The organism is Pseudomonas sp. NBRC 111138 (genome assembly GCF_001320835.1).
GTDB classification, from domain to species: Bacteria; Pseudomonadota; Gammaproteobacteria; order Pseudomonadales; family Pseudomonadaceae; genus Aquipseudomonas; species Aquipseudomonas paracarnis.
On the sequence record NZ_BCBO01000131.1, the window covers coordinates 1 to 57016 of the forward strand.

Genomic DNA, 57016 nt, shown 5'->3' on the forward strand with positions numbered 1-57016 from the left:
CCCAATTATTCGGTTTTTCTATCAAAACCCTCAAAAACCCGATACTTCCACTATATAGATAGCTATGAGTCGGTATTTGAGCAATATATTGCTCATTCATTGACAGTTAAGCATCATAGCGCCACGTATTTATCGATCATGACTTCGGAAGAACTACCGCAATGACCACCCCTCCTCGCAGCCTGGCATCCGCATTGTTTCCGATCGGCCTGCTATTGATCGCCATGGCGTCCATCCAATCCGGTGCGTCATTGGCCAAAAGCATGTTTCCTATTGTTGGCGCACAAGGCACCACTGCTCTGCGTTTGATTTTCGCCAGTGTGATCATGCTGGTGCTATTACGCCCATGGCGCGCCACGCTGACGGCCAAGTCCTTGCGCACGGTGATCATTTACGGGATGGCGCTGGGCGGCATGAACTTCCTCTTCTATATGTCCCTTCGCACCGTACCGCTGGGGATTGCCGTAGCACTCGAATTCACAGGCCCGCTTGCCGTCGCTATCTATGCCTCGCGCCGAGCTGTCGACTTCCTGTGGATTGCCCTGGCGATCATCGGCCTGCTGCTGTTGATTCCGACGGGCGAGGCCAGTAGCGGTATCGATTGGGTCGGCGCGGCTTACGCATTGGGCGCAGGTGGATGCTGGGCCTTGTATATTTTGTTCGGCCAAAAGGCTGGGAACGACAATGGTGTTCAGACCGCCGCACTCGGCGTGATGATTGCGGCCCTGTTCGTCGCACCGATCGGCATCGTGCATGCGGGCGCCGCGCTGCTGACGCCCGCCCTGATCCCTATCGCCATTGGCGTCGCAATTCTGTCCACCGCCTTGCCCTACACCTTGGAGATGGTCGCACTGACTCGCCTCCCTGCTCGCACCTTCGGCACGCTCATGAGCATCGAACCGGCGTTCGGCGCCCTCTCCGGCCTGCTCTTTCTGCATGAGCACTTATCCCTGGCCCAATGGCTGGCCATCACCTGCATTATCCTGGCTTCCGTAGGCGCCACGTTGACGATGCGCAACGAATCCAAACCACTGGTGCCTGCCGACTGATCATCTTTAAAGCCAGCTCTGGTATTTGCCGCTCATTTAGGCCATGTTTAGACCGTAACCGAATGTCATTCATGGAGAATTTCGACACGGACAGCATGAACGCTTCGCTCGAGAGCGAGTAAAGCGGCTCTGTTCTTCTGCAGGGCGGCTATTAAGGATGGGAATGAAACGAATTTTGATACTGTTGCTGGTTGTGGGCATCGCTGGCTGTGCTGCAACCACAAAAACAGAAGTGAAACGGGGTAAAAAAGGGCTGCATATCAACTGTTCGGGCCTGTCCTCCTCCTGGGACCAGTGCTACACCAGTGCAGCCAATTCATGCGGTGCCAAGGGCTACCGGGTGATAGCCAAATCCGGCGACAACTCCGAGGAGCCTGGGGACTATCCTTTCGGCCTCAACCCTGCCGGCTATACCAGCCGCAGTATGATCGTCATCTGCAAATAGCTGCCCGAGCAGTCTTTCCTGACTGCTCATCTTAAATTCCGGCCAATTGCGGCACGAAGGCTAAACTCCTGCTCGACCATCGAGCCAACGGAGTTCCCATGCCGCACAACAAGAAAATCGTATTAGTAGTGGGTGCCGGTGACGCGACCGGCGGCGCCATAGCCAAACGTTTTGCCCGCGAAGGCTACATCGCCTGCGTCACCCGTCGCAGCGCTGACAAACTGCAGCCCCTGGTGGACAGCATTCAATTGGCAGGCGGTGAAGCCCATGGTTTTGCCTGTGATGCCCGCAAAGAAGAAGACGTGATCGCGCTAGTCGAGCAAATCGAAACCGAGCTGGGGCCTATTGAAGCGTTCGTCTTCAACATCGGCGCCAATGTGCCGTGCAGCATTCTGGAAGAAACCGCACGCAAGTACTTCAAGATCTGGGAGATGGCGTGCTTCTCCGGTTTCCTGAACGCACGGGAAGTCGCCAAGCGCATGGTCACGCGTAACCGCGGCACTATCCTGTTCACCGGCGCCACCGCCGGCTTGCGCGGAAGCGCGGGGTTTGCCGCCTTCGCTGGCGCCAAGCATGGGATACGCGCCCTGGCACAAAGCATGGCGCGGGAGTTAGGCCCGATGAACATCCATGTCGCCCATGTGGTGGTCGACGGTGCAATCGATACCGACTTCATTCGCGAGAACTTCCCGCAAAAATACGCCCTCAAGGATCAGGACGCCCTCCTCAACCCGGACCATATTGCCGACAACTACTGGTTCCTCCATCGCCAGCCACGGGACGCCTGGACGTTCGAACTGGACCTGCGTCCCTGGAACGAAACCTGGTGACTGCCTCTATAACAATAAGTAGTGAGTACAGACCATGAGTAAAACCCTGGAGTTCTTCTTTGATCTCGGCAGCCCCGCCACTTACCTGGCCTATACCCAGTTGCCGGCGCTGTGCGCCAAAACGGGCGCACAGGTGGTGTATCAACCGATGCTGTTGGGCGGTGTATTCAAGGCCACGGGCAATGCCTCGCCGATCATGGTACCCGCCAAGGGTCGCTACATGCTCGATGACCTGACGCGTTACGCCAAACGCTACAACGTGCCGCTCAGGTTCAACCCACACTTTCCCATCAATACCTTGGTGCTGATGCGCGCCGTCACCGGCATTCAAATCCACCAGCCTGAGCGCTTCCTCGACTTCATCGACTGCCTGTTCCGCGCACTCTGGGTGGAGGGCCGTCACCTGGGCGACCCAGAGGTCGTGGCCAATGTGCTCACCGAACAGGGGTTCGATCCCGAGCAGGTACTGGCCCTGTCCAATGATGCAGCCGTCAAGGACGCTCTCAAGGACAAAACCGAACAAGCCATTAAGCGCGGCGTGTTCGGCGCTCCCAGTTTCTTTGTAGGAAACCAGCTGTTCTTCGGCCAGGACCGTCTGGACTTTGTGCGTGAAGCCCTCAGCTAGATGTTGATTGCGGCCGGCAATGCCTTGGCCGCAACCGATCAAATCGCCGCAGTGCGCACCTGCAACCATTCAAGCGCTGCACCCTTGAGCAGCGGGCTCAAACGCTCACGCACCTGGGCGTGATACGCGTTGAACCATTCACGCTCATCCGCCGTCAGCAACGACGGCTCCAGGCAGCGGGTATCAATCGGGCACAGGGTCAGGGTTTCGAACTTGAGAAATTCGCCAAACTCGGTCTTGCCCGCTTCACGGTTCAACACCAGGTTCTCAATGCGCACGCCCCAACGGCCAGGGCGATAAGTACCCGGCTCAATTGAAGTGATCATCCCTGGCTGCATCGCCGTTTGTGGCGCCGCAGCAGCCTGATAAGCAATGACCTGCGGACCTTCATGCACGTTGAGGAAATAACCTACGCCATGGCCTGTGCCGTGACCGTAGTCGACGCCTTCTGCCCAGATCGGCGCACGGGCAATGGCATCCAGCAACGGTGAAAGAATGCCCTTGGGGAACTGCGCACGGGACAGAGCAATCACGCCCTTGAGCACTCGCGTGCAATCGCGTTTCTGCTCCTCACTCGGTGTACCGACAGGCACCATCCGCGTGATGTCCGTGGTTCCGCCCAGGTACTGGCCGCCGGAGTCGATCAAAAGCAAGCCATCACCTTCGATCAGCGCATGCTCTTCTTCGGTGGCGTGGTAATGCGGCATCGCGCCGTTGGCATTGAAAGCGGCAATGGTGTTGAAACTCAGCGATACATAGCCGGGGCGGCGGGTACGCGCAGCGGTCAGGTGCTCGTCAATCGTCAGTTCGGTAATGCGTTCACGGCCCAGGGCGCTATCGAGCCAGGCAAAGAATTCACACAGCGCCGCCCCATCCTGCTCCATGGCTTGGCGGATATGTTCCGCGTCCGCCAGGCTCTTGCGGGATTTGGCCAGTGTGGTGGGGTTGAGGCTTTCAACCAGCTTGACGCCCGCGTCGAGGTTTTCCAGCAAGCCGGCGGTGACGCGGGCGGGGTCTACTTGCAAGCTTGCGCCCGCCGGTACCGCTCGCAGCGCTTGCGCCACCTCGCTGTAACCACGCAGGGTCACGCCATCCTGCTCAAGCACCGCCCGCAGTTGCGCATCGACCTTGCCCAACGCCACAAACAAAGTGGCCTGTTGCTGATTGATCAAGGCAAAGGACACAAACACCGGATTGAACGACACATCAGCGCCGCGCAGGTTGAATAGCCAGGCGATGTCATCCAGCGTCGCGATGAAATGCCAATCGGCGCCCTTGTCTTTCAAACTGGCACGCAAGGCTGCCAGTTTCTCGCCACGACTGACGGTGGCTTGGGGCGGCAGGTGCTGATAAATCGGCTGGTTCGGCAACGCCGGGCGGTCTTGCCAGACTTCATCGAGCACATCGATATCGGTACGCAGACGCGCGCCACGCTCGGCTAATTTGCCACCCAGGGTACGTGCCGAGGCCACGGCCATGACCGCACCGTCCACCGCCACCACGCCACCCTCAGGGGTTTGCTCGGCCAGCCACTCCAACGGTCCAGGCTGACCCGGTTGCAGCTTCACCAACTCGATACCGCTGCCCTTGAGCTCCTTGGTCGCTTGTTCCCAATAACGGCTATCCGCCCAGATCCCGGCAAACTCCGCCGTGACGATCAGGGTGCCCACCGAACCATGGAACCCGGACAACCACTGGCGCCCTTGCCAGTAACCCGGCAAATACTCGGACAAGTGCGGGTCCGCCGACGGCACCAGCAGGGCGTGAATGCCTTCGCGGCGCATCAGTTCACGGGTATGCGCCAAGCGCTGGGGAACCGTTCCATGGGTCAAAGGCTGCGTACTCATTGTGTCTCCTGCTAACCACTAATAATTGTTATGTATTGCAAATGAAGTATCAGACAGCCCAGAACGCTGGTGCGCTGGCCTGTACCGTCTTGATCAATTGCACAGCGTCGTCGATATCCCGCTCGGTGGTGAACCGGCCCAGGCTCAAGCGAATAGTGCGACCAGCGCTGCGGGCATCATGCCCCAGGGCCACCAGGACGTGGGACGGTGCATTGCTAGCCGAATTGCACGCTGAAGTCGCCGAAAAGGCAATGCCCGCACTCAAGGCGGCCGCATTGAATTCGCCTTCGCTGAACGTCAGGCTGAGGGTGTGGGGAATACGCTGGGTTGGGCTGCCATTGAGGCGTACTCCGGGAATCGACGCCAACTGCTCCAACAAACGTTCACGCAAGGTCACGATCTGCGCCTTTTCCTCGGCAAAGTATGCCGCCGCCAGAGCGAACGCAGTGCCCATGCCCGCAATCTGATGCGTCGCCAGGGTGCCCGAACGCAAGCCACCTTCGTGGCCGCCGCCATGAATCTGCGCCAACACTTTCTGTTGCGCACGAGGCCCAACGTACAGCGCGCCAATGCCTTTTGGGCCGTAGAGCTTGTGGGCGGAAAAAGACATCAAATCCACCGACCACTGCGCCAGGTCAATGGCAACCTTGCCCGCCCCCTGTGCCGCGTCCACGTGAAACAGCGCGCCCTGCTCACGCACCCGCGCGCCGATAGCCGGAATGTCGTTAAGGGTGCCCAGTTCATTATTGACCAGCATCAACGACACCAGGAAGGTGTCCTCACGCAATGCCTCACTGACAGCCTGAACGCTGATCAAGCCATCGGCATCGGGCACCAGATAGGTCACAGCCACGCCGGCTTCCTGCAACTGCCGCGCGGTGTCGAGTGTGGCTTTGTGCTCGATCTGGCTGGTGATGATATGCCCACCCGCCAGCCCTCGCGCCTGGGCCACCCCTTTGATCGCAAGGTTGTTGGACTCGGTGGCACCGGAAGTCCAGACAATTTGCTCAGGCTGGGCGCCGACCAATTCGGCTACCTGCCGTCGCGCCTGCTCAACCGTTTGCCGGGCCGCCTGGCCGAATGCATGGGAACTGGACGCAGGGTTGCCAAAATTGGCATTGAAACCCAGGCACTCGACCATCACCTGGATAACTCGCTCATCCACTGGCGTGGTGGCGGCATAGTCGAAATACAACGGACGTTTATTCATGGCGTAAAACTCGCAGAGCGTGTTCCCGAGAGCGGCGTCCCGGGGGCATCGAACAGAACAGAGGTCGTCAGGTTTAACTGATCGAGTGCCATTGAAGAAGAACCACGTGATGTAAATGTGCGTAGGAACGCTCCTGATTTTCAGCTTAACAGGCTCAAAGGCGATTGGGTGCAAATGCAAAAAGCCGAAAAATCCGCCATACGGACTTTTCGGCTTTTAGTGCAGCGCCAGGCGACTCAAACGTTAGTAAACAACCCGCTCACAGGATCGATGTTTCCGTTGTAGGGCACAACGGTTCCGGCTGCCCGGGCGATGGTGGCCCAGATTCGCTGCATATCGACCATTTTATTGCCAATGACCGGGTTGCCTTCTTGTTGACGATCACCCTGGGCCGTGATGTTGAAATAGCGTCCTGCGCCATCGCCGCTCTTCAACAACCCGCTGGCCCCGCCCATCAGTACCAGCGGCATATCCTTCGTATGCTCCGGGGCACCATCGGCCATCTCGCTGGTGAATACCACAAGCGTGTGTTCAAGCAGGCTGTCACCCGGCACGTCGGGATCGGCACGCTTCGCCAACTCGTCCATGAACAACTTGGCTCGCTGGGTATACCACTGCCGGGATCGTTTCCATACGTCCAGCCCAGCATAACGATGGGCGCAGTCATGGGGGTTGGTCACATTACTGACGTCCAGGATATTGAGCGACTCCGCCGAGCGCCCGACTTGAATCGTCGCTACACGCGTGATGCCACACCCCAGCGCTGTGGCAACCACCTGATGGTGGTGATGCTGTACCTGGTTACGAAATTCCGCAGATTTGAACGGCAACGTGTCCATCTGCAAAGGCGAACATTCGCCAATGGGTGGCAGAGTTTCTTCCATGTCTTTCATGACCTGCTCAACCGAATCAAGCTGCATATCGAGCTTCTGCTTTTGCGCCCCCACAAGCCTGCCTCGCAGCTCGTTGATATCCGCCAACACCGGATCAAATACATGCATGTTTCGCACCTGCTGCTCGCGCACCTCACGACTGACCGCGCCAAAGATTTTCTCGTACATCAACACCGGGTCCTGCTCAGGTCTGCGCATTGCACCGCCATTTTCCGGCCCTTCCCAGGATACCTGCCAAGCGGTCCCGTCAATGCCTGAATGCGGTCCGGCAAAAAGACTCCGCTGGGACGGATCGGTCCCCGGCATATGGCGGCCAAGCAACACATCAATCGACGCCATCTTCTTCTCACGGTCGCGCAACGCCCACGTCCAGCCGTTATGGCCTTCATTGCCAGGGCCCAGAATCGTGCCACGCAGGTACAAGGACTGATCTTTATAGGCCGCAAGCTCCTGGCTGACCTCGTTGAGCTGGAAGTCGGAAGTGTCCAAAGCTTCGGCAGCGGGATGCCAGAGGCCTCGACCATCACTGGAATAGGCGGTTGCAGAGTCGACTGCCAGGCCATCAGGTACCACAAAGAAAACCACTTTTAACTTGGCCTGCTGGTTTTGCCCGGCCAAGGCCATGCGCGCCAGGCCACACTGGGTGAGCGGGCCGAACACACCTACCGCAGCCAGGCCGGCCAGAAAGCGACGACGACTTTTCAAGATATCCATGATCAATCCCTCTGCGTCTTGAATTGGAACGCGTTGGAGGTACCCAGCGTGCGCAGCATCCCTGGTAATGAGCCATTGCCCTTCAGCCCGTCGACCAATGCCTTGACCGTTGCGGAAGTGGACTCGTCGGATTTGTTGCCCGAAGCGAAACGGAAATAGCTATCCGCCATGCAGAACAGAGACGCCGAGTTGTGCGCGATCAGCTTGGAAATACCTCGTACATCGTCGATAGGCACCGCGCCATCAACCCCAATGAACGGACCGGACGCTTTGATCGGCAACTGCACAGGGAACTGCGCGTAGTTGTAGGCAGGCTCCTGCTGGCGATAGCGCCCGGCAGCGTCGTAATGCTCCATCGATGCGCCGGTGTCGTTCATGTACTGATGGCACTGCCAGCAACGCCCTCCCGAAGCCTGCTCACCATTAATCAGGTCCCAGCGTTCACGGGTACTGATCGCACGCGCAGGGTAGGCCGGCTCTGTGGGCTCGGCTTCGACCGGCGCCCCAAACTCCCGGCAGAAAAGCTGCTCGCGAATGGCAATGCCGCGCTTGACCAGTGAGGTGACCTGATAGTCAGAGGTAGAGGCCTGAAAAAGCCCCAAGTGCAACAAGCCACCCCGTTTCTCATCCACGGCGACTTTGTGCAGCGTGTCACCGGTTACGCCGCCGATACCGTAGTGTTCGGCCAGAGCCTTGTTGAGGAACGTCACACCGGGGTTGAACAGCTCGTCCAACGTCCCCTTGCCGTCGAGCATCACGTGACGGGTCAACAGGGCCTGCTCCTGGGTCATCAACTGGATCATCTGTGCGCTCAGGCCGGGCTTCTCCTGCACCCCGCGCTGAGTCTTGATGTAGTAACTGATGAACCGATTGAACTGCTCAAGCCCGCGCTCACTGCGCATCATCCGGTCTATTTCTGCGCTGATTTGCTGCACTGTCCGCAACTCGTTGCGCTCTGCCTTGGCCAGCAGTTGCGCGTCCGGAGTGGTGCCTTGATAGGTGTAGGACAATGCAGTTGCGGTCTCATAAGGGGTGAGCTTGTAGACCTCGGCCTGCCGCGCGACAGCCTGGCCCAACTCCGAGCGATACAGGAAGTTGGGCGACAGCAGCAGCGCAGCGATCAGCGCCCGCTCTCCGTGCTCATCCAACACCGCCTGATAACGCGACAACTCAGACGGGCTCAAAGGACGGCGGAACACTTGATAACCCAGGGCACTGACCTCAAGGGTACCGGCAGTGGATTTGAAGCGTTTTACACGTTGAGGTGCCACTTGCTCGGCGATCGACACCGCCATGCCATACAGCTGCTTGATGTCTTCAGCCTGCAGCAGCCCTTTGCTGGCTTCACCTGGGAACTTGAAGTCTTTCTCGGATTTATCTGCCGGCAGCTTCTGGGTATTGACCTCCACGCCGAGTATGTCCTTGACACTGGCCGCGTATTCATCGCGCGTCAGCAAGCGCAACTGGCGCTGACCGTGAGCCTCGTTCGGGCTCAGGTAGGGCGCCCACACCACCTCAAACAAATGCTTGCTGATTTCGGTCGCACAGGTGGTGTCGCAATGCCCGGCCACCGGCATGCTCTGGATTTGCCGCACCAACGCATCCTGGCCAGCACTGCTCCATGCCACCGCCATGCGCAGGTTGTTGAAAAACTCCACCGCGTGGCATTTGGTGCAGGATTCGGCAAGCACTGTTTCGCCCAATTTCGGTTCATGACGGTAACTGATAGGTAACAGTTGCTCGTCCTGGCTGTCCTCGTTGATACGCAGCGCTACCTGTTCCGGCTGTGGCAGCTCCTGTGGGTAAAAGGGATAGATGACCTCGTAATCCCCATAGTCCAGAAGCTCGGTGACACTTTCGCCCCAAGGCACCTGCACCACTTTGGGCTCGGTGCTCGTAGAGCCCTTGAGCTTGAGGGTGAAATGCCAACTGGAATCCGTTACTGACGCAGGCTTGGGCGGCGCCAACACCGTGATGTTGATATCCAGCTTGATCGGCCGCTCACGGTACTGCATGTTCAACACGTGCTTGTTGTCGTCGGCAGACAAGGTAAGTGAAGTATTGCGCGTCTGTGGAATCCAGTTTTTCACATCATTGAGCCGAACCTGGTAAGTCCCGTAGGGCAAACCCTTGAGCACCAATGCGGCATAACTGTCAGCAGGGTTGAAGGATGCATGGAACTGGCGGGTATTACCGCCCGGCGCAATCAGCGTGCCACTGATCATCTCATTCTCCAGCTCAGGTGCCGGTGCGAGCGCCGGCCGCAGGGTCAACTCTGTGTTCGGCAACCCTGCTGGGTCATAACTGACGCGATAAATCACCCCGGCGACGTCATCGGAGATCAGCAGGCTGTTGTCCGGTAGCGCCAGGAAGTCAGCCGGCCGACCAATGCAGGAGTCGTCCAGGCAATACACATCGAAACGCAGGGGGTCTTGGATAAACCCATTGATCAACGGGATCTGATTGACCACTCGCGTTCCGTCCTGGATCGAGACGAGTCGCACATCCATACCCGGCCGCTCGGCCGTGCCCGCTCCATGCACGGCAACCAGCATATTCTGCGAACGTGTGCGAGCCGGGTAACCACTCCAGAACTTCAGCCCCAGAGGTGCGGTGTTGGTACCCAGCTCGAAAGCGGCAGGCACGTAGTCTTTCGGGTCGATCTGCTGCCGGGACTTATCGGAAACAATCGCTCCCTGAACCAAGGGCGGCTGGATCACCGCCGGGTTGCCAAACTCCTCATCGGTGAAACCCGGCGTGCCTTTGCCAAACAGATAGGGCACACCGAAGTGCTGGTTTGGGCCGCTGATGCGGTTGATTTCGTCGGGGTTGGGGTAGCCCTGGCGGTTGTTGTCGGTGAACCAGATTTCACCGGTCTGCGGGTTCCAGTCGAACCCCACAGAGTTGCGCACCCCTTTTGCAAGAATCTGCGCTTTACCGGTCACGGTGTCATAACGCAGTAACGTGCCGTAACGCGGGTCAGGCGGGATCATGCACAAGTTGCAAGGAATGCCGACGGCGGTGTACAGGCCAGTGTCGGCGGGGTCCAGCAGGTTGAAATGCAAAGGGTGCTTCATATGCCAGAAGCGAGTGCTGGAGCCAGACGCCACGGAAGGCAGAGGAAATGGCGCATCGTCGGCGGGGAATTTGAACACCCGCTCAGGCGAAGGATCCTTGTAATGCGCATCGGCATCGCGCAAACGATAGAGGCCGCCAGTGGTCGAGTAGTACAAATCACCGTCGCGATACACCACACCGTGCGGCTCCTCCAACCCGCTGGCAATCACGTAGATGCCGGTGGGTTTGCCGGCATTGTCCAGGGGCAAGGCATAGATCATATCGGCGATTTTCCCGTCATAGACGTAGGATGGAATCGCACTGGAGCCCACATAGAGCACGTCCTTGCCCATCGCCATCTGCCGAGGCTGTATCAGCCCCTGGGCAAACAATTCAATCTTGACCCCTGGCAGGCCGCTGAGCCTGCCCACCTGCACCGGTGGCCGATACTTCAGGGTGACCGCCTGTTCCTCACCCTCCTCTCGCTGGAAGGAAACGATACGCGGTGTGTTCAAGGGCACAAACCCACCAGCGGGGTTCATCACCAGTTGGTAGTCGCAGGCCTTCAGGTTATCGAGGTGAATGGTTTCGCCGGACTTGGCACTGATCGGGATCTCCTTGGCTTTGCAGCGCAATACGCCAGTGACTACCTGATCGGCCCGCGCCACGCCCGGGGTTGGCTGGCTGATCGGCCCCCGGCCGCTTAACGTGCTGAAGTTCAGGGTCAGACGGTTACCCTGGAAGCCACCGCATTCCCCCAGATCCTTCCAGGCATCGCCCCAAATCTCGACACCATGAGAGGATGGCTGCCCGGGGTTGTAATCGGGCTGGTTGCACCATTGCCAACTGCCCGGCCCGTGCGGCGATTTGTCAGTGTCTTTCCAACATTCAAACTCGTGGGTTTTGTCCTGCTGGTTTTTGTTCTGCACCTGGTCGCCTTGTCCGTAGACGGTCCCAGCTTGGTAGGCAGGTGCCGTACAGGCCGCCGCCGAAACCTCCACACTCAGCAACGCGAAGAACACGCCAGGCAAACTCCAACCACAGCGCGAAACAAGCAAACCCCACCCGATCGACATCCTCATGATCACCAGCCTCAATGGCAGGCCAGGCGTATTTCTATCGAAGAAAGACTGCGCAGTTTCACGATCCCGTCAGAAAGCACCCGGCACGGAGTCACGCGCCGCGAACGGCTGACGCAACCCGAAGTACATTCAATTTGGAATGTCTTGCAATGCTATTCCACAGCGAAACTACGACATGGCACGAAGCCAAAGAGACAGGAAAAATCAGACACTCGACTCAACCATCCGCCTGCATCATGCAGCCGTGATGCGTTGCTAAGGCTAAGTTCTAGCCGACAGATATCAGCTCGTCAAACCGGAAGACGTACCTGTCGTCACCCGGCTCTCAACTCGCACGGCCGCTGCGCTGTGCAGCGCGCTGTGCGTTCATTTCAGCCTGCTGATCAAAGCCAAAGGTTTTCTGTGGCTGGCCAGTCAGGGCAGCACGCTGCTGTTGGTATTCATCAAATGACAACCCGCGACGACTCAACGCTTCCAACGCCAACTGTTTGGTTTCTTCTGCCGTGTAAGGGCGCATCTCAGGCGATGGGTGAGTCGCGCACCCGGCGAGAACAGAGATGACAGACAGTAACGAAATAGCGAGTAGACGGTTCATGGCGGCGGTCCTGCTGGGGAGGTTTCGAGTCAATGAACACAGGCTACTCCCGCCCCCCTGCCATGAAAAATCAACGCCCGTGATAGTCGCTATCAACCGTTACAGCAGGTTCGATAGCGCTACCTACATATTCATTTTCGATCTATAAATATTTAAATGCATTCGTTTACGGAATAAATTCAACCCTCTATAAATGGCGTCACGTAGCCCGACTGTTCGCTACGCAACCGTTGCCCTGGCGACAGCCCTTCAACGAGGTGCCCATGCAGTTGTTGACCCTACCGCCCTCCTCCGCACTCGCGACCTCGATCCGCGCCACCGCTCAGGTCTTTGAAGACCCTAAATCCCAGGCCTTGCTCAACCACATCCAGCAAGTAGCGCCCAGCGACGCAAGCGTGTTGATCATCGGCGAAACCGGTACCGGCAAAGAGCTGGTGGCGCGCCATATCCACAACCTCAGCGCGCGGCGCAACCGGCCGTTCGTGGCGGTGAACTGCGGGGCATTCTCCGAATCCCTGGTGGAAGCCGAGCTGTTCGGCCATGACAAAGGTGCCTTTACCGGTGCCCTGAGCGCCAAGGCCGGCTGGTTCGAAGAGGCTGACGGCGGTACCTTGTTCCTCGATGAGATCGGCGATCTGCCAATAGCGATCCAGGTCAAACTGTTGCGGGTGTTGCAGGAGCGTGAAGTCGTACGCCTGGGCTCGCGCAAAAGCATTGCGATTGATGTGCGCGTGCTCGCCGCGACCAACGTACAACTGGAAAAGGCCATCAACGCCGGGCATTTCCGCGAAGACCTCTACTACCGTCTCGGCGTGGTCAGCCTGGAACTCAGCCCACTGCGCGAGCGCCCTGGCGATATCCTGCCGCTGACCTGGCACTTTATCGAAGTCTACAGTCGGCGCCTGGGCTACGGCCCCATCACCATCAGCCGTGAGGCCGAGCACAAGCTCAAGAGCTACAGCTGGCCAGGCAACATCCGCGAATTGGAAAACGTCATCCATCACACCCTACTGATCTGCCGCAAAGGCGTGATAGGGCGCGACGATTTGCGCCTGTCGAACATGCGTATCGAGCGCCAGGACGACAACCCGCACCACATTGGTAACAGCGCCGAAGCCTTGCTGGCGCGGGCGTTTCAAACGCTGTTCGAGGAACAGACCGGCGCCCTGCATGAAAAGGTCGAAGACGCACTCTTACGTGCGGCCTACCGCTTCAGCCATTACAACCAGGTGCATACCGCCAACCTGCTGGGCCTGAGCCGCAACGTCACGCGCTCGCGCTTGATCAAGCTCGGCGAGCTGGCGGTGAACAAACGTCGACCTGGCGAAAACGTGCAGGGCGGGCGGATGCTGCATTTATCCATTTAGGCGACAGTGCAGCGCGTTGTCATGGCTGCGCTCAAAGCTTTGCAGCACCTGGAACGAACCGAAGGTCACCGCCGTTGCCTGGTGGGCGCGAATCAGCGTCCAGAAATCTTCGCCGCGCTGCTCGAAGAACTTGAACGCCGCCTCGCCATCTGCGCGCGATTGCCATTGCAAGTAATTGAGCACCCGCCGGCCGTCCTCGCTGACCTGCACGCTGGCACTCAGAAAACCATCGTGGCCCTCGGCCAGTCGTTCGCTTTGAGTGGACAAGGCCACCACCAGGGCATCTTGCTGCTGGGGGTTGATCTGAAACTCGATCAATTGAGTGAAGCCGCGACACTTCTCCGATACCTGCATGAACACTCCCCTCTCTTTGTAGGCAGAATCTTGCGATTCGATGCCACGCAGGGTAAAACCTCTACTTAAGTCGAGGTCAAGCACTGTTTGGGAGATGTTCATGCTCAATAAGGAACTCAGCGTCGGGCAGCTCGCTGCTCGCAGCGGCGTAGCGGTTACTGCCCTGCACTTCTACGAGGCAAAAGGGCTGATCAAGAGCAATCGCAATGCAGGTAACCAGCGGCGTTATCCACGGGATGTATTGCGGCGCGTAGTGGTGATCAAGATCGCCCAGCGCCTGGGCATTCCGCTGGCTACCATTGGCGAGGCATTACGCACCTTGCCCGATGAGCGCACACCCAATGTTCACGACTGGGAGCGCCTATCGGCGTTGTGGCGTGAAGATCTGGATGAGCGCATCAACAAACTGGTGCTGCTGCGCGACAAGCTCAATGGCTGCATCGGTTGCGGGTGCTTATCGATGGAGGCGTGCCCGTTGCGCAATCAGGACGATAAGCTCGCTGAGTATGGGCCGGGCGCCCAACTGCTGGAGCCCACCACACCGCCTTGATAAAAGCACCTCGTCGGTTGCCCGCAGGCCACGCATTACGTGGCCTATAGTGAAATGTTCATACCTCGACTCAGGGAGAATGTCATGAACGTTAAAGCTATTCCCGACGGTTATCACAGCCTCACACCTTATATGGGCATCGACAAAGCGGGCGAGGCCATCGAGTTCTACAAAAAAGCCTTTGGCGCCACGCAAGTCATGCGCCTGGACATGCCCGACGGCAGGGTGGGTCATGCCGAACTGCGGATTGGTGATTCATCGCTGATGCTCGGTACGCCCTGCGATCAAATGGCCCTGCGCAATCCGGATGAGCACACCAGCATTGGTCTGCATCTGTATGTGGAAGATGTGGATGCACAATTTCAACGAGCGGTTGATGCCGGCGCCACCGTGGTGTCCGAGCCGAAGGATCAGTTTTATGGCGACCGCTCTGCGAGCGTGAAAGATCCGTTCGGTCATCTCTGGTTCCTGGCCACACACAAGGAAGACCTCACCGAGGAGCAGATCCGCCAGCGCGCCATGGAGTTGTTCAAGCAAGGCTGATAGTTGCAGCGCAATGCACCTCCCATGTAGGAGCTGGTTTGCCTGCAATGAGACGACTCGGTGCATCCGTTGGATCGAGTCGATGTCATCGCAGGCAAGCCAGCTCCCACAGGGTTACGCCATAACCCTGAATGCAATCCCGAAACATTTTCTTTCATATACGCCTTAGGGATTTCTCATTCTCATCCGTCTTAACTTAGATACAGCCTGTCGCGTCAGCAAAAGCTACGACTGGCCTTTTCCGGGCCTCCATCGCCCCCTCCGATCAAGACCCTCATTCATATGTCGAAGAAGTCACGCTCCAAACTCTGGTTTCTCGTTCATAGCTGGCTGGCGTTGCCCATCTGGTTCTTTGTGCTGATCGTCTGCGTCACCGGCACCCTGGCCGTGGTGAGCCAGGAAATCGTGTGGCTGGCCAACCCGGATATCCGCGCCAGCAAGCCGTCGGATGAAGCCCAGCCGTTGAGCTTTGACCAGGTGATCGCGGCCATCAAGCGCGATGAACCCAAGGCTATCGTCCAGTCCATTATCCGCCCGGATGAGTCGCACTTCGCGCTAAGCGTCGGCCTCAGCTACCCGGATGGGCGCTCCGTGGAGGTGTATGCCAACCCCTACACCGGCGCGATCCAGGGCATCAGCCCCTCGTTCAACTTCCAGCAATTCACCCGCGCCCTGCATGGCTGGTGGCTGGTACCGTTCACCAATGGGTACAGTTGGGGCTGGTACCTGGTGTCCGCGCTGGGCTTGCCGCTGCTCGCCTCGTTGGTCACCGGCCTGGTGGTGTACAAGCGCTTCTGGAAAGGCTTCCTTCGTCCTACCCTGCGCATCCGCCATGGCGCGCGAATCTTCTGGGGCGACTTTCACCGCCTGAGCGGCATCTGGTCGATCTGGTTTATCGCGGTCATTTCAATCACTGGCACCTGGTTCCTGATCGAGGCTGTCCTGGGCGACAACCAGATATCCATTTCCAGTGAACCCATCGTGCCAGTGATCGCACGGGATAAGGTGCCGCTGTCGGCGCCGGGCGTGCCGGCACCGATGATCCCTATCGACAAGGCGATCGACATCGCCGCCGAGCGAATCCCCGGCCTGGACGCCAGCTTTGTGTTCATGCCAAGCAACGCCTACAGCCACCTGCAGATCGGCGGGCGTGGCTGGTACCCGTTGATGTTCCAGACCGCACAGCTGAACCCCTATGACGGTGAAATCGCGGTCTCCAACCTGTTGTCCGACCGTACCCCGCTGGAATTCGTCACCGAGTCGATGCGCCCACTGCACACCGGGGACTTTGGCGGTTTGTGGATCAAGCTGATCTGGGCATTCTTCGGCCTGGTGCTGAGCATGATGGTATTGAGCGGCTTGCTGATCTGGACCAAGCGCACCGCCCTGGCCACCCTCAACGCCCTCAAGCGCGAGGCCAAGACGCAACGTCAGCACGTGCCCATCCCGGCCATGCACGCCGACACCTCGGAGGCTCAGCGATGAGCAAGGTCGCAACCGTACCCCCGTCCCCGCTGCGCGCCTTTTGGCTGAAATGGCGTTTCCATATCAACATCCTGCTGTTGCTGGTGCCGCTGGGGTTCATGCCCAAATACTTTGCCGACGCCGCGTTGTTTCGCGGGGATACCGGCATCGGCGAGCGCGTGGCCGGGCAAGTGCAAGTCGGCCCCTGGAGCCTGACGCTGGCTGAGTTTCGCAACGAAGGCCCGAGCCCGAACCCGGCTGGCCCGATGAAGTTCTTCAACGCTGCCCTGTGCGATACCTGTGCCGAGCAGGTCAAGGCCACTTACCTGCGTATCGGCAAACCCCGCAGCCTGCGCGCCGCCGGAGTGATCTTCTTCGGCACGCCGTACCGTATGGGCGCCGCCCTGCCGATCCCCGAACGCACCCCGGCGGACGCCGAAATATGGGTGACCATGGAAGGGTGGGACGGCAGCATGCACCAGGGTTCCATCCCGCTGAGCCAGGCCTCGCCTGCCACCATTGCCTGGCTGAACAAGCAAGGAGTCAAACCATGACGTTCAAGCGCCTCACCCGCGCCGCGCTATTGCTGTGCGCCGGCCTGAGCACCACCGCCTTCGCCCACAACCCGATGTGCGAATGCAAGGAAATCCCCGGTGAGCAGATCCAGTGCAAAGGCGGCTTCTCCGACGGCAGTGGCGCCCCCGGCGTAACCCTGGATGTGATCGGCTACGACGAAACCATCCTGGTGCCGGGCAAGCTCGGCGAGGATTCGACCCTGACCTTCAAGAAGCCCGCCGCCGAGTTCTACGTGCTCTTCGATGCCGGCCCCGGCCACGTGGTGGAAATCGACCAAGCGGATATCCCGTCGCAATGAGTACCACACAGGTTGTACGCCCCGCCGGCGCGGGCCACGAAACCCTTTATGTGTTGCTGTTGTGTCTGATCATCCTCGCGGTGGCGGGCACGGTCGTGGCGCTGCATGGGGAAACCCAGGAAGTCGCGGCGGTGCCAAGCCATCAGCTGGACGCCCGCCGCGACCTGAGCGCCGCCGAGCAAGGCATCTACGCCGACCTGCGGGTGACCCTGGATGAAATCCACCTGTTGCAGCAGGAACACAGCGCCCTGCCGACGCCTGAGCAACTGGCCGAAGAAGGCTTCGCCCCCTTTGCCCAGGACGCTAGCTCAGTAAGCCGAGGCGGCCACCGCTGGCAGTTGCTGGCACCGGCTGCCTACCTGGGCTTGAGCCAGGCGCCGGCCACCAGCGGTTCGCTGCTGATGCGCGTGCAAGGCAGTGAGCCGGATATCTGGCTCAACCGCAGCGCCAACCTTGCCGCTCCATCCGACCTCACTGACCAGGCGCTGATCGCGGCCGGCTGGCAGCAGGTGGTCGCGCAATTCGATGCCGGCGTTACCCGCCAGCACCGTCACTGAACGAGAAGACCGATTGCCCATGTCTATGTCATCGCCCCTGTTGCGCCTGTTGCTGGTTGGCCTGTTCAGCCTGATGCTCGCCCCCCTTGCCAATGCCGAGGCGGCCAAGCGCCTGCGTATCGGCATTACCTTGCACCCCTATTACAGCTACGTGGCCAATATCGTGGGCGACAAGGCCGAAGTGGTGCCACTGATTCCCGCCGGTTTCAACCCCCATGCCTACGAGCCGCGCGCCGAAGACATCAAGCGCATCGGCACCCTGGATGTGATCGTGCTCAACGGCGTCGGCCATGACGACTTCGCCGACCGCATGATCGCCACCAGCGAGCGCCCGGACATCCCGGTGATCGAAGCCAACGCCAACGTGCCGCTGCTCGCCGCTACAGGTAACGCGGCACGCGGTGCGGGCAAGGTGGTCAACCCGCACACCTTCCTGTCGATCAGCGCGTCGATTGCCCAGGTCAATAACATTGCCCGTGAGTTGGGCAAGCTCGACCCGGACAACGCCAAAACCTACACCCAGAACGCCCGCGCCTACGGCAAGCGCCTGCGTCAGATGCGCGCCGACGCCCTGGCCAAGCTGACCAGCGCGCCCAACCCCGACCTGCGTGTCGCCACCGTACACGCGGCCTACGACTACCTGTTGCGCGAGTTTGGCCTGGAGGTCACCGCCGTGGTCGAGCCGGCCCACGGTATCGAGCCAAGCCCCAGCCAACTGAAAAAGACCATCGATGAACTGCGTGCTCTGGATGTGAAAGTGATCTTCTCGGAGATGGATTTCCCGTCCACCTACGTCGATACCATCCAGCGTGAATCCGGGGTCAAGCTGTACCCGCTGTCACATATTTCCTACGGCGAATACAGCGCCGAGAAATACGAAGTGGAGATGACCGGCAACCTCAACACCGTAGTACGGGCGATTCAGGAGTCGGGAGCATGACCGCCGCACAGCAACTGAACCCCGTCAGCGTCGGCCCCACCCTGAACTTCGACCAGGTCTCGCTGACCCTGGGGCGCACCGTGATCCTTGATGGAGTGAGTTTCCAGGTACAACCGGGCAGCATCCATGCGCTGGTCGGCCCCAACGGCGGCGGCAAAAGCTCGCTGATCAAGACCCTGCTGGGGCAGACGCCGCACCAGGGGCGTTTGAGCCTGGAATGGCCAACCACACCCGGCACCATCGGTTACGTGCCCCAGGCGCTGGAATTTGACCGGGGCTTGCCGATGACTGTGGACGATTTCATGGCTGCCATGTGCCAGCGTCGCCCGGCGTTTCTGGGCCTGTCCAGGCATTACGCAGCAGCGATTGGCGATGCCCTTGAGCGCGTCGGCATGCAAGACAAGCGCAAGCGCCGCATGGGCGCGTTGTCCGGCGGTGAGCGCCAGCGCGTACTGCTGGCCCAGGGGCTGATTCCGGGGCCGCAGTTGCTGGTGCTGGATGAGCCGATGTCGGCCCTCGACGAGGCGGGTATCCAGGTGTTCGAACGGCTATTGAACGACTGGCGCCTGGCAGGGATTACGGTGCTGTGGATCGAGCACGACCTGGAGGCCGTTGGCCGCCTGGCCGACCGCGTCACCGGTCTGAACCGCCGCGTGCTGTTCGACGCCACACCGAAAGAGGCGCTGACCCCGGACCGCCTGCTCACTCTGTTCTCCACCCACCCTCGGAGCCCGGCGCCATGAATTATGAAGCCTTTCGCTTGATGGTCCAGGGCTGGGCCTCCTCCGGTTACCTGCCCGAAGCCCTGGCCTACGGGTTTGTGGTCAACGCCCTGCTCGCCGGCTTGTTGATCGGCCCGGTACTCGGCGGCCTGGGCACGCTGGTGGTGGTCAAGCGCTTTGCGTTTTTCTCCGAAGCGGTCGGCCATGCCGCGCTGACCGGCGTGGCCGTGGGCATCCTGCTGGGAGAACCCTATACCGGGCCTTATGGCAGCCTGTTTGGCTACTGCCTGCTGTTCGGCATCCTGCTCAATTACCTGCGTAACCGCACCGGCCTGGCGCCCGATACCTTGATCGGCGTGTTCCTGTCGGTGTCCCTGGCACTGGGGGCAAGCCTGCTGCTGATCCTGGCCGGCAAGATCAACGTGCACATTCTCGAGAACGTGCTGTTTGGCTCGGTGCTGACGGTCAACGGCAACGATCTGCTGGTACTGGCCATTGTCGGCTCGCTGGTGATGGCCCTGGCATTGCCGTTGTACAACCGCATCATGCTGGCCAGTTTCAACCCGCAATTGGCGGCAGTGCGCGGGGTGGCGGTGAAAAGCCTGGACTACCTGTTCGTGATCCTGGTGACCCTGATCACCGTTGCCGCGGTCAAGGTCATCGGCGCAATCCTGGTCGGCGCCTTGCTGGTGATTCCTGCCGCTGCGGCGCGCCTGTTGAGCCAGTCACTCAAAGGGTTTTTCTGGATCTCGGTGTTGATCGCTACCGTCAGCACCCTGTGCGGCATCCTGCTGCCGATCATCTTCGACCTGCCCATCCCATCCGGCGCCGCCATCATTCTGGTTGCCGGTATCGCCTTCGCCTTCGCCGCCATCGCCCGTGGCGTTGTGCCCAGCCTCAAAGGGAATCTTGGATAATGCGCCCTGTCTTTCGCCCACTGGCCCTGGCCATCGCTTGCTTGCTGAGTACGTCGGCGCTGGCCGTCGACGGTTTCGACGCCAAGGACTTCAAAGTCAACCAGGGCCTCGGTCACGCAGCCCTGACCAAGACCAAGCAGCCGGTCAAGGTGCTGGCCTCGCTGCCGATTACCTACGGCTTGGCCGAGGCGCTGCTCAAAGGCACCAACGTAGCGCTTGAACGCGCCGCGCCGGCCAATCTGCCGGGTTCGCGGCAAGTGTCCTACTTCACCGGCCGCGGTGCTGCGGCACTGAACAAGTTGGCGCTGGACGCCGACGCGGCCATCGGCCTGCGCTCACTGTGGGCCGATGACCCGCTGTACCCCGTGGCGCGGCGCAGCAATATCCGCATCGTCGAAGTCGATGCCGCACGCCCGGTGGACGGCGGCTTGCCGGGTATCGCAGTACAACCGGGTGTCACCGATGGCTTGAACAGCCAACCCTGGCAATCGAGCAACAATATGGGGCGCATGGCCGACGTGATGGCCGCCGACCTGAGCCGCCTGGCGCCGGCTGCCAAACCCAGGATCGACGCTAACCTGGCCGCGCTCAAACAGCGTTTACTCAAGCTCACCGCCGACAGCGAGGCGCGCTTGGCCAAGGCCGACAACCTGAGTGTGCTCAGCTTGAGTGATCACTTCGCGTACCTGGTCAGCAGCCTGAACCTGGAAGTGCTCGGCACCGATGCACGGCCCGATGCCGAGTGGACGCCCGAGGCGCTGCAAAAACTCAGCAGCACGTTGAAGGACAACGATGTGGCCGTGGTGCTGCATCACCGTCAACCCAGCGATGCAGTCAAAACCGCCATCACTGCCGGCGGCTCCAGACTGTTGGTATTGAATGTGGACGGCGCCGACCCGGTGACGGAGTTGGAAACCAATGTGGACCAAGTGATCAAGGCACTCACACCCTAGGCAAGCCACCGATCCGTCAGAGATAAACTCGGTTCATTGTGGGAGCTGGCTTGCCTGCGATGCGGACGCCTCGGTTTATCAGGCGCACCGAGTCGATACCATCGCAGGCAAGCCAGCTCCCACATGGGTTCGCGGTGCACCAGCCGCTACACCACATCCACACCCACATGAATCGCATCATGCCGCCAGAACTCCAGGTCACAGTCGATCAGGCGTTGATGCTGGTCGTAATTGACCCGGGCGATGCGCAAGCCCGGGCTGCCTACCGAGACGCGCAGCGCAGCGGCCGCTTCCACCGGCAGTGAGGTCGGCACAATCTCGAAGCGCACCCGCCCGTAGTGCAAGTCATATTTGCTGGCATACAGCTCAGTCATCGACTGATTCAAATCACACGCCAGGATTCCCGGAAAATACTGCGGGTTCAGATAGTGCTCCACATACAACACCAGGCGCCCGTCAATCCTGCGCCCCCGGCAAATCTGGATCACGCTCGACAACGCCGGCAACTGCAACCACGCGCACACCGCCGCCGACGCTGGTTGCAAGCGTGCGGAAATGACCTGCGTGGAAGCCTCACGCCCCTGGTCGCTGACCATCGCGTGAAAATGGCTGCGCTGCATCAGGTTATAGGCCAGCCGTGGCGGCGAGACGAACCAGCCCCGACGCTCTTCGCGGTAAATCTGCCCTTGGGCCTCAAGCTGTAACAAGGCTTCCCGCACGGTAATCCGAGTGGTACCAAACAACTCGCTGAGCTTGCGTTCGGCGGGCAGTTTGCTGGCAGGCGGCAACAGGCCATGGTCGATCTGCTCTTGCAGCGCCAGGCCGATGGAGGTTACCGCCTTGATTGCCTCATCACGCATCAACGTTACCTATCTGGACTAGACCAGCACCGTTCAGGTGCACAAAACGCGCTCTATCTGGGCTTCTGCTGCTGTGTGCCAGCCTAGGCACTCCACATGACCGACAGATGACAAAGGCTGTCGACTGCCTCTACCACCCCCTGCAATACATCGGCCAAGTCCAGGGCCTGCGGGCACTTGGGCATGGTCTACGCTAAGTCGGAGCTGAGCGACATCAGCGCTTCAAAAACGACATCGACATGAAACTGTCATCCATGGGGCCTAGATTGGCTCAGGTATTGCTGACCTAGACCAAACCACCGCTAACGTTCAGATAAAACGCCGCGTTGAAAACGCCCATAGGAGCTTCGGATGAAACAGCTTTTCCTGGCATCACTGTTAGGCTCGACCATTGCCATGTGCACCGCCGCCATGGCTGCTGATACCGATCTAAAAACCTTGGAAGCCGCCGCCAAAGCGGAAGGCGCCGTCAACAGCGTCGGCATGCCCGATGACTGGGCCAACTGGAAAGGCACCTGGGAAGACCTGGCCAAGACCTACGGCCTCAAGCACATCGACACCGACATGAGCTCGGCCCAGGAAATCGCCAAGTTCAAAGCCGAAAAAGACAACGCCAGCGCCGATATCGGTGACGTGGGCGCAGCCTTCGGCCCGATCGCGGTGAAACAGGAAGTCACCCAGCCGTACAAACCGTCCACCTGGGCGCAGGTGCCGGATTGGGCGAAAGACAAGGACGGTCACTGGGCCCTGGCCTACACCGGCACCATTGCCTTTATCGTCAACAAGAAGCTGCTGCACGGCTCCGAAGTGCCCACCACCTGGGCTGACCTGCAAACCGGTAAATACAAGGTCTCGGTGGGTGACGTGAGCACCGCCGCCCAGGCTTCGAACGCAGTACTCGCCGCAGCCATCGCCAACAAAGGCGACGAGAAAAACATCGCGCCGGGCCTGCAATTTTTCACCAAGATCGCCCAGCAAGGTCGGCTCTCGCTGTCCAACCCGACCATCGCCACCATGGAAAAAGGCGAAGTCGAAGTGGGCCTCGTCTGGGACTTCAACGGCCTGAGCTACAAGGCCAAGATGGCCAACCCGGATGACTACGTGGTGCTGATCCCCTCGGATGGCTCGGTGAAATCCGGCTACACCACCATCATCAACAAATACGCCAAGCACCCGAACGCCGCCAAGCTCACCCGCGAATACATCTTCAGCGATGCCGGCCAGCTCAACCTGGCACGCGGCAATGCGCGTCCGATCCGGGCTGAAACCGATTTGAAACTGCCGGCGGACGTTGCCAAAAACCTGATCCCGGGCGAGCAGTACACCAAGGCCAACCCGCAGCCGATCAAGGATGCCGATGCCTGGGAAGCGACGTCCAAGAAGCTGCCACAGATGTGGAACGAGCAAGTCATCGTAGAAATGAAGTAATCGGTCTCTCTGATCCAAAGGCGGTCAGTGTGGGAGCTGGCTTGCTGTGGCGAGGGAGCTTGCTCCCGCTCGACAGCGTAGCTGGAGCCGGCTTTTTGGGGGTGCTCCGCACCCCAGCGCAAGCAAGCTTGCTCGCCACAACAAGCCAGCTCCCACATTTGATCCCATCCCAAGTTGATACTGAGCCATATCCTCTGTTGCGGAGCCCCAGCCCCCATGAAGCACAATGTCATCCTTGTGGTGCTCGACGGCCTCAACTTCGAGGTTGCGCGGCACGCCATGGGGCACTTGCAGGCCTACGTCGGCGCAGGACGCGCAGCCCTCTACACACTGGAATGTGAACTGCCTGCCCTGTCCCGCCCGTTGTATGAATGCATCCTCACCGGCGTGCCGCCGATCCAAAGCGGTGTCGTGCACAACAACGTCTCGCGCCTGTCCACCCAGCGCAGCATTTTCCATTACGCCACCGACGCCGGCTTGAGCACCGCGGCGGCGGCTTACCACTGGGTCAGCGAGTTGTATAACCGCACGCCCTTTCTCGCCGCCCGCGATCGTCACACCGACGACAAGGCGCTGGCGATCCAGCACGGGCATTTCTACTGGAATGACCACTACCCCGATTCCCACCTGTTCGCCGACGCCGAAAGCCTGCGGCTCAAGCACGCGCCAAACTTTTTGCTGGTGCACCCGATGAACATCGATGACGCCGGCCACAAGCATGGCCTCGACACCGCGCAATACCGCAACAGCGCACGCTCGGCTGACATTATCCTGGCCGACTACCTGCAAGGCTGGCTCGATGCCGGTTACCAGATACTGGTCACCGCCGACCACGGCATGAACAACGACCGCTCCCACAACGGCCTGTTGCGCGAAGAACGGGAAGTGCCACTGTTTGTCATCGGTGACGCCTTCAGCCTGGACAGCGACGCTGCGCCGAAACAGACCGACCTGTGCGGCACCGTCTGCGAACTGCTCGGCGTGCCCCACGACAAACCTGTGTGCCGGGAGTTGCTCAAGTGAATGCATTGACCCGCGGTAAATGGCTGGCCCTGCTATGCCTGCTGCCCTTCGCACTGTTCTTTATCGTGTTCGAGATCGCGCCGCTGGTGTGGGTGCTGATCAGCAGCCTGCAAACCGAAGAGGCCGGCTGGAGCCTGGAAAACTTCACCCGCATCTTCACCTCGAAGTTCTACCGGCAGGCCATCCAGTTCAGCCTGGAGATCAGCTTTTACTCCAGCATCTTCGGCATCATCATCGCCACCTTGGGCAGCTACTCACTGCGCCGAGTGGATTCGCCGCTGCGCAACTTCGTCACCGCGTTCGCCAACATGACCAGCAATTTCGCCGGCGTGCCCCTGGCCTTCGCGTTCATCATCCTGCTGGGGTTCAACGGCAGCATCACCCTCATGCTCAAGCAGGCCGGGATCATTGAGGACTTCAACCTGTACTCGAAAACCGGCTTGATCATCCTTTATACCTATTTCCAGATCCCCCTCGGCGTACTGTTGCTCTACCCGGCCTTTGACGCATTGCGCGAAGACTGGCGCGAATCTGCCGCGCTGCTCGGTGCGAATGGCTGGCAGTTCTGGCGCCATATCGGCCTGCCGGTGCTCACCCCGGCCCTGCTCGGCACCTTTGTGATCCTGCTGGCCAATGCCCTGGGCGCCTACGCCACGGTCTATGCGCTTACTACCGGCAACTTCAACGTGCTGCCAATTCGCATTGCCGGCCTGGTCTCCGGCGATGTGTCGCTGGACCCGAACATGGCCAGCGCCCTGGCCGTGGTGCTGGTGGCGCTGATGACCGTGGTCACGGTGGTGCATCAACTGCTGCTCAAGAGGAGCTACCATGTCTCGCGCTGAAGCCAGTACGCCCTCCCTCTACCATCGAGTGGTGGTGTACCTGTTGTTCCTGATCCTGGTGCTGCCGCTGGTGGGCACTTTTGTCTACTCGATTTCCAGCAGTTGGTCGGCAACCATCCTGCCCGCCGGCTTCAGCGTGAAATGGTATGTACAGCTGTGGAGCGACCCGCGCTTTCTGATGGCCTTCGGGCAATCGTTGCTGGTGTGCGTGGGCGCACTGATCCTTTCGGTGGTGTTGATCTTGCCGTTGCTGTTCGTGGTGCACTACCACTTTCCCAAGCTCGACGCGTTGATGAACATCCTGATCCTGCTGCCCTTTGCGGTGCCGCCGGTGGTGTCCTCGGTGGGTCTGCTGCAACTGTACGGGTCCGGGCCGCTGGCGATGGTGGGCACGCCGTGGATTTTGATCGGCTGCTACTTCACCGTCGCGCTGCCGTTCATGTACCGAGCGATCACCAACAACCTGCAAGCCATCAACCTGCGCGACCTGATGGACGCTTCGCAACTGCTCGGCGCCAGCACCTGGCAGGCCGCGATCCTGGTGGTGCTGCCCAACCTGCGCAAGGGCCTGATGGTGGCGCTGCTGTTGTCGTTCTCGTTCCTGTTTGGCGAGTTCGTGTTCGCCAACATCCTCGTCGGCACCCGCTACGAAACCCTGCAGGTGTACCTCAACAACATGCGCAACAGCAGTGGCCATTTCACCAGTGCCGTGGTGATCTCCTATTTCTTCTTCGTGCTGGTACTGACCTGGGCCGCCACTCTCTTGAACAAGGACAAAAGCCAATGAGCTTCGTCAGCGTCCAACACCTGCAAAAAGGCTACGCCGGCACCCCGGTGTTCAGCGATATCAATTGCGAGGTCGCCAAAGGCGAGTTCGTCACCCTGCTCGGCCCGTCCGGTTGCGGCAAATCCACTTTGCTGCGCTGCATCGCCGGGCTTACGCCGGTGGACAGTGGCCAAATCCTCCTGGATGGCCAGGACATCGTGCCCCTGAGCCCACAGAAACGCCAGATCGGCATGGTGTTCCAGAGCTACGCGTTGTTCCCCAACATGACTGTGGAACAGAACGTTGCCTTCGGCCTGCGCATGCAAAAGGTCAATGCCGACGACAGCCACAAGCGCGTGCAAGAGGTGCTGCAACTGGTGGAGCTCAAGGACCTGGCCGGCCGCTATCCGCACCAAATGTCCGGTGGCCAGTGCCAGCGCGTCGCCCTCGCCCGCTCACTGGTGACCCGCCCGCGCCTGCTGCTGCTGGATGAACCGCTGTCGGCATTGGATGCACGGATTCGCAAGCATTTGCGCGAACAGATCCGCCAGATCCAGCGCGAACTGGGGTTGACCACGATCTTCGTGACCCATGACCAGGAAGAAGCCCTGACCATGTCCGACCGCATCTTCTTGATGAACCAGGGCAAGATCGTGCAGAGCGGTGATGCCGAAACCCTCTATACCGCGCCGGTGGATGTGTTCGCTGCTGGGTTTATCGGCAACTACAACCTGCTCGATGCCGACAAGGCCAGCCAACTGCTGCAGCGACCGATCAGCGGGCGCATCGCGATTCGCCCCGAAGCCATCGAGTTGAGCCGCAGTGGCGAGCTCGATGCGTTGGTGCGTAGCCACAGCCTGCTGGGTAACGTAATTCGCTACCGCATCGAAGCCCGTGGCGTCGAGCTGGTGGTGGACGTGCTCAATCGTTCGGCCGACGACCTGCACCCGGACGGCCAGCGCCTGGCACTTTCCATCGACCCCAGCGCACTGTGTGAAGTAGCCTGACAGGCAGCGACCTATTGAGAGAGAGCATCACCGATGGCATTGGTAATTTTTGATCTGGACGACACCTTGATCCACGGCGACTGCGCCACGCTGTGGAGCGAACAGATGGGCCGCCTCGGCTGGGTAGACCCTGAGTCATTCATGCGCAGGAACAACGAGCTGATGGATGCCTACAGCCAGGGCAAGCTGTTGATGGAAGATTTCATGGATTTCAGCCTGGAGCCGATGATCGGCCGTACCCCGGAAGAAATCGAGCACCTGGTGGAGCCGTGGGTCGAGGACGTCATCGAGCCGCTGATCTACAGCGACGCCACCAAGACCATCGCCCGCCACCGCGCGAACGGCGACCGAATCCTGGTGATTTCCGCTTCGGGCACTCACCTGGTCACGCCGATTGCTGCGCGTATCGGTATCGAGGAAGTGCTGGGGATTAACCTGAGCGTCAGCCATGGGGTATACGACGGCAAGACAGAGGGTGTACTGACTTACCGTGAAGGCAAGATCACGCGGTTGCTGGAATGGCTGGAGCAGGAAGGCGAAACCCTTGAAGGTGCCTATTTCTATTCGGACTCGCGCAATGATTTACCGCTGCTGCTCAAGGTGGATCACCCGCAGGTGGTGAACCCGGACCCGGTGTTGCGCGCCCATGCCGAACAGGCCGGTTGGCCGATCCACCACTGGACCTGAATCAATAGACATCAACCTGTGGGAGCTGGCTTGCCGGCGATAGCGGTGCAACAGTGAAGAATTCTTCATCTGGCGCACCGCTATCGCAGGCAAGCCAGCTCCCACACTGACTGCATTTCAATCTAGGATTCGGTCAGGCTATTGGCAATATGGACTACACCGGACGTAGGACGAGGTTGTTCTAGCCCCCCACATCACCGTCAACGCCTTGCAATGCTTTCACAGTGCCTCCATAGTGAGTCTGGACTGAGCCCGGTGCTGTAGCGCCGGGCTTTTTGCATTATGCGACCGGACCATATGGAACCGGCTCCCTCAAAGACGGCCTAATATGCGTTATCAATTGCCCCCGCGTCGAATCAGCATGAAGCATCTGTTCCCCAGCACCGCCCTCGCTTTTTTCATTGGTCTCGGCTTCGCGTCGATGTCGACCAATACGTTCGCAGCCAATAGCTGGGACAACCTTCAGCCTGATCGCGATGAGGTGATTGCCAGCCTTAACGTCGTCGAGTTGCTCAAGCGCCATCACTACAGCAAGCCGCCGCTGGACGACGCTCGCTCGGTGATCATCTACGACAGCTACCTCAAGCTGCTGGACCCCTCGCGCAGCTACTTCCTGGCCAGCGATATCGCTGAGTTCGACAAGTGGAAGACCCAATTCGACGACTTCCTCAAGAGCGGCGACCTGCAACCCGGCTTCACCATCTACAAGCGTTACCTGGACCGCGTCAAAGCGCGTCTGGACTTCGCGTTGGGTGAGCTGAACAAGGGCGTCGACAAACTCGATTTCACCCAGAAAGAAACCCTTCTGGTAGACCGCAAGGACGCCCCTTGGCTGACCAGCACCGCAGCCCTGGACGACCTGTGGCGCAAACGCGTCAAGGACGAAGTGCTGCGCTTGAAGATCGCCGGCAAAGAGCCCAAGGCCATTCAAGAACTGCTGACCAAGCGCTACAAAAACCAGCTGGCACGCCTGGACCAGACCCGTGCCGAGGATATCTTCCAGGCCTACATCAACACCTTTGCGATGTCCTACGACCCGCACACCAATTATCTGTCGCCAGATAACGCGGAAAATTTCGATATCAATATGAGTCTGTCCCTGGAAGGCATCGGTGCCGTCCTGCAAAGCGACAATGACCAGGTGAAGATCGTACGTCTGGTGCCGGCAGGCCCTGCTGACAAAACCAAGCAAGTGGCACCGGCCGACAAGATCATCGGCGTGGCCCAGGCCGACAAAGAGATGGTCGATGTGGTCGGCTGGCGCCTGGACGAAGTGGTCAAGCTGATCCGTGGGCCTAAAGGCAGCGTGGTGCGCCTGGAAGTGATTCCGCACACCAATGCACCGAACGACCAGACCAGCAAGATCGTGTCCATCACCCGTGAAGCGGTGAAGCTCGAAGACCAGGCCGTGCAGAAGAAAGTCCTCAACCTCAAGCAGGATGGCAAGGACTACAAGCTGGGCGTGATCGAAATCCCGGCCTTCTATCTGGACTTCAAGGCGTTCCGTGCCGGTGATCCGGACTACAAGTCCACCACCCGCGACGTGAAGAAAATCCTGACAGAACTGCAGAAAGAGAAAGTCGACGGCGTGGTCATCGACCTGCGCAACAACGGCGGCGGCTCCCTGCAGGAAGCTACCGAGCTGACCAGCCTGTTTATCGACAAGGGCCCGACCGTATTGGTACGCAACGCTGACGGCCGTGTCGACGTGCTCGAAGACGAGAACCCGGGTGCCTTCTACAAAGGGCCGATGGCGCTGCTGGTCAACCGTCTCTCGGCCTCGGCCTCGGAGATTTTCGCCGGCGCCATGCAGGACTACCACCGCGCACTGATCATCGGCGGCCAGACCTTCGGCAAAGGCACCGTGCAGACCATCCAACCGCTGAACCATGGCGAGCTCAAGCTGACACTGGCCAAGTTCTACCGGGTATCCGGGCAGAGCACCCAGCATCAAGGCGTACTGCCGGATATCGATTTCCCTTCGATCATCGACACCAAGGAAATCGGCGAAAGCGCCCTGCCTGAAGCCATGCCGTGGGACACCATCCGCCCTGCGATCAAGCCGGCGTCGGATCCGTTCAAGCCCTTCCTGGCTCAGTTGAAGGCTGACCATGACACCCGCTCTGCCAAGGACGCCGAGTTCGTGTTTATCCGCGACAAGCTGGCCCTGGCCAAGAAGCTGATGGAAGAGAAGACCGTCAGCCTCAACGAAGCGGATCGCCGTGCACAGCACTCCAGCATCGAGAATCAGCAACTGGTGCTGGAAAACACCCGCCGCAAGGCCAAGGGTGAAGACCCGCTCAAAGAGCTGAAGAAAGAAGATGAAGACGCGCTGCCGACCGAGGCGGATAAAACCAAGCCGGAAGACGACGCTTACTTGGCCGAGACTGGCCGGATCCTGCTGGATTACCTGAAAATCACCAAGCAGGTGGCCAAGCAGTAAATGATGGCGATTTAATGTGAGCGCTCCTCGGAGTGTCATCATATAGACATCATTCTGTCGTGAAATAAAAGGGCCGCAGGTTTACGCCTGCGGTCCTTTTTTTTGATCGAGACCGCCATGACCATGACCGAACAGCTGAATGCATTGGGCTCAATCCTGGCTCAAGGCAGTTTGCACAGCCTGTTCCAACCGATCATCTGCCTGTCGGAGCGGCGCATCCTCGGTTATGAAGCTCTCAGTCGTGGCCCGTCCAACAGCCCGCTGCACTCCCCAGTCGCACTGTTCTCGGTGGCCAGCCACGCAGGGCGCCTGAGCGAATTGGACATGGCGTGTCGAGAGAATGCATGCCGGCGCTTCAGCGAGCAGAAACTGCCCGGCAAGCTGTTCCTCAATATCTCGCCCGAATCCTTGATGGAGCACGCGCATCAGCCAGGGCGCACCCTGCAACTGTTACGCGACTTCGGCATTTCTCCCAGCCAAGTGGTAATCGAGCTAACCGAGCAGGCACCCACCGACGATTTCGCGCTGTTGCAAACTGCCTTGCACCACTACCGCGACATGGGCTTTGCCATCGCACTGGATGACTTGGGCGCCGGTTATTCCAGCTTGCGGTTGTGGTCCGAGCTGCGCCCGGACTACGTGAAGATCGACCGGCACTTTATTGACGGCATTCACCAGGACGCCCTCAAGCGTGAGTTTGTCGGCTCGATCCTGCAGATCGCCAGGGCGTCCCGCGCCCAAGTGATTGCCGAGGGCATCGAGTTGCCGGAAGAACTGGCGGTGTTGACCGAGATGGGCGTCGACCTGGTCCAGGGCTACCTGCTCTGCCGCCCTCAGGAAAAGCCGCCGCAGGAAGCGCGCCTGATGCTGCCCAAGCCGGATAACGCCACGCTGGCCCTCAATGACGAAGGCAGTGACTTGAGCGCCCTGCTCAATGAGCAGCCCGCCGTGGATCAAGACACCGCCACCGCTCAAGTGCTGGAATCGTTCCGCCGCCAGGCCAACCTCAACTCGCTGGCGGTATTGGACGGCCGCGGTTGCCCGGTCGGCATTGTGCACCGGCACTCGTTGTCTGACGCGTTGCTCAAGCCGTTCGCGACCGATCTGTTTGCACGTAAACCCATCAGCCGCTTGATGAGCGATGACTTTTTGGCGGTGGAACTGAGCCAGTCCTTGCAGCAGGTCAGCCGCTTATTGACCAGCCGCGCGCGGCAACGCATCGAAGAGGATTTCATCATAACCCTGAACGGTGATTACCTGGGGCTGGGTCGGGTCATCGACGTGCTCAAGTTGATCACGGAGCTGAAAATCCAGCAGGCCCGCTACGCCAACCCGTTGACCTTGTTGCCTGGCAATGTGCCGATCCAGCAGTGCCTCACCCGGCTGCTGCAGCAACAGCGCGAGTCGGTGATCTGCTATGTGGATATCGACAGTTTCAAACCGTTCAACGATATCTACGGCTACGGGCGCGGGGATGAAGTGCTGCTGTGCCTGGCGCAGTGCCTCAACGACCGGGTAGACCCCAGCCGCGACTTTGTCGGGCATATTGGTGGGGATGATTTTTTGCTGGTGCTGGGCCCGCAGGATTGGCGCAAGCGGCTCAACCAGTTGCTGGATGACTTCCATACCCAATGCCGACGCTTCTACCGCGCTGAACATCTGGAGGCTGGGTGCTTCGTGGCCCTCAATCGCCAGGGCGTGCGCCAGGAGTTTGCGTTGCTGTCGCTGTCCATCGGTGTAGTGCACTTGTATCCACAGGCCTGCGCACAACTCGATGCCAGCCAGTTGGCAGAGCTGGCGTCACAAGCCAAGCACCATGCCAAGGATGTGGCGGGCTACAGCATCCACGTGATCGACAGCATGGACATGTATACCCCAGCGCTTTAGACCTCGGCAGATTTCGATCAACCTCGCAAATACTGGGCGTAATCAACGAGACCTCAGAAAGATCAATACTGGAATGACCATTGGATTGAGTACTAATGCGGACGGAGTTGGACTCCACTGCCCGACCCTTGCCTTCGCAGACTGAGCAAAAATCGGTCAACATTCAACAGTTATGGCAATTCCCTTTACAAAAACTCAGGGTGGCGCAGTGGCGCGCTGAGACTATTGCCGAATGCCCTCGAAAGAGGTAATGTCGAACGGAGTGATAGCCTTGCGCCATCACCCCATATACTTACGTCAGTAAAATTTAAGGATAAATATGACTGTCCCATCAATGATTTGTAATCACGTATCTGTTCTAAGGTCTTACCTATCAACTATTGAGCACCATCTGGAATCCAAACCTAATGGGCAGCTTAAATATACGTTCCCCGATCAATTGATTTTAAATGTCTATGAAACGACAGGATCGGTAGTATTCCAAGGGCCCGGGGCTGGTGGAGATCTTGCGTATAAAATTGCCGCCATGGTAAAGCAAATAAACACTCCTGTATTGAGCTAACGCGCCCACCCAATAATACTACATCTGCGCAGACTGCACCTTACTCAAGGAAGTGATTGCGCGCTCAAATCACGCATAAAAATCAATTCAACTTTAAGGAAACATCATGGAAAAGTTTATTTACCATGTCTATCTAGATCGAGGAAAGAGCAATAAGAACTTTACTAAATTCCATGAGAATGTCGACAATCTTAATGGAAAAACCCCCGATTATGCTGGAATAAACAACTCTTGCATAATTGCTCACCATGCAGATATCGACACGATATTTGACAAATGCACGGAAGGCTTTCGTGACGATAGAGATGATGTTGTAGTTACGGAGGTAACTCGAAAAAGCATGGAGGACATCTATGGATCCCACCGTGCATATACCACCCTAATAGAAAAATACTTTTTGCCGCACGGCACCTTCCCTAAATTCTGACCTTTAATACTCATTACAGCTGGCTTCATTATAGAAGCCAACTTTAAACCACTCCTCGGCAGCAAATACAACAATACAAGATATGAACGGGCGGGCCGCCCGACAAACTTCATCTGCCTAGAACGACTTCCTAACATCAAAATGTCGGCCCGTTACGAATTCGGATCACAGGCCAGACACTGAACCAAGCGGTAGGACGATAACAACATCCTTGCCGTCGCATTCTAAGCCTCGGCGGACTCCGGGTACTCGTACTCGAACACCCGCACCACTTCGGAAGCATGCCAGGACGCGGCGGCCACGCCGTCAGAAGGCCCGCTGAACCGCCCCAGGCGCTCCACACATTCGAAAAAACCGGTGCGCGGCAGGCGGCTGGCGCCCTGGCTGATCACCAGGGAACTGCGCAGCGGCTGCTCGGCCTTGGCATCCAGTGCCGCCAGGTGCTCCAGGGCCGCCGCCAGGGTCTGCATGGCCGGCGTGGGGAATTGCAGGCGCTCAAGCAGTGCACGGTAGGTGAGCAAATGGCGCTGGCGCCGCGCCTGATCCAGTTCGTTGAGCAACCCATCCCAGTGTTGACGGCTAATACGTAGGCTCAAGACTCATCCCTCCAACCTGCTACGCCCAATTCCCAAGCCAGGCTGCGGCGAATGGCGGCATCCGGCTGGCGTTCACCACTTTCAATCAATCCAAGGTATGAGGGGCTGATCCCCACTGTGCGTGCCAGGGTCTCGATAGCCAGCCCCTTGGCTTCACGCAGGCCGCGCAGGGCTGCGAGCGGGCGCAGGTCCTGATCAATGGCGGTAGAGGCGGCAGGGGAAGAAGCGGGTGTAGGTTGCTGCTGACCGGCAGCTTTTAGCAGCGCCTGGTACTGGTCCCATGGCAACACCGCGTATTCGGGTGCGCCATCGCGTGAAATGATCTGAATATCCATGACTGCCCCGTAGGATAAAAACACTTACTAAGTAAGTTCTTTCCTTAGAAGTGTAATCCTAACAGCCACGAAGGTCGCCGGGGGATACCCGGCATCATTAGTTTTTTTGTGGGTTTTCCCGGGCCAGCAGCTCAGGCGTCGCGGGGAGGCGCTCAACCACCGCGAGTTTTTCCGGGCGTTGCGCATCGCGCCACGCACGAAAGGCGCTCAGTTCGCCGCTCAGGGTCTTCATGACCCACGCCAGCACGGCGATGTCGTCGAACATGCCGAACATCGGGATAAAGTCCGGGATTGCATCAATGGGGCTGAGAAAGTACATCAGCCCCGCTACCACCGAGAGCAGCGCCTTGGGGCTGATCGCTCGGTATTCGCCGCGCCAGTAAGCCAGGCACAGGGCCTGGAGCAATTTCAGATCGTCCTTTAACTGGCCCAGCCGATTGCCCTGGCTTGAGCCTTTGGCAGCGACGGCAAACAACAGGGTGGGCAGGCGGCCACGGCCGAGCAGACGTGCGGCCATGGGCAGGAAACGGGTGAAATTGAACGGTGGTTTCATTGGGCACTCCAGTTCCAGGCGACATAAAAGGTTATCCACACAAATTGTGGATAACCTTGTGAACAGAGCCTGTTTTATCGGCTGAAAGCCACGGACTACAAGGCCTACAGTCAGATCGGGCGTTTTTTGCGCACATAAAAAAAACCCAAGAATTCATTGACTTGGCATGTATGTGCGGCTACCCGTGCTCGAGTCTTATATCAGACTGTGTCCGATTGCGGACGTTCGTTTGGATTTGCAGAGGCTTCAACGCAGGGGCTCGCTGGCGTGCGATAGCGATAGACATCTACACGACCCGGTACGACGTGGCAGCCTGCCAGCCGATGCCTATCTCCCAGACACCCCGGGCTCCAAATGTGGGAGCTGGCTTGCCTGCGATTGCCTTACGCATCAACACAACTTTACAGGCTGTAGCAGGGATGCCGGTTTAGCCGCCCCGCGCCATGGATGGCGCGTGGCGGCGCCCCCCCCTCCCCCCAAATCACTGGCGGATTACGGGCACACCGAGCCTGAGCGAGGTGCCGAGTGGTGGGGCAAGAGCGTTTTGCTTAATTTGCCGCTCTTGCAAAGTGAGCCGCCGTCAGGGCGGAACCCTATGTGGCCGTTACCGCAGCAATGGATATGTACACAATCCAACTGTGTTGATTGCCAGGCCGCCTTCGCGAGCAAGCCCGCACAGGTTGATCGTGGTGTGTCAGTTAGTAGGTGTAGGCTGGCAGGCCGTCATCGCAGGCAAGCCAGCTCCCACATTTGGAGTGCTGAGCGTCTGGCGGTCATCACAGCGATGCGGCGACCCGACAAGCCAGCTCCCACAGAAGATTTTTGCATCCTTTGATACAGCCCCGAAAACAACAACGCCCCGTCGAGACGGGGCGTTGTGTGTTCAGGCGCCGATTACTTCTTGGCGGCTGGTGCAGCAGGTGCGTCCGCTGCTTCTGCCTTGGCTGGGTCCTTGATGGCCAGCAGCTCCAGGTCGAATACCAGCACGGAGTTGGCCGGGATCGCCGGGCTCGGGCTCTGGGCGCCGTAGGCCAGGTCGGACGGGATGTACAACTCGACCTTCTCGCCAACATGCATCAGTTGCAAGCCTTCGACCCAACCCGGGATCACGCCGCTGACCGGCAGGTCGATCGGGCTACCACGATCTACAGAGCTGTCAAAGGTAGTGCCGTTGGTGAGCTTGCCGGTGTAGTGAACAGTCACCACGTCGGTTGGCTTAGGCTGGGCGCCGTCGGCCTTCTTCACGATCTTGTACTGCAGGCCGGAAGCGGTGGTGACAACACCGTCTTTCTTCGCGTTGTCTTCGAGGAATTTCTTGCCAGCGGCTGCCGACTCTTCGCTCATTTTGGTCATGCGTTCTTCAGCACGCTTTTGCAGTGCGGCAAACGCTTCAACCAGTTCGTCATCTTTGAGCTTCTGCTCTTTCTTGCCGACAGCATCTTCAATGCCTTGGGCTACCGCTTTGGAGTCCAGGTCATCCATGCCTTCTTGGGCAAGGCTCTTGCCCATGTTCAGGCCGATGCCGTAGGAAGCTTTTTGCGCCGGGGTTTTCAGCTCTACGCTGGTTTGCGAATCACAACCCGCAAGTACCAGGCTAACCAGGGCCACCGCCGCCGCCAACCGATGCTGTTTCATGCTATTTCCTTGTTCATGCGCCAAAAGGGCATTCGAATAAAGTCGCGAGCTTATCAGGCGGCCCCGACCAATGGCTACCGGCATGTGAGCAGGAAACTTCTGATAAGTTCACGTGTTTAAAAGCATTTCCATTTATCATGGAGGCCCGCGACGGATCGCGGAACCGCCTGATAGCAGGCTAATCGTCACTTGCCGCACCTGTGGCGCAGTGGCATAACAACGCGACAATTCGACAAGGATAGTTATCTTGCGCATTTTTTCCCGAGTTTTACTCCTGATACTGATCGCACTGGGCCTGATCCTGGCCGTGGTGCTCTATTACACCCTCAACCCAAAGCTGCCGGATTACGTGCCCGTGAAACAGGTGCACTATCAGGAGCAATGGAGTGCCGCCGACCGCCAGACCTACTACTTCACGCCCCAGGGCACTCAAGTAAAAGGCCTGCACTACGACTGGTTCACCGCCCTGGAGCTGCCGTTCTCCGAGCAACGCTTTGCCGCGCCACAGTACCTGGCACGCTTTGGCTTCCTGGTCGATCCCAAACAGGCGTCCACCGCACAAAACCCTGGCAACCTGCCGGTAGGGTTCGCCCGGCACCAGAACGCCGACAGCAAGGCTCAGTACCTGGATATCACCTGTGCGGCCTGCCACACCGGCGAATTGCACTTCAAGGGCCAGGCCCTGCGTATCGACGGTGGCTCGGCGCAACACGTACTGCCCTCCAGCGTTCCCACGTTGCGTGGCGGCAGTTTCGGCCAGGCCCTGGTCGCCAGCCTGGCCGCTACCTATTACAACCCATGGAAGTTCGAGCGCTTTGCCCACAAGGTCCTGGGGGATCAGTACGACGCCCAGCGCGATGAACTGCGCAAGGACTTCAAGCAATCGCTGAACCAGTTCCTCAAGGTTGCCTGGAATGACACCCACCGCGGCCTTTACCCCACGGAAGAAGGCCCGGGCCGTACTGACGCCTTTGGGCGCATCGCTAACGCCAGTTTTGGCGACGCTATTTCCCCAGACAATTATCGCGTCGCCAATGCGCCGGTGGACTACCCGCAGTTGTGGGATATCTGGACCTTCGACTGGGTGCAGTGGAATGGCTCGGCCCAACAGCCCATGGCGCGCAATATCGGCGAAGCCCTTGGCGTAGGCGCGACCCTGACGTTCTTCGACGCTGTCGGGCAACCGCTCAAAGGCGATGCCCGCTACCCGTCCAGCGTACGGGTGCGCGACCTGCACCTGATCGAAGAAGCCCTGCAACGGCTCAAACCGCCAACCTGGCCGCAAGACTTGTTCGGTGCCATCGACAAGCCCCTCGCCGCCCAGGGTCGCGCACTCTTTGCCGAGAACTGCGCCGGCTGCCACGTACCCACCGTCACCCAGGAAAACGGCCGTCCGGTGCAGCAGTTGAAAATGCTGCCGGTGAACTACATCGGCACCGACCCCGGCACGGCCAACAACATTGCCGACCAACGCTATGACCTCAGCGCGTTGCAATGGGACCCGGCCGAACTGGCCCGGCTCAATGTCGAACTGCACCCCACCCCCACCGCGCCGCTGGACCTGAAAAAAATGTCGGTGGCCCAGGGTTTAGCCTATGTCACCGCCTTCGTCGAAGAGCATGCCTACCGTGCGGCGGGCGTTACCGCGGCCGAGCGCCCAGGCCTGGACGGGTTCGGCCTGCCCATCAGCGTGCGCGAATTGCGTGCCTACAAGGCGCGGCCACTGGCAGGCGTATGGGCCACCCCACCGTTCCTGCACAACGGTTCAGTGCCGACGATCTACCAACTGCTCTCGCCTCAGGACGAACGCAGCACTACCTTCTATAAGGGCACCTTCAACTACGACCCGCGTCACCTGGGGTTTGAGACCACCGCCTTCAAGAATGCCTTCCTGTTCGATACCAGAATCACCGGCAACCACAACAGCGGCCACGAATTCCGTGCCGGCGAACGTGGCAATGGCGTGATCGGCCGTGGCCTGCTGCCGCAGGAACGCTGGGCGCTGCTCGAATACCTCAAGGTGCTGGGCGGCCCGCTGGAGCAACAACTGCCATGATTATCCGCTCGCAAAACAAGGACCGCTCCATGCTTGCTCGTCTCTGGCTACGCCTTGGCGCCTTTGTTGGCAAAACCCTGCTGTGGCTGCTGGGCCTGGGCCTGCTGGGGTGGGTGTTGGCCACGGCCTGGTTCGCCTGGCAGCACAGGGGCCCGGTGTCGGTGAAGGAACAGATCCCGCCGGGTGAAGCGGCGATGACCCAAGGCATCATCCAGACCGCCGTGCGCATCGTTGATCAGCATCGCGAAGGCACTCGCTACCTGCGTGATGCCCATGCCAAGGCCCATGGGTGCGTGAAAGCCGAGGTCAGCGTTCTGGCAGATCTCGACCCGGCCTTGCGCCAGGGCGTGTTTGCCGAGCCGGGCAAGACCTGGCAGGCGACGATGCGCCTGTCCAACGGCAACGCTTATCCGCAATTCGACAGCATCCGCGATGCCCGCGGCATGGCCATCAAGCTGTTGGATGTGCCGGGCAAGCAACTGATGGCAGATCAGCAAGCGCGCACCGAACAGGATTTCGTGATGTTCAGCCACCCGAACTTCTTTGTCAGCGATGTCGCGGAATACGCGCAAAACATCGGCGCGCAAGCGGATGGCAAGAAGGTCCTGGCTTTCTTTCCCAAGCTCGACCCGCGCAGTTGGCAAGTGCGTCACCTGTTTATCGCCCTGGCAACCCTGGCGCCCGCACCGGCCAGCCCGACGCAGACGACTTACTTTTCAGTGTCGCCCTACAAGTTTGGCGCGGCCAACGCCAAGTTTCGCGTCGCGCCAGATCCGCAAAGCTGCCCGGATTATGTGTTGCCCAAACAGAACCAGGCCCTGCCCAACTTCCTGCGCAGCGCGCTCAACCAGCAACTGTCCACCGACCGTGTAGATGCGTGTTTTGTGCTGCAGATCCAGCGGCAAAACCCGCAGGCGTTCATGCCGATCGAAGACACCAGCATCGAATGGAAGGAAAGCGACGCGCCGTATGAAACCGTGGCCAAGGTCAGGATTCCCGCCCAGGACTTCGACACGCCGGCGCAGAACCTGGCGTGCGATAACCAGTCGTTCAACCCCTGGTTCGGGCTGGAAGCGCACCGCCCCATCGGTGGCATCAACCGGCTGCGCAAAGCGGTGTACGAGGCCGTCAGCGATTACCGCCACAGCCGCAACGCACCGTAAGGCGCGTTAAATCGCAGGCCAAAAAAAACCCGCTCAATGAGCGGGTTTCTTTTGGCTACCTGGCGTTCAGTATTCCAGGTGACCGAATATGGCGCAGCGGACGGGACTCGAACCCGCGACCCCCGGCGTGACAGGCCGGTATTCTAACCGACTGAACTACCGCTGCGCGTAACACTTGAAGCGAATGGTGGGTGATGACGGGATCGAACCGCCGACCCTCTGCTTGTAAGGCAGATGCTCTCCCAGCTGAGCTAATCACCCTTCGTTTCGGTGTGGGCGCATCATACACCAAAAAATCGTAATGTCTTGATTTAAATGCAATTTATTTAAAAAAAGTTTAGCGCACGATTTTTTGCCATATTTCGGACAGAAAAAAAACCCGCTCAATGAGCGGGCTTTCTTTGGTTACCTGGCGTTCAGCATTCCAGGTGACCGAATATGGCGCAGCGGACGGGACTCGAACCCGCGACCCCCGGCGTGACAGGCCGGTATTCTAACCGACTGAACTACCGCTGCGCGTAACACTTGAAGCGAATGGTGGGTGATGACGGGATCGAACCGCCGACCCTCTGCTTGTAAGGCAGATGCTCTCCCAGCTGAGCTAATCACCCTTCGTTTCGGTGTGGCGCGCATTCTACGGAGCGACCCTAAGTCTGGCAAGCACTTTCTTAAATCTTTTTTTTCAGTCCTTCCAATGGCTTAGGCAGGGTTGGCCTGCGGCGTGATCAAGAGAATAATGCCCCCCTTTGTATAGAGGAGAGACTCACCCCATGTGGTTCAAGAACCTGCTTATCTATCGCCTGACCCAAGATCTGCCTGTTGATGCCGAGGCGTTGGAAGCGGCCATGGCCACCAAGCTGGCGCGCCCTTGTGCAAGCCAGGAGTTGACCACTTACGGTTTTGTCGCGCCTTTTGGTAAAGGTGAAGACGCCCCCCTGGTTCACGTCAGCGGCGATTTCCTGCTGATCGCCGCTCGCAAGGAAGAACGCATCCTGCCGGGTAGCGTGGTGCGTGATGCACTTAAAGAGAAAGTCGAAGAGATCGAAGCCGAGCAAATGCGCAAGGTCTATAAGAAGGAGCGCGACCAGATCAAGGATGAAATCATCCAGGCCTTCCTGCCGCGTGCCTTTATCCGTCGCTCGTCGACCTTCGCTGCAATCGCGCCGAAACAGGGCCTGATCCTGGTCAACTCGGCCAGCCCCAAGCGTGCCGAAGACCTGCTGTCGACCCTGCGTGAAGTGATCGGCACCCTGCCCGTCCGCCCTCTGACGGTAAAAACCGCACCAACTGCAATCATGACTGACTGGGTCACCACCCAGAAACCGGCTGATGACTTCTTCGTCCTCGACGAATGCGAACTGCGCGACACCCACGAAGACGGCGGCATCGTGCGCTGCAAACGCCAGGACCTGACCGGCGAAGAGATCCAGCTGCACCTGACCACCGGCAAGGTCGTAACCCAACTGTCCCTGGCGTGGCAGGACAAGCTGTCCTTCATGCTCGACGACAAAATGACAGTCAAGCGCCTGAAGTTCGAAGACCTGCTGCAAGACCAGGCGGAACAGGACGGCGGCGATGAAGCTCTGGGCCAACTGGATGCCAGCTTTACCTTGATGATGCTGACCTTCGGCGATTTCCTGCCGGCGCTGGTCGAGGCACTGGGCGGCGAAGAGACACCACAGGGCATCTAAGCAACACCGATCCAATGCGGGCACGGTCAGTGTGGGAGCTGGCTTGCCTGCGATAACGGAGTGTCAGCCAGAGGAGTGCCGACTGACACTCCGCTATCGCAGGCAAGCCAGCTCCCACATTTGATTGCATCGACAACTCGGAAATCGAATAAAAAAGGACATCCCCATGCGTGCACTCGCCGCCTTGAGCCGCTTTGTCGGCAACACCTTTGCCTACTGGGTGTTGATCTTTGCCGTTGTCGCCTTTCTCCAACCCAGCTGGTTCATCGGCCTGAAAAGCGCCATCGTCCCACTGCTGGGCCTGGTGATGTTCGGCATGGGGTTGACCTTGAAACTGGAAGACTTCGCCGAAGTCGCTCGCCACCCGTGGCGCGTGGCCTTGGGCGTGGTCGCGCATTTCGTGATCATGCCGGGCGTGGCATGGTTGCTGTGCCAGGCGTTCCATTTGCCTGCGGAAATTGCCGTTGGCGTGATCCTGGTCGGCTGTTGCCCAAGTGGCACGTCGTCCAACGTCATGACCTGGCTGGCCCGGGGTGACCTGGCGTTATCGGTGGCGATTGCCGCGGTCACCACCCTCCTCGCCCCGCTGCTCACACCGGCGTTGATCTGGCTGCTGGCCTCGGCCTGGCTGCCAGTGTCGTTCATGGAACTGTTCTGGTCGATCCTGCAAGTGGTGCTGCTACCCATCGTACTGGGCGTGGTCGCGCAGCGTTTGCTCGGTGATCGGGTAAGGCATGCGGTGGATGTGCTGCCACTGGTGTCGGTGGTCAGCATTGTGATCATCGTCGCGGCCGTGGTTGCCGCAAGCCAAGGCAAGATTGCCGAGTCGGGCCTGCTGATCATGGCCGTGGTGATGCTGCACAACAGCTTCGGTTACCTGCTGGGCTACTTCACCGGGCGCCTGTTCAAGTTGCCCTTGGCGCAACGCAAGTCGCTGGCCCTGGAAGTGGGCATGCAGAACTCCGGGCTGGGTGCCGCGCTGGCCAGTGCGCACTTTTCGCCACTGGCGGCGGTGCCCAGTGCGTTGTTCAGCGTCTGGCACAATATTTCCGGCGCATTGCTGTCGACCTATTTCCGCCGCATGAGCGAAAAGGAAGACCGCCGCGCCCTGGAAACCACGCCGTAACTTGATCGCCCGGTCCAATTTCGGCACTCTACCGAACTTCGCGGGGACGACCTCGCGACGCTATCAAGCGCTCACCCGGGGACGACCCCACTTTGATAGAAGCGAGGTCATCATGTCCTGGATCATTCTGTTTTTTGCCGGGTTGTTTGAAGTGGGCTGGGCCGTCGGCCTGAAGTACACCGACGGGTTCAGCAAGCCGCTGCCCACCGCCCTGACGATTGCCGCCATGGCTGTCAGCCTTGGGTTGTTGGGGCTGGCCATGAAGGAATTGCCGCTGGGCACCGCCTATGCCATCTGGACCGGCGTGGGGGCCGTGGGCACCGTGATTGCCGGGATTATCCTGTTTGGAGAATCCATGGCGTTGTTTCGGTTGGCGAGTGTGGCGTTGATTATTTGTGGGCTGATTGGCCTCAAGATCTCGACATAAGCCACTACCGCTATCGCAGGCAAGCCAGCTCCCACATTTGACTGTATTCACAATTCAAAATGTGGGAGCTGGCTTGCCTGCGATGATGCCCTGACAAACAACGACAAACTACCTGGCACTCCCCCGCAAACCGCCCACCACAGCGTGCAACTGCTCAGGCGTTGCCGCTTCCACAGCCACCGGCTCGCCCGCCACCAACACCACCCGCGACCAGATCCGATGAAACAAACCCTTGTTCGGATCACGGCTGAAGAAACTCCCCCACAACCCCTGCAATGCCATCGGGATCACCGGCACCGGCGTCTCCTCCAGGATGCGCGTCACCCCACCGCGAAACTCATTCATCTCGCCATCAGCTGTCAGCTTGCCTTCCGGGAAGATGCACACCAGCTCGCCATCCTTGAGGTACTGGGCAATGCGCGCGAACGCCTGCTCGTAGATCTGAATGTCTTCATGGCGCCCGGCAATCGGAATAGCCCCGGCGGTGCGGAAGATAAAATTGAGCACCGGCAAGCGGTAGATCTTGTAGTACATGACAAAGCGAATCGGCCGACGTACTGCGCCACCAATCAACAGCGCATCGACAAACGACACATGGTTGCACACCAGCAACGCCGCGCCTTCATCCGGGATGGCTTGCAGGTTGCGATGCTCCACGCGGTACATGGAATGGCTGAGCAGCCAGATCATGAAGCGCATGGTGAACTCGGGGACGATTTTAAAGATGTAAGTGTTAACCGCGATGTTGAGCAGCGACACCACCAGGAACAACTCGGGGATCGACAGCTTGGCCACGCTCAACAGCAGAATGGACACGATGGCCGAGACCACCATGAACAGTGCATTGAGAATGTTGTTCGCCGCGATCACCCGTGCCCGTTCGTTCTCGGCAGTACGCGACTGGATCAGCGCATACAGCGGCACGATGTAAAAGCCGCCGAACACCCCCAGGCCGAGGATATCGAACAGCACCCACCACGCCTGGCCGTAGCTGAGCACCGCGAGCCAATCGTTGGCTTGCACGTTCTGCGGGAAGCCGCCGGAGTGCCACCACAGCAGCAGGCCGAACACGGTCAGGCCAAACGAACCAAACGGCACCAGGCCGATTTCCACCTTACGCCCGGAGAGTTTTTCGCACAGCATCGAGCCCAAGGCGATGCCCACCGAGAACACCGTGAGGATCAAGGTCACCACGGTTTCGTCGCCGTACAACCATTCCTTGGCATAGGCAGGTATTTGCGTGAGGTAAATCGCGCCGACAAACCAGAACCATGAGTTGCCGACAATCGAGCGCGATACGGCCGGCGTCTGCCCCAGGCCCATGCGTAAAGTCGCCCAGGACTGAGTGAAGATATTCCAGTCCAGGCGCAGCTGCGGTGTCGAAGCCGCTGCGCGCGGGATGCTGCGGCTGGCCAGGTAGCCCAGCACCGCCACGGCCACAATCGCCACCGCCACCACCGGCGCGTAATGGGTGGAAGACATCATGATCCCGGCACCGATGGTGCCGGCCAAAATTGCCAGGAACGTGCCCATCTCCACCAGGCCGTTGCCGCCCACCAACTCATCGTCGTGCAATGCCTGGGGCATGATCGAGTACTTCACCGGGCCGAACAGCGCCGAGTGAGTGCCCATGGCAAACAGCGCCAGCAGCATCAGTTCAAGATGATTGGTCAGAAAACCCGTCGCGCCCACCGCCATGATCACGATCTCGCCGATCTTGATCGCGCGGATCAACGCGTCCTTGTTGAATTTCTCGCCAAACTGCCCGGCCAACGCCGAGAACAGGAAGAACGGCAGGATAAACAACAAAGCACACAGGTTGACCCAGATGGAGCGGTCACCCTCGATGGTGAGCTTGTAAAGGATGGCCAGGATCAGCGACTGCTTGAAGATGTTGTCGTTGAACGCGCCCAGCAACTGGGTGATGAAAAACGGCAAGAAGCGCCGCGTGCGCAGCAAGGTGAATTGGGAAGGATGGCTCATCGTCGTCCGTGTTCCTGCGTGGCCTTTATTTATCAGGCCACGACTTTACCTAATCCTGCTTACTTATTCGCTAGCCCGGCAATACAAGGCGAAACAAAAAGCTCGCCTTTATAAGCGCCCTGCACGGTGCGCTTGGCCACGATCAGCCACATCAGCGCCAGCGCAACCACCAGCACACTGCCAAACACACTGAAAAACGCCAGATGTAACAGGCTCGCCAATTTAAGCGTGGCCAAGGCGTAAACCCCCAATGGGAAGGTGAAGCCCCACCAGCCCAGGTTGAACGGGATACCGGCGCGCAGGTAACGCAGGGTGATCAACACCGCAATCAACATCCACCACAAGCCGAAGCCCCACAGGGTGATGCCCGCAATCAGGCCCAGGCCGTGGGCCATTTCACCGACACTGGCCAGGCCATTGGCGGCAAAGATCGCGGGGGCATCCGTACCGAGCAGCAACATGCCCAGGGCACCGGTACCGATCGGGCCCAGGGCCAACCAGCTCGACGCGGCCATATTGGCGTGAGGCAACTTATGCAAGGCCATGCGCAGCATCAGGATGGTCAGGATGCTGAACGCTACCGGCAGGGAAAACGCCCACAGCACGTAGCTGGTCACCAACATCACCAGCTGCGAATGGGCATCGGCCAAGTGCGGCGCAAGCAAGCCGCCGCTGGCCGCCGCCACTTCGGCCGCCACCACGGGCAACAGCCAGACGGCGGTCATCTGGTCGATGCTGTGCTCCTGGCGCGTGAACATCATGAACGGGATCAGCACGCCGCAGGCCAGGGACATGGCCACGTCCAGCCACCACAATGCCTCGGCCAACGGGATCACATCACCGCCCCAGCGCGGCATGCCGAACAGCAGCAAGCCGTTGAGAATGGTCGCCAGCCCCATGGGGATGGTGCCGAAGAACATCGAGACCGTTGAGTGCCCGAAGATGCGTCGCGCCTCGTGGAAAAACATCACCCAGCGGGCGGCGTAGAGCACGCTGAACAGCACAAACAAGCCGATGGTGAACAGCCACAGGCCCTCGGCGACGGCATGCAAGCCGGGCAGGTTGACTGGCAGCTGGGCCAAGGCCAGGGCCAGCACACCGGTGCCCATGGTCGCGGCAAACCAGTTCGGGGTGAACTGGCGAATCACTTCCCGGGGACGGGCCAGGTGACTGAAGGGTTTGTAGCGGTGAGTGGTCGAGCAGGTCATGGGTTAATCCTCTTCCTCATATGAGGTTGAGGCCATGATAGAACCTGATCGAATATCTATATAACGGGTAATATCTCTAACTGTTATCTATTTTATCTATATTAACCATGATCATGCCCTCACCCTTGCTGGCGCCGAGTCCCGCCACCACAACCCACCAAGGGCCCCGAGAGACAGCAAGATAAGCACCGCACCGTAGCCGTCCGTGGTCGCGACCAAGCCAAACACGCGGCTCAGGTTGCCCGCCAACAACGCCGGCACGCAAAACGCCAGGTAGCTCAATACATAGAACGCCGACATCAGGCCCGCCCGCTCATGGGGCAACGCCAGGCCCACGATGCTGCGCACACTGCCCATGAAGCCGCCGCCGAACCCCAGGCCTGCGATCACACTGGCGACAAAGAACAGCCACAGGCTGGCGGTGTTTACGGCAACCAGCAGCAACCCCACGCCCACGGCCAGCAGTGCAGCCGACACGCGCATGACCCTGTCAGCCGCGTGGTTGCGCAGGCTGTAGATCATCACCGCGCCGCTCAAGGTCACCACCGCCACCAGCCCGCCGCCGATCAAGTGCGAGGTCGACCCGGTGGCGACACGCACCAACGACGGTGCCAACGAGGAAAAGAACCCACCCAGCGCCCACACGGCCACATTCAATGGCATCGCCAGCCCCAACGCGCGGCGCGCCTGCGGCGGCACATGCAGGGTTGGCGCCAGGGACTTCAAGGCGCCGGGTATGCGACTGACCGTTTCAGGCAGGCGCCACACATACAGAGCCTGCAACACCATCAAGCCCAGCAGGGTGTAGTAGATCAATTGGGTTGGCCACGGCGCGAACTCCACCAGCAGCCCGCTGCCCAGGCCACCACTGGCCATGCCGAGCATCGGTGCAAGGCTGTTGAGCATCGGGCCGCGGACGCGGTCGGTATCGAGCAGCGTCGCACTCAATACCGCTGTGGCAGTGCCAGTCGCGAAGCCCTGCAGCGCGCGGGCGGCCAGCAGGCAGGCGGTGCTGTCCGCGTTGATAAACAGCAGCATCGCCACACTATTGAGCAGCAGCGCGACGAAGATCACCGGCTTGCGCCCCAGGTAATCCGAGAGCGACCCCACCGTCAGCAGGGCCGCCAGCAGGCTCACGGCATAGACACCAAAGATGGCCGTGAGCATGGCCGCCGAAAAATGCAGGTGGTCTTGATACACCTGGTACAACGGCGTCGGCGCGCTGGAGGCGGCGAGAAAGGTCAGCACCATGATCACTAGAAACGCCAGGCTGGACCGCTGAGAGATGACACTGGGCATGGGCACGCTCCGTTAAAGCTAATATTTTGCTTTTATGCAGTGTGCTATTCGCTGGCGCTTAAAGCAAATTCTTTGTGTTAAGGTCTTGCCCATGGCGATCAAAGAAGGCCTCCGCCCGGGGGGCCGCAGTGCCCGGGTACAAGAATCCGTCCACAGGGCGGTGCGCGAATTGCTGGAGGCCCATGAGCGTTCCAGCGTCACCGTGCCGATGATTGCGGCATGTGCAGGCGTCACGCCGTCGACCATTTACCGGCGCTGGGGCGATCTGTCAGTACTGCTCGCCGACGTCGCCCTGGCCCGTATGCGCCCCGATACCGAACCGGCCAACACCGGCAGCCTGCGTGGCGACCTGCAAGCCTGGGCCGAGCAATACCTGGATGAGATGAGTTCGGACGTAGGCCGCAACATGATGCGCGACGTGCAAAGCAGCCCGACGCCAGGGTATTGCGTGAGCATCCTGAGTGGGCAGTTGCAGGTGATTGTTGACCGCTACCCGCAGGAACAGCCACCGAGCGTTGACCATCTGATCAACCTGCTCGCCGCACCGACGGTGTTTCGTATTCTATTTTCGGCCCAGCCTTTGGCGGTAGAAGAACTGCATACCCTGATCGAACTGGCACTGAAAATCTAAGGCACGTGCGCCGACCAGAATGTGGGAGCTGGCTTGCCTGCGATGCAGACACCTCCGTACACCCGTCAAGCGAAGTCGATACCATCGCAGGCAAGCCAGCTCCCACATTTGTTCTGTGTGCATCCAATAAAAAACGGCCTCTGATGAGGCCGTTTTGTTATTTCCAATCCCACATCATGTACGCATCCCACGCCCACTCACCAGCAACCGCGCACAACCGATATACAGCACCACGGTCGCAACGATCATAAAGGTGATCGCCACACTGATCTTGATATCCGACACGCCCAGAATGCCGTAGCGGAAGGCGTTGACCATGTGCAGCACCGGGTTGGCCAGGGACACCGTCTGCCAGAACGGCGGCAGCAAGGTGATGGAGTAAAACACCCCGCCCAGGTAGGTCAGCGGCGTGAGCACGAAGGTCGGGATGATGGAAATATCATCGAAGTTGCGTGCGAACACGGCGTTGATAAAGCCCAGCAGCGAGAAGATCGTCGCCGTCAGCACCACCACCAGAATAGTGACACCCAGGTGATGCACCTGCAGCTGGGTAAAGAACAGCGACAGCAGCGTCACGATCACTCCCACCATCAGGCCACGCAACACGCCGCCCAAGGTGTAGCCGATGAGGATGGTGTGCGGTGACACCGGCGAAACCATCAGCTCTTCAATGGAGCGCTGGAACTTGCTGCCAAAGAAACTCGACACCACGTTGCCATAGGAGTTGGTGATCACCGACATCATGATCAGGCCCGGCACGATGTATTCCATGTAGGTGAAGCCACCCATGTCGCCGATCTGCCGGCCGATCAGGTTACCGAAGATCACAAAGTACAGGACCATGGTGATCGCCGGTGGCAGCAGGGTCTGCGGCCAGATCCGGGTAAAGCGCTTCACTTCGCGATAAACAATGGTTTGCAGCGCGACAAGGTTGGGTTGCAGTTCGGAACTCATACCGCCACCTTCGCCAGATTTTTCTCCACCAGGGACACGAACAACTCCTCAAGGCGATTGGTTTTATTACGCAGGCTCAGCACTTCGATGTTCTGAGTCGCCAACTGGGTGAACAGCGCGGTGATGCCCATGGCCTTATCCACCTGCACCTCCAGGGTGTGGCTGTCCACCAGCCGGCTTGGATAGCCGAGCAACTGCGGCGCCACCGACAGGTTGTTCTTCAGGTCGAGCAGGAAGGTTTCCACATGCAACTGGCCCAGCAGGTTGCGCATGCTGGTGTTCTCGACAATGGTGCCGTGGTCGATGATGCCGATGTTGCGGCACAACTGCTCAGCCTCTTCCAAGTAGTGGGTGGTGAGGATGATGGTGATGCCCTTCTCGTTCAGTTCGGTGAGGAAGGTCCACATCGAGCGGCGCAGCTCGATATCCACGCCGGCGGTAGGTTCGTCGAGGATCAACAGACGCGGCTCATGCACCAGGGCGCGGGCGATCATCAGGCGTCGCTTCATGCCACCGGACAACGAGCGCGAGGGTACGTCACGCTTGTCCCACAGGCCCAGTTGGGTCAGGTACTGCTCGGCGCGTTCCTTGGCGACTTTCGCCGGAATGCCGTAGTAGCCGGCCTGGGTCACGACAATGTCGAAGGTCTTTTCGAACTGGTTGAAATTGAATTCCTGGGGCACCACGCCAATGGAGCGCTTGAGCGCTGCCGGGGATTTGTCCAGGTCATGACCGAAGATATTCACCGTGCCGCTGGTCTTGTTGACCAGGGTGGAGAGAATGCCGATGGTGGTGGATTTGCCGGCACCGTTGGGGCCGAGCAAGGCGAAGAAGTCACCTTCGGCAACGTCCAGATCGATACCACTCAGGGCCTGGAAACCGTTGCCGTAGGTTTTGGTTAGCTGCCGGATGGACAGAGCGGAACTCATATGGAAGTACGCACCAAAGAAGGGAATAGAAAGAATAGATGAAGGCACACCGCAGGTAGTTCAACCGGCGATGCAGTGCGAGCATGGTGCGTGCCCATGCCGCACAAGTACAGTCACCCGTATTAATAGTGTGTATTAAGTCAACGCGGTCATCACCGCCTTGCGGTAGGCCGGGCGCTGCTGCAGGCGCTGGTACCAGGCCTCCAGATGGGGCATGGCAGGGCGTTCGATGGGCATCTCGAACCAGGCGTAGATGAAGCAGCCCAAGGGAATATCGCCCATGCCGAACGCCTGGCCGGACAGGTAGGGTTGCTCGGCGAGGGCTTGTTCGACGGTTTTGAGCGCGTCGATACAGGCTTGGCGCCCGGCATTGATGCTGCCCCAGTTTTGCTGGTCAGCCGGGGTGCGCACGATGCCCCAGAACACCGCTTTGAACGGATCGGCGAGCGTGGAAGTGGTCCAGTCCATCCACTTTTCGGCGTTGGCCCGGGCTTGCAGGTCGCTGGGGTAAAAGTCCGATGCCTGCTTGGCACACAGGTAACGCACGATGGTGTTGGATTCCCACAGCACAAAGTCGCCATCTTCGATCACCGGCACCCGGCCATTGGGGTTCATGGCCCGGTATTGCGGGGTATCGACCACACCAAAAGCCCCGCCCGCATCAATTGCTTCATAGTCCAGGCCGAGTTCCTCGGCGCACCACAGTGCTTTCCTGACGTTTGATGAATTTTTACGACCCCAGATCTTCAGCATGACCGCGCCTTATCGTTGATGAACATGGCTTGATGAACGCAGCAGCATACGCCGGTTCAGCCGCGGCTTAAATCGCCCTGCATATCGCCGAGCAAGGTGGGCGCATCGTCGCCAAACAGGTGCGGGTAGCACTGGCGGATATGCCCGAAGAAAAATGCTTCGGGTACGTCAGCAAATTGCCCGTGGTCCACCACGTACTCCATAGAACGCTGGCCCTGGCGATTGAACGCGTGGAACACGCTGTCGTGCAGCCCATCGAATTCCAACGGCGGCACGTCGAACACTTCGCACAGTTGCTGGTTGAACGCCGGAGTGGCCTTGACCCAGCGGCCGTTCAGGTAAAGCTCGGTATAACCGTGCATGGCGAACACGTCACTTTTGAGCAGAGCGAGCAGTCGCGGTGTGGACAGGTGGTTGCGCACGTCCGCCAGGCCAATGCGTGCGGGAATGCCGCAGTGGCGCGCGCAAGCGGCGAGCAACGTAGCTTTGGGCACACAGTAGCTTTCGCCGGCCGCCAGGGCGAAGCTGGCGCTCAAGGTGTTGGGGTCACGGCTGAAGGTATAGGGGTTGTAGCGAATGGCCTCGCGCACGGCGTAGTAAAGACTGACTGCCTGGTCACTTAAATCCGGGCGGGTTCCGCGATGTTTCTCGGCGAACTCCACCACCACAGGGTGGTCACTATCGATGAAGCGGCTGGGACTCAAGTACGTATTCATGAGCTTGATCTCCGAGGGGAGCCTGGAGTTTAACCACCAGGCCTGCCAGAGAGATAACGACGATTCGGCCAAATGCCGGCGCCGGCTGATGGGTTGCCCAGTACACCTTGTTACACCCTGATCACCCGGCTTGTTCGGATGCCGACTAAGCTCCCTGGTGGTTTCGCCCCTGGTTCACGGAGGATTGAATATGCTGTTGTTGTGGATACTGGTGCTGGTGGTCGGCATTGCCTACCTGGCACACCGCCGTACTGCCCCCCTGCCCGCCCTGGGTGTGGTCGCCGTCTACCTGCTGGCGATGGGCGCCTGGAGCCACGCACCGGGTTGGCTGCTGCTGATCTTCTGGGTACTCCTGGCCGTGGTGGCCGCGCCTTTGTTGCTGCCTGACCTGCGCCGCCAATACTTCACCAAGCCGCTGTTCAGCTGGTTCCAGAAAGTGCTGCCGCCGATGTCCGAGACCGAGCGCGATGCGATTGATGCCGGTACCGTGTGGTGGGACGGCGAGCTGTTCAGTGGCCGCCCGGACTGGGACAAATTGCTGGCCTACCCCAAGGCGCAATTGACCGAGGAAGAGCAGGCGTTCATCGACGGCCCCACCGAAGAACTCTGCGCCATGGTCAGCGACTGGGAAATCGGCCAGGCCATGGACCTGCCGCCGCAAGCCTGGGAACACATCAAGACCCATGGCTTCTTCGCCCTGATCATTCCCAAGGAGTACGGTGGCAAGGGCTTCTCCGCCTATGCCCACTCCCAGGTCGCCATGAAGCTCGCGACCCGCAGCGGTGACCTGGCCTCCACCGTGATGGTCCCCAACTCCCTCGGCCCCGCCGAACTGCTGCTGCACTACGGCACCGAGGAACAGCGCAATCATTACCTGCCGCGCCTGGCCCGTGGCGACGACATCCCGTGCTTCGCCCTCACCGGCCCGCTGGCCGGCTCCGATGCGGGCGCCATGCCCGACACCGGGGTGATCTGCAAAGGGGAATGGGAAGGCAAGGAAACCCTCGGCCTGCGCCTGAACTGGGAAAAGCGCTACATCACCCTCGGCCCGGTAGCGACCTTGCTCGGCTTGGCCTTCAAGGCCCATGACCCGGACCACCTGCTGGGTGAAGAAGAAGACCTGGGCATCAGCCTCGCGTTGATTCCTACCGACACCCCTGGCGTGGAAATCGGCCGTCGTCACCTGCCGCTTGGCGCCGCCTTCATGAACGGCCCCAACTCCGGCAAGGATGTGTTTATCCCTCTGGAATACCTGATCGGTGGCCAGGAGATGCTCGGCAAGGGCTGGATGATGTTGATGAACTGCCTGTCGGTCGGCCGTTCGATCTCGCTGCCCGCCGTCGGCACCGGCGCTGCCAAGTTCACCAGCCTGGTGACCGGCCAATACGCCCAGGTGCGCGAACAGTTCAACGTACCGCTGTCGGCCTTCGAAGGGATCCAGGAAGCCCTGGCACGCATCGGTGGCAACGCCTGGCTGATGGACAGTGCGCGCATGCTCACCGCCAACGCCGTGGACCTGGGCGAGAAGCCGTCGGTGTTGTCGGCGATCCTCAAGTATCACCTGACCGAACGCGGCCGTGAGTGCATCAGCCACGCCATGGACGTGCACGGCGGCAAGGGCATCATCATGGGCCCCAACAACTACCTGGGCCGCAACTGGCAGGGCGCACCAATCTTTATCACCGTGGAAGGCGCCAATATCCTTTCGCGTAACCTGATGATCTTCGGCCAGGGCGCCATTCGCTGCCACCCCTTCGTGCTCAAGGAAATGGCCCTGGCCGGCCGCGAAGACCATGACCAGGCGTTGAAGGAATTCGACGGCCTGCTGATGCAACACATCGGCTTTGCCGTCAGCAACGCCGCCAGCACCCTGGTGCTGAACCTGGGCTTCGGGCACTTCGAAAAAGCCCCGGGCAACCGGTTGAGCCAGGGCTACTTCCGTGCCCTGAACCGCCAGGCGGCTGCGTTTGCACTGCTGGCCGACCTGAGCATGATGTTGCTGGGTGGCGAGCTCAAGCGCCGCGAACGCCTGTCCGCCCGCCTGGGTGATGTGCTCAGCCACATGTACCTGGCCTCGGCGGCGCTCAAGCGTTATCACGACCTGGACTCGCCGGACCATCTGGAGCCGCTGTTTGCCTGGGCCATGGAAGAAAGCCTGGGCGAATCGGAACGCGCACTGGATGAGCTGCTGAGCAACTTCCCGAACAAGGTGCTGGGCTGCCTGTTGCGGGTGATCGTGTTCCCGTTCGGGCGTCGTCATACCGGGCCGTCCGACGCTCTGGATGCCGAAGTGGCAGCCGTGATCGGCCGCGCCAAAGGCGACCCGACCCTGGAAGAATTGCTGGCCGGCTGTTATCGCCCGCAATCAGCAGAAGATCCCGTGGGCGCCCTGCAACATGCCTACGACCTGCTCGGTGCCAGCCACCCCTTGCAGAAAAAACTCCACAGCGCGCTCAAAAGCGGCCAGGTCAAGCCGGCTGCCGGCGAGCATGCCATCGACGCGGCCCTGCAGGCCGGCGTGCTGCAACCGGCCGAGGCGCAAACCTTGCGCGATGCCGAGGCTGCGCGACGCAAGGTGATCGACGTGGATGATTTCAGCAAGGAAGAGCTGATGCAGGCAGAAGATAAAGTCCGCTGAGTCGAGCGGTCATATAAAAACGGGCGCGAGAGGCTTATACTCTCGCGCCCGTTTTTGCTTTAGAGGCCTTATCTCGTGTCCAACGTCGTTGCCGATCATCTTGTCTTGCTCGACCACTTGCGCAGCATCCTGGTTGCCGTCGGCGAAGCCGAACAGGTACCCGAGGAAAGCCACTCGCTGTTCCTGGAGCGTTTCGACGAACTGCGCGCCCTGTTGCCAATCGACCCGATCGAAAGCCAGTACCTGGGCCAGGACCTGATGAGCCAGGTCATCCTGCGCTACCCGCAAATCGCCCACCTGGTGCCCCGTGACCTGCTGTGGTTCTTTGGCGGCGACTGCCTGCACTTCATGCCCGACGAAGAACTGGACCTGTACCAGGCCCTGGAAGAACGTCGCTATGAAGCCGAACAGAACGACGAACCGTTCGACTGGAACCAGGAAAAACAGCTGCTGGCGATGCCTCAGGACCAGAGCAAGCACTGACAACTATGCTCGTTCCTACGCTCTGCGTGGGAACCTATCCTGTGACGCTCTGCGTCACCCGTGCACAGGCATAAAGGCAGGACGCGGAGCGTCCAGGTGGCATTCCCACGCAGAGCGTGGGAACGAGCAACCGCGCTCCTACCGTCGGCGCAGCGTGGGCTCCCTGGCCATGCACTCCACCAGATAATCGATAAACACCCGCAACTTCGGCGGCAGGTAACGTGTGGGCGAATGCAGCAACCACGCCTCGCCATGGTACGACGCAATAAAATCCCACCCCGGCAACACCTGCACCAAATCTCCTGCTTCCAATGCGTGCCGCGCGGTGAAATACGGCAAGCTGGCAATCCCGACATGCTGCAACGCAGCCTCCAGTCGCACCCCGGTGTGGTTCGCCGCATACCGGCCGCGTACGCCGACCGTTACCGCCTTGCCAGCCTGGCGGAACTTCCAGCGTGAATCTCCCGGTGTCTCACCCAGATAAATGCAACTGTGCCCGAGCAGATCATGGGGATGGCTCGGTGTACCGTGCTCGGCCAAGTACTGTGGCGTCGCGCACAGCAAATGTTCGATGGGCAACAGTTGGCGCCCGACCAAACCTGGCGGTGGGCTGTCGGTGATGCGGATGCTCAAGTCGACGTTGTCGTCGATCAAATCCACATGCCTGTCTTCCAGGATCAATTGCACATCCACCTTGGGATAGCGCCGCAAAAATTCCGGCATATGCGGGTGCACCACAAATCGCCCCACCGCCTTGGGCACACTGACCCGCACCAGCCCCTCGGCTTCATGGGTAAATTGCCCACTGATTTCCATCACCGAGCGCGCCGCATTGACCATCTCCTGGCAACGCTTGAACACCTCCTCGCCGCCCTCGCTCAGGCGCAGCTTGCGCGTGGTACGTTGCAGCAGGCGCGTGGCCAGGGCTTGTTCCAGGCGCGAGATGCTGCGGCTCACCGCCGAAGGTGAAACGCTGAGTTGCCGCGCCGCTTCGGAGAAGCTGCCGGTTTCCACGACCTTGACGAAAATCGCCATTTCACCCAATAGCGGCAAAGGAAGATTGATGCTCATGACGCACAGGTCCATTGATAATTGAGCGGATTATCACCCATCTGCGCACTATTTATACTGCCCACAGAACCCTGATGCGGATGTAGATGATGACCGAGCGCCTGTTTTTTACCCACGACCACCTGACGGCCGAGCTGGAAGTGCTCAGTTGCACCCCGTACGAAGAGCAATTCGCCGTGATTGTGCAGTCGACCATTTTCCATCCCCAAGGCGGAGGCCAGCCGTCCGACACCGGCTGGCTCGGCGACAGCCAGGTGCTGCGAGTCATGCAGGAAGCCGAACAGGTGGTGCACTACGTCGACCGACCTCTGGAGCCCGGCCTCGTCGTTGCACGAGTCGACGCACAGCGGCGCGCCTTGCATACGCGTCTGCATTCGGCGGGGCACTTGATTGGCAATGCCGGCGAACGCCTGGGCTGGATGCCGATCAAGGCCCACCATTGGCCCGGCGAAGGCAAGATCACTTTTATCCGTGGCGAGACCGCGCAAGACATGGATGCGCAGGCGCTCCAGCAGTGGGTCAACACATGGATCGCCGCCGACTATGCCCGCCATATGACGCTGGAAGACGGCACCCGCGAAGTCGGCTTCGGCGAATTACCGACGTACGCCTGTGGCGGCACTCATGTTCAAGCGTTGAGCGAACTGGGCCAGGTAACGATCCTGGCGTTGTCGGAGAAAAAAGGCGCGCTCTCGGTGCGCTACAGCCTCGCTGATACCCTGACACTGTAGGAGCGAGCTTGCTCGCGAAGACCGTTAACGATAACGCGGGATACCTGATTCCCATCGGCGCCCTTTCGTTTTTCGCGAGCAAGCGCGCTCCTACAGGGCCACGCTCGGCTGGCCCGATTCATTGATGAACGACTTCAACGTCGACACCGTCGCCGCCGGGTCACGCGGATCACTGATCGCCCGAAAATTCGTCAACATGGTGTTGGCCGCCAACTCCACCGACACATACCCACGCTGGCGACTGTCGAAAAACTTCACATGGGGGTTGAGCGGCATGATCTTCATGAACGCGTCGTAGGGAGGGCCATCTGAGGTGACCGACGAGCCGACGAACTCGGTGGCGACCACCGCCGAGTCTGGCCTGTCGGCGTCGAGATGCAGGTCGGTGGCCCAGAACGAATGAATATCCCCTCCCCAGAACACCGGGTTCTTCACGCGATTGCGCACGATCGACGCCAGCATCCGTGAGCGGTTCGCCATGTAGCCATCCCAACCATCGGTCCAGCGGCCAAGCTTAT

Annotated in this window: 53 protein-coding genes and 4 tRNA genes (1 of these 57 cut by a window edge); 33 read left to right on the top strand and 24 right to left on the bottom strand. The window is 59.6% G+C overall.

The features are described 5' to 3' along the window. Positions 1-161: 161 nt before the first annotated feature. The 4 genes from rhtA (at position 162) to APH41_RS22775 (ending at position 2949) form a co-directional block, all read left to right on the top strand. Complete coding sequence (gene rhtA, locus APH41_RS22760) at positions 162-1049, top strand: threonine/homoserine exporter RhtA (RefSeq protein ID WP_054921660.1); 888 nt, start codon at positions 162-164, stop codon at positions 1047-1049. A 163-nt stretch (positions 1050-1212) separates the two neighbouring features. Further along, positions 1213-1494: a hypothetical protein gene (locus tag APH41_RS22765; protein ID WP_003190182.1), complete on the top strand. Its 282-nt coding sequence runs from the start codon at positions 1213-1215 to the stop codon at positions 1492-1494. 98 nt (positions 1495-1592) lie between these two features. Further along, positions 1593-2324: an SDR family oxidoreductase gene (locus APH41_RS22770; RefSeq protein WP_014717823.1), complete on the top strand. Its 732-nt coding sequence runs from the start codon at positions 1593-1595 to the stop codon at positions 2322-2324. A gap of 34 nt (positions 2325-2358) precedes the next feature. Next, a complete protein-coding gene (locus APH41_RS22775; protein ID WP_034127257.1) occupies positions 2359-2949 on the top strand; it encodes a 2-hydroxychromene-2-carboxylate isomerase in 591 nt (196 codons plus the stop codon). A 38-nt stretch (positions 2950-2987) separates the two neighbouring features. On the opposite strand, the gene APH41_RS22780 is transcribed toward APH41_RS22775, so the two are convergent. From APH41_RS22780 to APH41_RS22800, 5 genes are all read right to left on the bottom strand, one after another. Then, positions 2988-4796: an aminopeptidase P family protein gene (locus APH41_RS22780; protein WP_054921662.1), complete on the bottom strand. Its 1809-nt coding sequence runs from the start codon at positions 4794-4796 to the stop codon at positions 2988-2990. Between the two features lie 49 nt (positions 4797-4845). Next, complete coding sequence (locus APH41_RS22785) at positions 4846-6006, bottom strand: cysteine desulfurase family protein (protein WP_054921664.1); 1161 nt, start codon at positions 6004-6006, stop codon at positions 4846-4848. A gap of 236 nt (positions 6007-6242) precedes the next feature. Continuing rightward, positions 6243-7613, bottom strand: coding sequence for a DUF1552 domain-containing protein (locus APH41_RS22790; protein WP_054921666.1), 1371 nt, complete (start codon positions 7611-7613; stop codon positions 6243-6245). Between the two features lie 2 nt (positions 7614-7615). Further along, positions 7616-11692, bottom strand: coding sequence for a DUF1592 domain-containing protein (locus APH41_RS22795; protein WP_256220339.1), 4077 nt, complete (start codon positions 11690-11692; stop codon positions 7616-7618). 385 nt (positions 11693-12077) lie between these two features. Continuing rightward, complete coding sequence (locus APH41_RS22800; protein WP_054921668.1) at positions 12078-12347, bottom strand: hypothetical protein; 270 nt, start codon at positions 12345-12347, stop codon at positions 12078-12080. Between the two features lie 263 nt (positions 12348-12610). Here APH41_RS22800 and APH41_RS22805 point away from each other — a divergent pair, with 263 nt between their 5' ends. Continuing rightward, the gene (locus tag APH41_RS22805) at positions 12611-13714 is read left to right on the top strand and encodes a sigma-54-dependent Fis family transcriptional regulator (RefSeq protein ID WP_054921670.1); all 1104 of its coding nucleotides are present in this window, start codon (positions 12611-12613) and stop codon (positions 13712-13714) included. Here APH41_RS22805 and APH41_RS22810 read toward each other — a convergent pair. Further along, positions 13703-14068 (bottom strand): antibiotic biosynthesis monooxygenase, encoded by a 366-nt coding sequence (locus APH41_RS22810; protein ID WP_054921707.1) that lies wholly within the window; start codon positions 14066-14068, stop codon positions 13703-13705. The two genes, APH41_RS22805 and APH41_RS22810, sit on opposite strands and share 12 nt — an antisense overlap. A gap of 100 nt (positions 14069-14168) precedes the next feature. On the opposite strand from APH41_RS22810, the gene soxR reads away from it, so the two are divergent. The 10 genes from soxR to APH41_RS22860 all read left to right on the top strand — a co-directional run bounded on the left by soxR (position 14169) and on the right by APH41_RS22860 (position 21588). Next, on the top strand, positions 14169-14618 hold the full coding sequence (gene soxR / locus APH41_RS22815; protein WP_054921672.1) for a redox-sensitive transcriptional activator SoxR: 450 nt from the start codon (positions 14169-14171) through the stop codon (positions 14616-14618). An 84-nt stretch (positions 14619-14702) separates the two neighbouring features. Further along, positions 14703-15161, top strand: a complete 459-nt coding sequence (locus APH41_RS22820; RefSeq protein WP_054897881.1) for a VOC family protein — start codon at positions 14703-14705, stop codon at positions 15159-15161. Positions 15162-15443: 282 nt separating this feature from the next. Next, positions 15444-16646, top strand: coding sequence for a PepSY domain-containing protein (locus APH41_RS22825; protein WP_034127249.1), 1203 nt, complete (start codon positions 15444-15446; stop codon positions 16644-16646). After that, positions 16643-17179 carry a hypothetical protein gene (locus APH41_RS22830; RefSeq protein WP_019817260.1) on the top strand — a complete coding sequence of 179 codons (537 nt, stop codon included), beginning with the start codon at positions 16643-16645 and terminating at the stop codon, positions 17177-17179. The genes APH41_RS22825 and APH41_RS22830 overlap by 4 nt, the downstream gene beginning before the upstream one ends. After that, positions 17176-17499 (top strand): hypothetical protein, encoded by a 324-nt coding sequence (locus APH41_RS22835; RefSeq protein WP_014717808.1) that lies wholly within the window; start codon positions 17176-17178, stop codon positions 17497-17499. Before APH41_RS22830 ends, APH41_RS22835 begins: the two co-directional genes overlap by 4 nt. Beyond that, entirely contained in the window at positions 17496-18056 is a 561-nt protein-coding gene (locus APH41_RS22840) for a DUF6162 family protein (protein ID WP_014717807.1), read from the top strand. Before APH41_RS22835 ends, APH41_RS22840 begins: the two co-directional genes overlap by 4 nt. 19 nt (positions 18057-18075) lie before the next feature. After that, the gene (locus APH41_RS22845) at positions 18076-18996 is read left to right on the top strand and encodes a metal ABC transporter substrate-binding protein (protein WP_054897879.1); all 921 of its coding nucleotides are present in this window, start codon (positions 18076-18078) and stop codon (positions 18994-18996) included. Next, a complete protein-coding gene (locus APH41_RS22850; protein ID WP_054921674.1) occupies positions 18993-19739 on the top strand; it encodes a metal ABC transporter ATP-binding protein in 747 nt (248 codons plus the stop codon). Before APH41_RS22845 ends, APH41_RS22850 begins: the two co-directional genes overlap by 4 nt. Next, entirely contained in the window at positions 19736-20635 is a 900-nt protein-coding gene (locus tag APH41_RS22855) for a metal ABC transporter permease (RefSeq protein ID WP_054897877.1), read from the top strand. The genes APH41_RS22850 and APH41_RS22855 overlap by 4 nt, the downstream gene beginning before the upstream one ends. After that, positions 20635-21588 carry a metal ABC transporter solute-binding protein, Zn/Mn family gene (locus APH41_RS22860; RefSeq protein ID WP_054921676.1) on the top strand — a complete coding sequence of 318 codons (954 nt, stop codon included), beginning with the start codon at positions 20635-20637 and terminating at the stop codon, positions 21586-21588. The genes APH41_RS22855 and APH41_RS22860 overlap by 1 nt, the downstream gene beginning before the upstream one ends. 146 nt (positions 21589-21734) lie before the next feature. Here the strand turns inward: APH41_RS22860 and APH41_RS22865 are convergent, their stop codons facing one another. Then, on the bottom strand, positions 21735-22448 hold the full coding sequence (locus APH41_RS22865) for a UTRA domain-containing protein (RefSeq protein WP_003190151.1): 714 nt from the start codon (positions 22446-22448) through the stop codon (positions 21735-21737). Between the two features lie 351 nt (positions 22449-22799). Between APH41_RS22865 and APH41_RS22870 the strand changes: the two genes are divergently transcribed. The 9 genes from APH41_RS22870 (at position 22800) to APH41_RS22910 (ending at position 33520) form a co-directional block, all read left to right on the top strand. Then, positions 22800-23876: an ABC transporter substrate-binding protein gene (locus APH41_RS22870; protein WP_003190150.1), complete on the top strand. Its 1077-nt coding sequence runs from the start codon at positions 22800-22802 to the stop codon at positions 23874-23876. 216 nt (positions 23877-24092) lie between these two features. Then, positions 24093-24899 carry an alkaline phosphatase family protein gene (locus APH41_RS22875; protein ID WP_054921678.1) on the top strand — a complete coding sequence of 269 codons (807 nt, stop codon included), beginning with the start codon at positions 24093-24095 and terminating at the stop codon, positions 24897-24899. Beyond that, entirely contained in the window at positions 24896-25741 is an 846-nt protein-coding gene (locus tag APH41_RS22880; protein WP_003190145.1) for an ABC transporter permease subunit, read from the top strand. The genes APH41_RS22875 and APH41_RS22880 overlap by 4 nt, the downstream gene beginning before the upstream one ends. Beyond that, positions 25728-26528, top strand: coding sequence for an ABC transporter permease (locus tag APH41_RS22885; RefSeq protein WP_054921680.1), 801 nt, complete (start codon positions 25728-25730; stop codon positions 26526-26528). The genes APH41_RS22880 and APH41_RS22885 overlap by 14 nt, the downstream gene beginning before the upstream one ends. Further along, positions 26525-27514: an ABC transporter ATP-binding protein gene (locus APH41_RS22890; protein ID WP_034127242.1), complete on the top strand. Its 990-nt coding sequence runs from the start codon at positions 26525-26527 to the stop codon at positions 27512-27514. Before APH41_RS22885 ends, APH41_RS22890 begins: the two co-directional genes overlap by 4 nt. Positions 27515-27547: 33 nt before the next feature. After that, on the top strand, positions 27548-28201 hold the full coding sequence (locus tag APH41_RS22895) for an HAD family phosphatase (RefSeq protein ID WP_034127241.1): 654 nt from the start codon (positions 27548-27550) through the stop codon (positions 28199-28201). Between the two features lie 361 nt (positions 28202-28562). Next, positions 28563-30644, top strand: a complete 2082-nt coding sequence (locus tag APH41_RS22900) for a carboxy terminal-processing peptidase (protein ID WP_223816873.1) — start codon at positions 28563-28565, stop codon at positions 30642-30644. Positions 30645-30761: 117 nt separating this feature from the next. Further along, a complete protein-coding gene (locus tag APH41_RS22905; protein ID WP_054921682.1) occupies positions 30762-32531 on the top strand; it encodes a bifunctional diguanylate cyclase/phosphodiesterase in 1770 nt (589 codons plus the stop codon). Between the two features lie 668 nt (positions 32532-33199). Next, the gene (locus APH41_RS22910) at positions 33200-33520 is read left to right on the top strand and encodes a hypothetical protein (RefSeq protein ID WP_034127239.1); all 321 of its coding nucleotides are present in this window, start codon (positions 33200-33202) and stop codon (positions 33518-33520) included. A gap of 224 nt (positions 33521-33744) precedes the next feature. Here APH41_RS22910 and APH41_RS22915 read toward each other — a convergent pair whose 3' ends face one another. From APH41_RS22915 to APH41_RS22930, 4 genes are all read right to left on the bottom strand, one after another. Further along, on the bottom strand, positions 33745-34116 hold the full coding sequence (locus APH41_RS22915; protein WP_005786715.1) for a hypothetical protein: 372 nt from the start codon (positions 34114-34116) through the stop codon (positions 33745-33747). Next, positions 34113-34451, bottom strand: a complete 339-nt coding sequence (locus APH41_RS22920; RefSeq protein WP_034127238.1) for a helix-turn-helix transcriptional regulator — start codon at positions 34449-34451, stop codon at positions 34113-34115. Before APH41_RS22920 ends, APH41_RS22915 begins: the two co-directional genes overlap by 4 nt. A 97-nt stretch (positions 34452-34548) precedes the next feature. Further along, a complete protein-coding gene (locus tag APH41_RS22925) occupies positions 34549-35004 on the bottom strand; it encodes a YkvA family protein (RefSeq protein ID WP_054897871.1) in 456 nt (151 codons plus the stop codon). Between the two features lie 894 nt (positions 35005-35898). Continuing rightward, entirely contained in the window at positions 35899-36639 is a 741-nt protein-coding gene (locus APH41_RS22930; protein WP_003190133.1) for an FKBP-type peptidyl-prolyl cis-trans isomerase, read from the bottom strand. Between the two features lie 247 nt (positions 36640-36886). Here APH41_RS22930 and APH41_RS22935 point away from each other — a divergent pair, with 247 nt between their 5' ends. Both APH41_RS22935 and APH41_RS22940 read left to right on the top strand, forming a co-directional pair. After that, positions 36887-38695: a di-heme-cytochrome C peroxidase gene (locus APH41_RS22935; protein WP_054921684.1), complete on the top strand. Its 1809-nt coding sequence runs from the start codon at positions 36887-36889 to the stop codon at positions 38693-38695. 29 nt (positions 38696-38724) lie between these two features. Beyond that, positions 38725-39858, top strand: coding sequence for a catalase family protein (locus tag APH41_RS22940; protein ID WP_054921709.1), 1134 nt, complete (start codon positions 38725-38727; stop codon positions 39856-39858). Positions 39859-39947: 89 nt separating this feature from the next. Here the strand turns inward: APH41_RS22940 and APH41_RS22945 are convergent. From APH41_RS22945 to APH41_RS22960, 4 genes are all read right to left on the bottom strand, one after another. Beyond that, positions 39948-40024 (bottom strand) — tRNA-Asp (locus APH41_RS22945). Positions 40025-40043: 19 nt separating this feature from the next. Continuing rightward, positions 40044-40119: transfer RNA gene (locus tag APH41_RS22950), tRNA-Val, on the bottom strand. A gap of 178 nt (positions 40120-40297) precedes the next feature. After that, positions 40298-40374 (bottom strand) — tRNA-Asp (locus tag APH41_RS22955). 19 nt (positions 40375-40393) lie between these two features. Next, a tRNA-Val gene (locus APH41_RS22960) sits at positions 40394-40469 on the bottom strand. A 159-nt stretch (positions 40470-40628) separates the two neighbouring features. On the opposite strand from APH41_RS22960, the gene rdgC reads away from it, so the two are divergent. The 3 genes from rdgC to sugE all read left to right on the top strand — a co-directional run bounded on the left by rdgC (position 40629) and on the right by sugE (position 43102). Next, a complete protein-coding gene (gene rdgC, locus APH41_RS22965; RefSeq protein WP_005786703.1) occupies positions 40629-41549 on the top strand; it encodes a recombination-associated protein RdgC in 921 nt (306 codons plus the stop codon). A gap of 166 nt (positions 41550-41715) precedes the next feature. Further along, a complete protein-coding gene (locus APH41_RS22970; RefSeq protein WP_003190129.1) occupies positions 41716-42675 on the top strand; it encodes a bile acid:sodium symporter family protein in 960 nt (319 codons plus the stop codon). A 112-nt stretch (positions 42676-42787) separates the two neighbouring features. Further along, entirely contained in the window at positions 42788-43102 is a 315-nt protein-coding gene (sugE, locus tag APH41_RS22975) for a quaternary ammonium compound efflux SMR transporter SugE (RefSeq protein WP_010211634.1), read from the top strand. A gap of 108 nt (positions 43103-43210) precedes the next feature. Here the strand turns inward: sugE and APH41_RS22980 are convergent, their stop codons facing one another. From APH41_RS22980 to APH41_RS22990, 3 genes are all read right to left on the bottom strand, one after another. Further along, on the bottom strand, positions 43211-45085 hold the full coding sequence (locus tag APH41_RS22980; protein ID WP_054921686.1) for an MFS transporter: 1875 nt from the start codon (positions 45083-45085) through the stop codon (positions 43211-43213). 59 nt (positions 45086-45144) lie between these two features. Beyond that, positions 45145-46293, bottom strand: a complete 1149-nt coding sequence (locus tag APH41_RS22985; RefSeq protein WP_054921688.1) for a TDT family transporter — start codon at positions 46291-46293, stop codon at positions 45145-45147. A gap of 111 nt (positions 46294-46404) precedes the next feature. After that, complete coding sequence (locus APH41_RS22990; RefSeq protein ID WP_054897866.1) at positions 46405-47592, bottom strand: MFS transporter; 1188 nt, start codon at positions 47590-47592, stop codon at positions 46405-46407. Positions 47593-47683: 91 nt separating this feature from the next. Between APH41_RS22990 and APH41_RS22995 the strand changes: the two genes are divergently transcribed. Next, the gene (locus tag APH41_RS22995) at positions 47684-48223 is read left to right on the top strand and encodes a TetR/AcrR family transcriptional regulator (protein WP_054921690.1); all 540 of its coding nucleotides are present in this window, start codon (positions 47684-47686) and stop codon (positions 48221-48223) included. A gap of 174 nt (positions 48224-48397) precedes the next feature. Here APH41_RS22995 and APH41_RS23000 read toward each other — a convergent pair whose 3' ends face one another. From APH41_RS23000 to APH41_RS23015, 4 genes are all read right to left on the bottom strand, one after another. Continuing rightward, complete coding sequence (locus tag APH41_RS23000) at positions 48398-49177, bottom strand: ABC transporter permease (RefSeq protein ID WP_017529785.1); 780 nt, start codon at positions 49175-49177, stop codon at positions 48398-48400. After that, positions 49174-50106 carry an ABC transporter ATP-binding protein gene (locus tag APH41_RS23005; protein WP_014717781.1) on the bottom strand — a complete coding sequence of 311 codons (933 nt, stop codon included), beginning with the start codon at positions 50104-50106 and terminating at the stop codon, positions 49174-49176. Before APH41_RS23005 ends, APH41_RS23000 begins: the two co-directional genes overlap by 4 nt. Before the next feature lie 135 nt (positions 50107-50241). After that, on the bottom strand, positions 50242-50859 hold the full coding sequence (locus APH41_RS23010) for a glutathione S-transferase family protein (protein WP_054921692.1): 618 nt from the start codon (positions 50857-50859) through the stop codon (positions 50242-50244). A 56-nt stretch (positions 50860-50915) separates the two neighbouring features. Next, complete coding sequence (locus APH41_RS23015; RefSeq protein WP_054897863.1) at positions 50916-51575, bottom strand: transglutaminase family protein; 660 nt, start codon at positions 51573-51575, stop codon at positions 50916-50918. Between the two features lie 190 nt (positions 51576-51765). Between APH41_RS23015 and APH41_RS23020 the strand changes: the two genes are divergently transcribed. Both APH41_RS23020 and APH41_RS23025 read left to right on the top strand, forming a co-directional pair. Then, on the top strand, positions 51766-54213 hold the full coding sequence (locus APH41_RS23020) for an acyl-CoA dehydrogenase (RefSeq protein ID WP_054921694.1): 2448 nt from the start codon (positions 51766-51768) through the stop codon (positions 54211-54213). Between the two features lie 75 nt (positions 54214-54288). Next, positions 54289-54696: a PA2817 family protein gene (locus tag APH41_RS23025; RefSeq protein WP_003190109.1), complete on the top strand. Its 408-nt coding sequence runs from the start codon at positions 54289-54291 to the stop codon at positions 54694-54696. Positions 54697-54834: 138 nt separating this feature from the next. Here the strand turns inward: APH41_RS23025 and APH41_RS23030 are convergent, their stop codons facing one another. After that, positions 54835-55767, bottom strand: a complete 933-nt coding sequence (locus tag APH41_RS23030) for a LysR family transcriptional regulator (RefSeq protein ID WP_034127229.1) — start codon at positions 55765-55767, stop codon at positions 54835-54837. An 89-nt stretch (positions 55768-55856) separates the two neighbouring features. Between APH41_RS23030 and APH41_RS23035 the strand changes: the two genes are divergently transcribed. Then, complete coding sequence (locus APH41_RS23035; protein WP_054921711.1) at positions 55857-56498, top strand: hypothetical protein; 642 nt, start codon at positions 55857-55859, stop codon at positions 56496-56498. A gap of 90 nt (positions 56499-56588) precedes the next feature. On the opposite strand, the gene APH41_RS23040 is transcribed toward APH41_RS23035, so the two are convergent. Beyond that, on the bottom strand, positions 56589-57016 hold the end of the coding sequence (locus APH41_RS23040) for an alkaline phosphatase (protein WP_054921696.1). 1144 nt of this gene lie beyond the right edge of the window; the window shows 428 of its 1572 coding nt (coding positions 1145-1572); its start codon lies off the right edge, out of view; its stop codon occupies positions 56589-56591.

What these genes read in the sequence shown, in the direction of transcription:
- rhtA (WP_054921660.1), top strand. Translation starts at nt 162, where the DNA reads ATGACCACCCCTCCTCGCAGCCTGGCATCCGCATTGTTTCCGATCGGC.
- APH41_RS22765 (WP_003190182.1), top strand. Translation starts at nt 1,213, where the DNA reads ATGAAACGAATTTTGATACTGTTGCTGGTTGTGGGCATCGCTGGCTGT.
- APH41_RS22770 (WP_014717823.1), top strand. Translation starts at nt 1,593, where the DNA reads ATGCCGCACAACAAGAAAATCGTATTAGTAGTGGGTGCCGGTGACGCG.
- APH41_RS22775 (WP_034127257.1), top strand. Translation starts at nt 2,359, where the DNA reads ATGAGTAAAACCCTGGAGTTCTTCTTTGATCTCGGCAGCCCCGCCACT.
- APH41_RS22780 (WP_054921662.1), bottom strand. Translation starts at nt 4,796, where the DNA reads ATGAGTACGCAGCCTTTGACCCATGGAACGGTTCCCCAGCGCTTGGCG.
- APH41_RS22785 (WP_054921664.1), bottom strand. Translation starts at nt 6,006, where the DNA reads ATGAATAAACGTCCGTTGTATTTCGACTATGCCGCCACCACGCCAGTG.
- APH41_RS22790 (WP_054921666.1), bottom strand. Translation starts at nt 7,613, where the DNA reads ATGGATATCTTGAAAAGTCGTCGTCGCTTTCTGGCCGGCCTGGCTGCG.
- APH41_RS22800 (WP_054921668.1), bottom strand. Translation starts at nt 12,347, where the DNA reads ATGAACCGTCTACTCGCTATTTCGTTACTGTCTGTCATCTCTGTTCTC.
- APH41_RS22805 (WP_054921670.1), top strand. Translation starts at nt 12,611, where the DNA reads ATGCAGTTGTTGACCCTACCGCCCTCCTCCGCACTCGCGACCTCGATC.
- APH41_RS22810 (WP_054921707.1), bottom strand. Translation starts at nt 14,068, where the DNA reads ATGCAGGTATCGGAGAAGTGTCGCGGCTTCACTCAATTGATCGAGTTT.
- soxR (WP_054921672.1), top strand. Translation starts at nt 14,169, where the DNA reads ATGCTCAATAAGGAACTCAGCGTCGGGCAGCTCGCTGCTCGCAGCGGC.
- APH41_RS22820 (WP_054897881.1), top strand. Translation starts at nt 14,703, where the DNA reads ATGAACGTTAAAGCTATTCCCGACGGTTATCACAGCCTCACACCTTAT.
- APH41_RS22825 (WP_034127249.1), top strand. Translation starts at nt 15,444, where the DNA reads ATGTCGAAGAAGTCACGCTCCAAACTCTGGTTTCTCGTTCATAGCTGG.
- APH41_RS22830 (WP_019817260.1), top strand. Translation starts at nt 16,643, where the DNA reads ATGAGCAAGGTCGCAACCGTACCCCCGTCCCCGCTGCGCGCCTTTTGG.
- APH41_RS22835 (WP_014717808.1), top strand. Translation starts at nt 17,176, where the DNA reads ATGACGTTCAAGCGCCTCACCCGCGCCGCGCTATTGCTGTGCGCCGGC.
- APH41_RS22840 (WP_014717807.1), top strand. Translation starts at nt 17,496, where the DNA reads ATGAGTACCACACAGGTTGTACGCCCCGCCGGCGCGGGCCACGAAACC.
- APH41_RS22845 (WP_054897879.1), top strand. Translation starts at nt 18,076, where the DNA reads ATGTCTATGTCATCGCCCCTGTTGCGCCTGTTGCTGGTTGGCCTGTTC.
- APH41_RS22850 (WP_054921674.1), top strand. Translation starts at nt 18,993, where the DNA reads ATGACCGCCGCACAGCAACTGAACCCCGTCAGCGTCGGCCCCACCCTG.
- APH41_RS22855 (WP_054897877.1), top strand. Translation starts at nt 19,736, where the DNA reads ATGAATTATGAAGCCTTTCGCTTGATGGTCCAGGGCTGGGCCTCCTCC.
- APH41_RS22860 (WP_054921676.1), top strand. Translation starts at nt 20,635, where the DNA reads ATGCGCCCTGTCTTTCGCCCACTGGCCCTGGCCATCGCTTGCTTGCTG.
- APH41_RS22865 (WP_003190151.1), bottom strand. Translation starts at nt 22,448, where the DNA reads ATGCGTGATGAGGCAATCAAGGCGGTAACCTCCATCGGCCTGGCGCTG.
- APH41_RS22870 (WP_003190150.1), top strand. Translation starts at nt 22,800, where the DNA reads ATGAAACAGCTTTTCCTGGCATCACTGTTAGGCTCGACCATTGCCATG.
- APH41_RS22875 (WP_054921678.1), top strand. Translation starts at nt 24,093, where the DNA reads ATGAAGCACAATGTCATCCTTGTGGTGCTCGACGGCCTCAACTTCGAG.
- APH41_RS22885 (WP_054921680.1), top strand. Translation starts at nt 25,728, where the DNA reads ATGTCTCGCGCTGAAGCCAGTACGCCCTCCCTCTACCATCGAGTGGTG.
- APH41_RS22890 (WP_034127242.1), top strand. Translation starts at nt 26,525, where the DNA reads ATGAGCTTCGTCAGCGTCCAACACCTGCAAAAAGGCTACGCCGGCACC.
- APH41_RS22895 (WP_034127241.1), top strand. Translation starts at nt 27,548, where the DNA reads ATGGCATTGGTAATTTTTGATCTGGACGACACCTTGATCCACGGCGAC.
- APH41_RS22900 (WP_223816873.1), top strand. Translation starts at nt 28,563, where the DNA reads ATGAAGCATCTGTTCCCCAGCACCGCCCTCGCTTTTTTCATTGGTCTC.
- APH41_RS22905 (WP_054921682.1), top strand. Translation starts at nt 30,762, where the DNA reads ATGACCATGACCGAACAGCTGAATGCATTGGGCTCAATCCTGGCTCAA.
- APH41_RS22910 (WP_034127239.1), top strand. Translation starts at nt 33,200, where the DNA reads ATGGAAAAGTTTATTTACCATGTCTATCTAGATCGAGGAAAGAGCAAT.
- APH41_RS22920 (WP_034127238.1), bottom strand. Translation starts at nt 34,451, where the DNA reads ATGGATATTCAGATCATTTCACGCGATGGCGCACCCGAATACGCGGTG.
- APH41_RS22925 (WP_054897871.1), bottom strand. Translation starts at nt 35,004, where the DNA reads ATGAAACCACCGTTCAATTTCACCCGTTTCCTGCCCATGGCCGCACGT.
- APH41_RS22930 (WP_003190133.1), bottom strand. Translation starts at nt 36,639, where the DNA reads ATGAAACAGCATCGGTTGGCGGCGGCGGTGGCCCTGGTTAGCCTGGTA.
- APH41_RS22940 (WP_054921709.1), top strand. Translation starts at nt 38,725, where the DNA reads ATGCTTGCTCGTCTCTGGCTACGCCTTGGCGCCTTTGTTGGCAAAACC.
- rdgC (WP_005786703.1), top strand. Translation starts at nt 40,629, where the DNA reads ATGTGGTTCAAGAACCTGCTTATCTATCGCCTGACCCAAGATCTGCCT.
- APH41_RS22970 (WP_003190129.1), top strand. Translation starts at nt 41,716, where the DNA reads ATGCGTGCACTCGCCGCCTTGAGCCGCTTTGTCGGCAACACCTTTGCC.
- sugE (WP_010211634.1), top strand. Translation starts at nt 42,788, where the DNA reads ATGTCCTGGATCATTCTGTTTTTTGCCGGGTTGTTTGAAGTGGGCTGG.
- APH41_RS22980 (WP_054921686.1), bottom strand. Translation starts at nt 45,085, where the DNA reads ATGAGCCATCCTTCCCAATTCACCTTGCTGCGCACGCGGCGCTTCTTG.
- APH41_RS22985 (WP_054921688.1), bottom strand. Translation starts at nt 46,293, where the DNA reads ATGACCTGCTCGACCACTCACCGCTACAAACCCTTCAGTCACCTGGCC.
- APH41_RS22990 (WP_054897866.1), bottom strand. Translation starts at nt 47,592, where the DNA reads ATGCCCAGTGTCATCTCTCAGCGGTCCAGCCTGGCGTTTCTAGTGATC.
- APH41_RS22995 (WP_054921690.1), top strand. Translation starts at nt 47,684, where the DNA reads ATGGCGATCAAAGAAGGCCTCCGCCCGGGGGGCCGCAGTGCCCGGGTA.
- APH41_RS23000 (WP_017529785.1), bottom strand. Translation starts at nt 49,177, where the DNA reads ATGAGTTCCGAACTGCAACCCAACCTTGTCGCGCTGCAAACCATTGTT.
- APH41_RS23005 (WP_014717781.1), bottom strand. Translation starts at nt 50,106, where the DNA reads ATGAGTTCCGCTCTGTCCATCCGGCAGCTAACCAAAACCTACGGCAAC.
- APH41_RS23010 (WP_054921692.1), bottom strand. Translation starts at nt 50,859, where the DNA reads ATGCTGAAGATCTGGGGTCGTAAAAATTCATCAAACGTCAGGAAAGCA.
- APH41_RS23015 (WP_054897863.1), bottom strand. Translation starts at nt 51,575, where the DNA reads ATGAATACGTACTTGAGTCCCAGCCGCTTCATCGATAGTGACCACCCT.
- APH41_RS23020 (WP_054921694.1), top strand. Translation starts at nt 51,766, where the DNA reads ATGCTGTTGTTGTGGATACTGGTGCTGGTGGTCGGCATTGCCTACCTG.
- APH41_RS23030 (WP_034127229.1), bottom strand. Translation starts at nt 55,767, where the DNA reads ATGAGCATCAATCTTCCTTTGCCGCTATTGGGTGAAATGGCGATTTTC.
- APH41_RS23035 (WP_054921711.1), top strand. Translation starts at nt 55,857, where the DNA reads ATGACCGAGCGCCTGTTTTTTACCCACGACCACCTGACGGCCGAGCTG.